The sequence below is a fragment of the Haloarchaeobius iranensis genome (assembly GCF_900103505.1).
Classification (GTDB): Archaea; Halobacteriota; Halobacteria; order Halobacteriales; family Natrialbaceae; genus Haloarchaeobius; species Haloarchaeobius iranensis.
The window spans coordinates 1-55213 of sequence record NZ_FNIA01000006.1 but is presented as its reverse complement, the minus strand read 5'-3'; the positions used below and the strand labels follow the sequence as shown (position 1 = coordinate 55213).

General features: G+C 66.9%; 55 protein-coding genes and 1 tRNA gene (1 of these 56 cut by a window edge). 28 read left to right on the top strand and 28 right to left on the bottom strand.

Annotated elements, in window-relative coordinates; genetic code table 11:
* Together BLT27_RS06635 and BLT27_RS06630 are read right to left on the bottom strand one after the other, a co-directional pair.
* Positions 1–1522: the 5' portion of an ABC transporter permease gene (locus tag BLT27_RS06635; protein WP_089732261.1), read on the bottom strand. The gene continues 365 nt to the left of window position 1, outside the view; 1522 of the gene's 1887 nt are visible here — the first part of the coding sequence; the start codon lies at positions 1520–1522; its stop codon lies off the left edge, out of view.
* Positions 1523–1547: 25 nt separating this feature from the next.
* Positions 1548–2630 (bottom strand): thiamine ABC transporter substrate-binding protein, encoded by a 1083-nt coding sequence (locus tag BLT27_RS06630; protein ID WP_089732260.1) that lies wholly within the window; start codon positions 2628–2630, stop codon positions 1548–1550.
* 139 nt (positions 2631–2769) lie between these two features.
* On the opposite strand from BLT27_RS06630, the gene BLT27_RS06625 reads away from it, so the two are divergent.
* Positions 2770–3918 carry an AI-2E family transporter gene (locus BLT27_RS06625; protein ID WP_089732259.1) on the top strand — a complete coding sequence of 383 codons (1149 nt, stop codon included), beginning with the start codon at positions 2770–2772 and terminating at the stop codon, positions 3916–3918.
* Here the strand turns inward: BLT27_RS06625 and BLT27_RS06620 are convergent.
* Positions 3915–4694 carry a sulfurtransferase gene (locus tag BLT27_RS06620; RefSeq protein ID WP_089732258.1) on the bottom strand — a complete coding sequence of 260 codons (780 nt, stop codon included), beginning with the start codon at positions 4692–4694 and terminating at the stop codon, positions 3915–3917. The two genes, BLT27_RS06625 and BLT27_RS06620, sit on opposite strands and share 4 nt — an antisense overlap.
* A 276-nt stretch (positions 4695–4970) precedes the next feature.
* Here BLT27_RS06620 and BLT27_RS06615 point away from each other — a divergent pair, with 276 nt between their 5' ends.
* From BLT27_RS06615 to BLT27_RS06605, 3 genes are all read left to right on the top strand, one after another.
* Positions 4971–5834, top strand: a complete 864-nt coding sequence (locus BLT27_RS06615) for a sulfurtransferase (RefSeq protein WP_089732257.1) — start codon at positions 4971–4973, stop codon at positions 5832–5834.
* Between the two features lie 238 nt (positions 5835–6072).
* The gene (locus tag BLT27_RS06610; protein WP_089732256.1) at positions 6073–7191 is read left to right on the top strand and encodes a hypothetical protein; all 1119 of its coding nucleotides are present in this window, start codon (positions 6073–6075) and stop codon (positions 7189–7191) included.
* A 25-nt stretch (positions 7192–7216) separates the two neighbouring features.
* Positions 7217–7945 carry an SOS response-associated peptidase gene (locus BLT27_RS06605; protein WP_089732255.1) on the top strand — a complete coding sequence of 243 codons (729 nt, stop codon included), beginning with the start codon at positions 7217–7219 and terminating at the stop codon, positions 7943–7945.
* Between the two features lie 203 nt (positions 7946–8148).
* On the opposite strand, the gene BLT27_RS06600 is transcribed toward BLT27_RS06605, so the two are convergent.
* Positions 8149–8757 (bottom strand): IS6 family transposase, encoded by a 609-nt coding sequence (locus BLT27_RS06600; protein WP_089732254.1) that lies wholly within the window; start codon positions 8755–8757, stop codon positions 8149–8151.
* A gap of 102 nt (positions 8758–8859) precedes the next feature.
* Between BLT27_RS06600 and BLT27_RS19055 the strand changes: the two genes are divergently transcribed.
* Positions 8860–9306, top strand: a complete 447-nt coding sequence (locus BLT27_RS19055) for a hypothetical protein (RefSeq protein ID WP_139172269.1) — start codon at positions 8860–8862, stop codon at positions 9304–9306.
* 35 nt (positions 9307–9341) lie between these two features.
* Here BLT27_RS19055 and BLT27_RS06595 read toward each other — a convergent pair whose 3' ends face one another.
* On the bottom strand, positions 9342–11081 hold the full coding sequence (locus BLT27_RS06595; protein ID WP_089732253.1) for an alkaline phosphatase D family protein: 1740 nt from the start codon (positions 11079–11081) through the stop codon (positions 9342–9344).
* 361 nt (positions 11082–11442) lie between these two features.
* Between BLT27_RS06595 and thsB the strand changes: the two genes are divergently transcribed.
* From thsB to BLT27_RS06580, 3 genes are all read left to right on the top strand, one after another.
* Complete coding sequence (gene thsB, locus BLT27_RS06590) at positions 11443–13095, top strand: thermosome subunit beta (protein ID WP_089732417.1); 1653 nt, start codon at positions 11443–11445, stop codon at positions 13093–13095.
* A gap of 125 nt (positions 13096–13220) precedes the next feature.
* Positions 13221–13667: a hypothetical protein gene (locus BLT27_RS06585; protein WP_089732252.1), complete on the top strand. Its 447-nt coding sequence runs from the start codon at positions 13221–13223 to the stop codon at positions 13665–13667.
* Positions 13664–14593 (top strand): hypothetical protein, encoded by a 930-nt coding sequence (locus BLT27_RS06580; RefSeq protein WP_089732251.1) that lies wholly within the window; start codon positions 13664–13666, stop codon positions 14591–14593. The genes BLT27_RS06585 and BLT27_RS06580 overlap by 4 nt, the downstream gene beginning before the upstream one ends.
* Before the next feature lie 5 nt (positions 14594–14598).
* On the opposite strand, the gene lrp is transcribed toward BLT27_RS06580, so the two are convergent.
* Positions 14599–15057, bottom strand: a complete 459-nt coding sequence (gene lrp, locus BLT27_RS06575) for an HTH-type transcriptional regulator Lrp (RefSeq protein ID WP_089732250.1) — start codon at positions 15055–15057, stop codon at positions 14599–14601.
* Positions 15058–15183: 126 nt separating this feature from the next.
* On the opposite strand from lrp, the gene glnA reads away from it, so the two are divergent.
* Positions 15184–16539, top strand: coding sequence for a type I glutamate--ammonia ligase (gene glnA, locus BLT27_RS06570; protein ID WP_089732249.1), 1356 nt, complete (start codon positions 15184–15186; stop codon positions 16537–16539).
* 51 nt (positions 16540–16590) lie between these two features.
* Here the strand turns inward: glnA and BLT27_RS20145 are convergent, their stop codons facing one another.
* From BLT27_RS20145 to BLT27_RS06555, 3 genes are all read right to left on the bottom strand, one after another.
* Complete coding sequence (locus BLT27_RS20145) at positions 16591–17259, bottom strand: hypothetical protein (protein ID WP_089732248.1); 669 nt, start codon at positions 17257–17259, stop codon at positions 16591–16593.
* Positions 17252–18136: a YihY/virulence factor BrkB family protein gene (locus tag BLT27_RS06560; protein ID WP_175526405.1), complete on the bottom strand. Its 885-nt coding sequence runs from the start codon at positions 18134–18136 to the stop codon at positions 17252–17254. The genes BLT27_RS20145 and BLT27_RS06560 overlap by 8 nt, the downstream gene beginning before the upstream one ends.
* Positions 18137–18248: 112 nt before the next feature.
* Positions 18249–19358 carry a tRNA (guanine(26)-N(2))-dimethyltransferase gene (locus BLT27_RS06555; RefSeq protein ID WP_089732246.1) on the bottom strand — a complete coding sequence of 370 codons (1110 nt, stop codon included), beginning with the start codon at positions 19356–19358 and terminating at the stop codon, positions 18249–18251.
* Positions 19359–19519: 161 nt separating this feature from the next.
* On the opposite strand from BLT27_RS06555, the gene BLT27_RS19050 reads away from it, so the two are divergent.
* Complete coding sequence (locus BLT27_RS19050; RefSeq protein ID WP_139172268.1) at positions 19520–20704, top strand: hypothetical protein; 1185 nt, start codon at positions 19520–19522, stop codon at positions 20702–20704.
* 23 nt (positions 20705–20727) lie between these two features.
* On the opposite strand, the gene BLT27_RS06550 is transcribed toward BLT27_RS19050, so the two are convergent.
* Positions 20728–21966: a twin-arginine translocation signal domain-containing protein gene (locus BLT27_RS06550; RefSeq protein WP_089732245.1), complete on the bottom strand. Its 1239-nt coding sequence runs from the start codon at positions 21964–21966 to the stop codon at positions 20728–20730.
* 116 nt (positions 21967–22082) lie between these two features.
* Here BLT27_RS06550 and BLT27_RS06545 point away from each other — a divergent pair, with 116 nt between their 5' ends.
* Complete coding sequence (locus tag BLT27_RS06545) at positions 22083–22448, top strand: hypothetical protein (RefSeq protein WP_089732244.1); 366 nt, start codon at positions 22083–22085, stop codon at positions 22446–22448.
* On the opposite strand, the gene BLT27_RS06540 is transcribed toward BLT27_RS06545, so the two are convergent.
* Positions 22445–23983: a PPC domain-containing protein gene (locus tag BLT27_RS06540; protein ID WP_089732243.1), complete on the bottom strand. Its 1539-nt coding sequence runs from the start codon at positions 23981–23983 to the stop codon at positions 22445–22447. The genes BLT27_RS06545 and BLT27_RS06540 overlap by 4 nt on opposite strands.
* Positions 23984–24289: 306 nt before the next feature.
* Positions 24290–24952 carry an imidazole glycerol phosphate synthase subunit HisH gene (hisH, locus tag BLT27_RS06535; protein ID WP_089732242.1) on the bottom strand — a complete coding sequence of 221 codons (663 nt, stop codon included), beginning with the start codon at positions 24950–24952 and terminating at the stop codon, positions 24290–24292.
* Positions 24953–25332: 380 nt separating this feature from the next.
* Here hisH and BLT27_RS06530 point away from each other — a divergent pair, with 380 nt between their 5' ends.
* Genes BLT27_RS06530 through BLT27_RS06520 form a run of 3 tightly spaced genes read left to right on the top strand, consistent with a single transcriptional unit; the run spans position 25333 to position 28106 of the window.
* Complete coding sequence (locus tag BLT27_RS06530) at positions 25333–26262, top strand: PhnD/SsuA/transferrin family substrate-binding protein (RefSeq protein WP_089732241.1); 930 nt, start codon at positions 25333–25335, stop codon at positions 26260–26262.
* A 37-nt stretch (positions 26263–26299) separates the two neighbouring features.
* Positions 26300–27055 (top strand): phosphonate ABC transporter ATP-binding protein, encoded by a 756-nt coding sequence (phnC, locus tag BLT27_RS06525; protein ID WP_089732240.1) that lies wholly within the window; start codon positions 26300–26302, stop codon positions 27053–27055.
* 1 nt (position 27056) lies between these two features.
* Positions 27057–28106 (top strand): PhnE/PtxC family ABC transporter permease, encoded by a 1050-nt coding sequence (locus BLT27_RS06520; protein ID WP_089732239.1) that lies wholly within the window; start codon positions 27057–27059, stop codon positions 28104–28106.
* Here the strand turns inward: BLT27_RS06520 and BLT27_RS06515 are convergent.
* The 3 genes from BLT27_RS06515 to BLT27_RS06505 are packed head-to-tail and all read right to left on the bottom strand — an operon-like array spanning position 28103 to position 29497.
* A complete protein-coding gene (locus tag BLT27_RS06515; RefSeq protein WP_089732238.1) occupies positions 28103–28702 on the bottom strand; it encodes a uracil-DNA glycosylase in 600 nt (199 codons plus the stop codon). The two genes, BLT27_RS06520 and BLT27_RS06515, sit on opposite strands and share 4 nt — an antisense overlap.
* 59 nt (positions 28703–28761) lie before the next feature.
* Positions 28762–29316 carry an endonuclease dU gene (locus tag BLT27_RS06510; RefSeq protein WP_089732237.1) on the bottom strand — a complete coding sequence of 185 codons (555 nt, stop codon included), beginning with the start codon at positions 29314–29316 and terminating at the stop codon, positions 28762–28764.
* Between the two features lie 4 nt (positions 29317–29320).
* The gene (locus BLT27_RS06505) at positions 29321–29497 is read right to left on the bottom strand and encodes a DUF5786 family protein (RefSeq protein WP_089732236.1); all 177 of its coding nucleotides are present in this window, start codon (positions 29495–29497) and stop codon (positions 29321–29323) included.
* A 143-nt stretch (positions 29498–29640) separates the two neighbouring features.
* On the opposite strand from BLT27_RS06505, the gene BLT27_RS06500 reads away from it, so the two are divergent.
* Positions 29641–30255, top strand: coding sequence for an MBL fold metallo-hydrolase (locus BLT27_RS06500; RefSeq protein WP_089732235.1), 615 nt, complete (start codon positions 29641–29643; stop codon positions 30253–30255).
* Positions 30256–30318: 63 nt separating this feature from the next.
* Here BLT27_RS06500 and BLT27_RS06495 read toward each other — a convergent pair whose 3' ends face one another.
* From BLT27_RS06495 to BLT27_RS06485, 3 genes are all read right to left on the bottom strand, one after another.
* Positions 30319–30468, bottom strand: a complete 150-nt coding sequence (locus BLT27_RS06495; protein ID WP_089732234.1) for a 50S ribosomal protein L40e — start codon at positions 30466–30468, stop codon at positions 30319–30321.
* A 487-nt stretch (positions 30469–30955) separates the two neighbouring features.
* Positions 30956–31453 (bottom strand): DUF367 family protein, encoded by a 498-nt coding sequence (locus tag BLT27_RS06490; RefSeq protein ID WP_089732233.1) that lies wholly within the window; start codon positions 31451–31453, stop codon positions 30956–30958.
* A 36-nt stretch (positions 31454–31489) separates the two neighbouring features.
* On the bottom strand, positions 31490–31906 hold the full coding sequence (locus BLT27_RS06485; RefSeq protein WP_089732232.1) for a hypothetical protein: 417 nt from the start codon (positions 31904–31906) through the stop codon (positions 31490–31492).
* Between the two features lie 218 nt (positions 31907–32124).
* Between BLT27_RS06485 and BLT27_RS06480 the strand changes: the two genes are divergently transcribed.
* A complete protein-coding gene (locus BLT27_RS06480; protein WP_175526404.1) occupies positions 32125–33003 on the top strand; it encodes a redoxin domain-containing protein in 879 nt (292 codons plus the stop codon).
* A 66-nt stretch (positions 33004–33069) separates the two neighbouring features.
* Positions 33070–33423 carry a nuclear transport factor 2 family protein gene (locus BLT27_RS06475; RefSeq protein WP_089732230.1) on the top strand — a complete coding sequence of 118 codons (354 nt, stop codon included), beginning with the start codon at positions 33070–33072 and terminating at the stop codon, positions 33421–33423.
* Between the two features lie 7 nt (positions 33424–33430).
* Here the strand turns inward: BLT27_RS06475 and BLT27_RS06470 are convergent, their stop codons facing one another.
* Both BLT27_RS06470 and serS read right to left on the bottom strand, forming a co-directional pair.
* Positions 33431–33670: an SHOCT domain-containing protein gene (locus BLT27_RS06470; protein ID WP_089732229.1), complete on the bottom strand. Its 240-nt coding sequence runs from the start codon at positions 33668–33670 to the stop codon at positions 33431–33433.
* Positions 33671–33722: 52 nt separating this feature from the next.
* Entirely contained in the window at positions 33723–35099 is a 1377-nt protein-coding gene (serS, locus tag BLT27_RS06465; RefSeq protein WP_089732228.1) for a serine--tRNA ligase, read from the bottom strand.
* A 167-nt stretch (positions 35100–35266) separates the two neighbouring features.
* On the opposite strand from serS, the gene uvrB reads away from it, so the two are divergent.
* The 5 genes from uvrB to BLT27_RS06440 all read left to right on the top strand — a co-directional run bounded on the left by uvrB (position 35267) and on the right by BLT27_RS06440 (position 41058).
* Positions 35267–37336: an excinuclease ABC subunit UvrB gene (gene uvrB / locus BLT27_RS06460; RefSeq protein ID WP_089732227.1), complete on the top strand. Its 2070-nt coding sequence runs from the start codon at positions 35267–35269 to the stop codon at positions 37334–37336.
* 59 nt (positions 37337–37395) lie between these two features.
* On the top strand, positions 37396–38373 hold the full coding sequence (locus BLT27_RS06455) for an alpha/beta hydrolase (protein ID WP_089732226.1): 978 nt from the start codon (positions 37396–37398) through the stop codon (positions 38371–38373).
* 73 nt (positions 38374–38446) lie between these two features.
* Positions 38447–39406, top strand: a complete 960-nt coding sequence (locus BLT27_RS06450; RefSeq protein ID WP_089732225.1) for an ABC transporter ATP-binding protein — start codon at positions 38447–38449, stop codon at positions 39404–39406.
* Complete coding sequence (locus BLT27_RS06445; RefSeq protein WP_089732224.1) at positions 39406–40254, top strand: ABC transporter permease; 849 nt, start codon at positions 39406–39408, stop codon at positions 40252–40254. The genes BLT27_RS06450 and BLT27_RS06445 overlap by 1 nt, the downstream gene beginning before the upstream one ends.
* A gap of 72 nt (positions 40255–40326) precedes the next feature.
* Entirely contained in the window at positions 40327–41058 is a 732-nt protein-coding gene (locus BLT27_RS06440; protein WP_089732223.1) for a DUF4013 domain-containing protein, read from the top strand.
* Here BLT27_RS06440 and BLT27_RS06435 read toward each other — a convergent pair.
* The 3 genes from BLT27_RS06435 to BLT27_RS06420 all read right to left on the bottom strand — a co-directional run bounded on the left by BLT27_RS06435 (position 41055) and on the right by BLT27_RS06420 (position 46022).
* Positions 41055–42806: an excinuclease ABC subunit C gene (locus BLT27_RS06435; RefSeq protein ID WP_089732222.1), complete on the bottom strand. Its 1752-nt coding sequence runs from the start codon at positions 42804–42806 to the stop codon at positions 41055–41057. The genes BLT27_RS06440 and BLT27_RS06435 overlap by 4 nt on opposite strands.
* Before the next feature lie 693 nt (positions 42807–43499).
* Positions 43500–45584, bottom strand: coding sequence for a DEAD/DEAH box helicase (locus BLT27_RS06425; protein ID WP_089732220.1), 2085 nt, complete (start codon positions 45582–45584; stop codon positions 43500–43502).
* A gap of 66 nt (positions 45585–45650) precedes the next feature.
* Positions 45651–46022, bottom strand: a complete 372-nt coding sequence (locus BLT27_RS06420; protein ID WP_089732219.1) for a cupin domain-containing protein — start codon at positions 46020–46022, stop codon at positions 45651–45653.
* A 97-nt stretch (positions 46023–46119) separates the two neighbouring features.
* On the opposite strand from BLT27_RS06420, the gene BLT27_RS06415 reads away from it, so the two are divergent.
* The gene (locus tag BLT27_RS06415) at positions 46120–47283 is read left to right on the top strand and encodes a CBS domain-containing protein (RefSeq protein ID WP_089732218.1); all 1164 of its coding nucleotides are present in this window, start codon (positions 46120–46122) and stop codon (positions 47281–47283) included.
* Between the two features lie 120 nt (positions 47284–47403).
* On the top strand, positions 47404–48720 hold the full coding sequence (locus tag BLT27_RS06410) for a DUF5305 family protein (RefSeq protein ID WP_139172267.1): 1317 nt from the start codon (positions 47404–47406) through the stop codon (positions 48718–48720).
* A gap of 334 nt (positions 48721–49054) precedes the next feature.
* Here BLT27_RS06410 and BLT27_RS06405 read toward each other — a convergent pair.
* A tRNA-His gene (locus BLT27_RS06405) sits at positions 49055–49127 on the bottom strand.
* A gap of 125 nt (positions 49128–49252) precedes the next feature.
* Between BLT27_RS06405 and BLT27_RS06400 the strand changes: the two genes are divergently transcribed.
* Positions 49253–49711 carry a DUF5814 domain-containing protein gene (locus BLT27_RS06400; RefSeq protein WP_089732216.1) on the top strand — a complete coding sequence of 153 codons (459 nt, stop codon included), beginning with the start codon at positions 49253–49255 and terminating at the stop codon, positions 49709–49711.
* On the opposite strand, the gene BLT27_RS06395 is transcribed toward BLT27_RS06400, so the two are convergent.
* On the bottom strand, positions 49708–50121 hold the full coding sequence (locus tag BLT27_RS06395) for a DUF8146 domain-containing protein (RefSeq protein ID WP_089732215.1): 414 nt from the start codon (positions 50119–50121) through the stop codon (positions 49708–49710). The two genes, BLT27_RS06400 and BLT27_RS06395, sit on opposite strands and share 4 nt — an antisense overlap.
* A gap of 113 nt (positions 50122–50234) precedes the next feature.
* On the opposite strand from BLT27_RS06395, the gene BLT27_RS06390 reads away from it, so the two are divergent.
* Entirely contained in the window at positions 50235–50873 is a 639-nt protein-coding gene (locus tag BLT27_RS06390; protein ID WP_089732214.1) for a histidine kinase N-terminal 7TM domain-containing protein, read from the top strand.
* Positions 50874–50887: 14 nt separating this feature from the next.
* Here BLT27_RS06390 and BLT27_RS06385 read toward each other — a convergent pair whose 3' ends face one another.
* Both BLT27_RS06385 and BLT27_RS06380 read right to left on the bottom strand, forming a co-directional pair.
* Positions 50888–51487: an RPA family protein gene (locus BLT27_RS06385; RefSeq protein WP_089732213.1), complete on the bottom strand. Its 600-nt coding sequence runs from the start codon at positions 51485–51487 to the stop codon at positions 50888–50890.
* 1 nt (position 51488) lies between these two features.
* Entirely contained in the window at positions 51489–52418 is a 930-nt protein-coding gene (locus BLT27_RS06380) for a replication factor A (protein ID WP_089732212.1), read from the bottom strand.
* A gap of 270 nt (positions 52419–52688) precedes the next feature.
* Between BLT27_RS06380 and BLT27_RS06375 the strand changes: the two genes are divergently transcribed.
* Both BLT27_RS06375 and BLT27_RS06370 read left to right on the top strand, forming a co-directional pair.
* On the top strand, positions 52689–52973 hold the full coding sequence (locus BLT27_RS06375; protein WP_245707647.1) for a DUF7091 family protein: 285 nt from the start codon (positions 52689–52691) through the stop codon (positions 52971–52973).
* Positions 52967–53995: a mannose-1-phosphate guanylyltransferase gene (locus BLT27_RS06370; RefSeq protein ID WP_089732211.1), complete on the top strand. Its 1029-nt coding sequence runs from the start codon at positions 52967–52969 to the stop codon at positions 53993–53995. The genes BLT27_RS06375 and BLT27_RS06370 overlap by 7 nt, the downstream gene beginning before the upstream one ends.
* A 1-nt stretch (position 53996) precedes the next feature.
* On the opposite strand, the gene BLT27_RS06365 is transcribed toward BLT27_RS06370, so the two are convergent.
* Entirely contained in the window at positions 53997–54779 is a 783-nt protein-coding gene (locus tag BLT27_RS06365; protein WP_089732210.1) for an SDR family oxidoreductase, read from the bottom strand.
* Positions 54780–55213: the final 434 nt, after the last annotated feature.

Sequence of the window (55213 nt, the reverse complement as noted above, 5' to 3'; positions counted from 1 at the left end):
ACGGGTAGGCGGCGACGGCGTGGGCGGCGACGATGGCGACCCCGCCCGTGATGACGAACCGCCAGCCGCCCGGGAGCGAGATGCCGAAGACGAGCCCGCGGAGCAGGCCGATGCCGAAGACGATGCCGGAGACGGCGAACGGGAGCATCGTCGCCGTCTCGAGCAGCGAGCGCCAGCGCCCCTCGCCGGTGCTGGCCACGGAGACGACGAGCCCCATCGGGAGGGCAACGGCGACCGTCGCGACGCCGAACACGAGCGAGTTCCGGATGGCCGGCAGGGGCTTGGTCTGGAAGCTCGCGCCCGACGCCTGCCGCTGCAGCAGGAACTCGTAGTGCCGGAGCGTGAGCCCGCTGCCGTCGGTGAGCCCTTCCAGCACCATCGCCCCGAGCGGGCCGACGAACAGGACGACCACGACGAGGGTGTAGCCCGCGATAGCGAGCCGGCGGGCGTCGAGCGCCCCGACGACACGGCTGCGTGCGAGCCAGGAGCCGGCGGCGTCGCTCGCACGGCCGAACAGCGGCTCGCGTGGCGGCCCCTCGCCGGGGTTCGCGGCGCGCTGGGCCGACTCGTAGCGCAGGTAGGCGTAGGTCACGCCGAGCGAGATGGCCGTCTCCAGCACGGCGAGCGTCGCGGCCTCCTCGAACGCGAGCACCTCCGTGAGCTGGTAGTACACCCAGACCTCGACCGTCGCCAGTTCGAGACCGCCGATGGCGAGGACGATGGGGAACGTGAGGAAGGTAAAGAGGAACGTCAGGAGCGCACCGGTCGCGATGGCCGGCGTCAGCTGCGGGAGCACCACGTCGCGGAACGCGCGGCGGCGGGTCGCGCCGAGGCTCCGGGCGGTCTCGACGGCCCGGTAGTCGACGGACTCCCAGGCCGCCGTCGCGACCCGGGCGACCAGCGGCGCGTTGTAGAACGCGTGGGCGAGAATCACGACGAACAGCGGGTTCGTCTCGATGAGTCGCTGTGGACCGACCCCCACGAGCGCGAGCACGTCGTTCAGCAGGCCGGCCTGCCCGAACGCCGCGTAGAAGCCGCTCGCGACCATGATGCCCGGAAGGACGAAGGGGACGATGGTCAGCGAGCGGAGGGTGCGTCGCCCCCGGAACTCGTAGTTCGCGAGGACGTACGCACCGGGTAGGCCGATGGCGACGCTGGCGAGCGTCGACAGCACGGCCTGGTAGGCGGTGAACCCGAAGAGCCCCTTGCTGAGCGGCGGGGTGTCCACGCCGCCTGGGCCGACCGAGACGCCGGCGAACCACGAGCCAACGTTGTCGAGGTGGACCCCGACGGCGAACGGCCGGGCGAACAGCTCCGCGAGGACGCCGGTGTAGAACGGGTCGGTGAGGGTGCTCGCGAAGGAGTCGAGCGGCCTGGAACCGCCGAACGCCTCGGCGAACACCAGCCCGACCGGGAAGTAGAGCACGAGCAGGAGGACGCCCGCGGTCACGACGGTGGCCGCGACGGCGAGGCTGCGGAGTGTGCGGTCCGCGGACAGTCCGGTCCACTCGCGCCGGCTCATGGCTCCCCGAACTCGCCCCCTCGAGTTAGTTGCTCGCGATGGTGCGTGCCCACTCGTCAACCCATCCCGAGAGGTTGCCCTCGAGCTCCTCGTAGCCGAAGGAGACGGCCTCGGGCGGGCGGTGGGCGTACTGGGCGAACGAGTCGTCGAGGTCGACCTGGTCGTCGGTCACGGCGGGGAACTGGACGTTCTGGACCGCGATTTCGGCCTGGGTCTCGCCGCGGAGCATGAAGTTCAAGAAGTCCGTGGCCAGGTCGACGTTCCCGGAGTCCTCGACGACGGCCATCCCCTCGGGGTTGGCGTAGCCCTGGTCCTCGAGGAAGCCGATCCGGTGCCGGCTCATCGGGAGGTCGTCCTCGTTGGCGAACACCTGGTCGGTGGAGTAGGAGACGACCATCGGGCGCTCGGACTCGAGGTAGGCGCTGTAGGCGTCCCACCAGCTCCCGAGGATACGCACGTCGTTCGCCTGGAGGTCGCGCCAGTAGTCGAGGTAGCCGTCCGCGCCGAACTCGTTGATGGTCCAGAGGAGGAAGGCCTGTCCCGAGTCCGCGCTCTGGGCGTTCTGTGCGAGGAGCGTCCCTTCGTACGCCGGGCTGGTCAGGTCGTCGAACGTCGCCGGCTCGTCGACCGCCTCCTCGTCGTAGACGAGGCTGATGTAGCCGGTGTCGTACGGGAGGACGCGGCTCTTGGGGTCGCCGAACTCCAGCTCGGGACGGAGGTGCTCGGCGTTCGAGACGAAGTCGCGGTCGAGCTCGCGGAACAGCCGCGTGTCGTCGCCGAGCGTGGCGTCGATGGTCACGAGGTCGTCCACGTTCAGCCCGACGTAGACGTCGGCCTCGACCGGCGCGCCCTGTTGCTTCCGCTGGACGTAGTTCGTGACGCCGTTCTCGGGCGTCACGTACTCGACGGTCACGTCGTCGTACTCGGCCTCGAAGTTCTGCTTTATCCACCCACCGGGGCTGGACGACGGCGAGTCGACGAACGACTCGTACGTCGCGACCGTCAGTGTGCCGCTCGGCTCCCCGCCACCACCGCCCTGGGTCAGACAGCCCGCGAGTGCGAGTGCCCCCGCCGACCCTGCACCACTCAGGAACGCTCTGCGTCTCATTAGTGGGTGATTGCACTCGGTGGTACAAAAGGGGCGTGATGTGGCGGAACGGGCGTTCGTGCGACGATTTCCGGAGGGCGGCATCGGGTCGCCGGGAGGACGGAGTATTTTTCTATCCCCGCGATGACGTAGTCAAGTGATGGAGTTGAACCGCCGACTCGGACTCGCACTGGTGGTGGTCGTCGTCGGCGCCCTCACCTGGAGTGTCATCTCGGCCGTGTTCGGAACGGTGTTCTTCGCGTTGACGGTCGCGAGCGTCGTGCTCCCGCTCCAGAAGCGACTCGAGGCCCGCGGCATCCCCGAGTACTGGGCGGCGGTCGTCACCACCGGCGCGACCTTCGTCGGTGGCGTCGTCGTGTTCTCGCCGCTGTTCGTGGTCGCGTACCTCCGCCGGGAGCAGATGTTCGGGCTCGTCCAGACGCTGCCGGAGACCTTCTCCGTGACCGCCCTTGGGACGACGTACGAGCTCTCGCTCGAGGAGGCCCAGTCGATGGCGCTGGACTTGATGACGGTGCTGCTGGAGGACGCGGCGCGGGCCGCACCGGACCTCAGCCTGAAGGTCCTCGTGTTCGTGATGGTGCTGTTCGGCTTCCTCATCGGACAGGACCACGCGTACCGGACCGTACTGGGGGTCGTCCCCGTCGAGTACCGTGACGCGATGCGAGCGCTCCACGAGCGGACGAAGGACACGCTACAGGCGATCTACCTGCTCCAGATCGCTACCGCGGTGGGGACGTTCGCGATGGCGCTTCCCACGTTCTGGCTGCTCGGCTACGACTTCCCCGTCACGATGGCGGTCATCGCGGGCGTCCTCCAGTTCCTGCCGGTCATCGGGCCGAGCCTGCTCATCGGCGCGGCCGCACTGTACCACATGAGCGTCGGGGACGTGAACGCAGCAATCCTGATCGTCGTCGTTGGTGGCGTCGTCATCGCCTACCTGCCGGACGCGCTCATCCGGCCGCGGCTGGCGGCGATGACCGCCGACATGCCGGGCAGTCTCTACTTCGTGGGATTCGTCGGTGGTCTGCTCACGGTCGGCCCGGTCGGGGTCATCATGGGGCCGCTGGCGGTCGCGCTGTTCACGGAGAGCGTGACGTTGCTCTCCGACGAGGTGCCGGAGGTTCCAGTCCCAGACGAGGGGGACGACGAGGTGCCGGACGACGGTGCCGAGGGCGGGCTGACGGACGCCGGGGGGCCGCCGCCGGACGCCGAGGGTACCGACACCGACGGCGGGACGGACGTGCCCGAGCCGGAAGTCGACGCTGACCCGGACGGCGACGACGGCTAGGCGGTCTCCAGCGGGCCGTCGATGGACTCCCACTCGGTGAGGCTCCCTTCGAAGAAGGAGACGTCCTCGTAGCCGAGGTGGTCGAGGACGACGTAGGTGTGGCTGATGCGCCGGGCGGTGTTGCAGTAGAGGACGACCCGACGGTCGGGCGTGATACCGCGTGTCTCGAGTAGCTCCCTGAGCTCGGCTTCTGGTTTCAGTCCGCGGCTCTCCTCGTCGACGAACTCGCGCCAGTCGAGCAGCTGTGCGCCGGGGATGTGGCCCTCCTCGTACTCCCAGTCCTCGCGGGTGTCGACGAGGACGGCGTCTGTGTCGAGCGCGGCGAGGACGTCCGCCGCGTCGACCAGCGGCCAGTCCTCGTCGAACCGGCCCACGTACTCGGTCGGCTCGACCTCGGGCGTGCCGCTCTCGGTCTCGTGGGCGAGCCGCCAGGCTGAGAAGTCGCCATCGAGGAGGTGGACGTCCGCGTGCCCGTACGCGAGCGCGGTGACGACGAACCGAGCGGCGAACACGCCGTGGGTGTCGTCGTAGGCGACGAGCGTGTCGTCGGTCGCGACGCCGGCGGCCGAGAGGAGGGCGTTCCAGTCGTCGGGGTCCGGCAGGGTGCCCGGTGCGTCGCTGGCCTCGTCACGGAACGAGTCGAACGGCACCGAGACCGCGCCGGGGATGTGGCCGATTCCCTCGTACTCCCAGGCGTCGCGCACGTCCACGACCCGTACCGAGTCCAGTTCGTCGGCGAGCCACTCCCGGGAGACTACCCGTGGCGCGTCTATCATGGACGACAGTACGTCTCGGGGCGGTTAAGCACCCACGATGCCGGCGGAACCCCCCGTCTCGTAGAGGTCGGCAACTGTTGCCGATTGTTGGCCTGCGAACAACTATCGGGCGACGGATAGTTCGGCCGGCGACCGCACCGTGGGGGTGTCCGTGTGCCACGGACTGGCGGCCGGGTCCGGCCCAACCACCGGCGATTCTCTCCGCTTCGGCCGATGACCGGCGGGCGATGCCGGTGTGGAACAGGAATATACCCCTGTAGCGATAACTACGGGTGTATGACTGACTACGCGAAAGACGTACTCGTCTCGGCCGACTGGGTCGAGGACAACCTCGAGGAGTTCCAGAGCGACGACCCCGCACACCGACTCGTGGAGGTCGACGTCGACACGGAAGCCTACGACGAGGGCCACGCGCCCGGCGCCATCGGCTTCAACTGGGAGACACAGCTCCAGGACCAGACCACCCGTGACATCCTCACGAAGGCGGACTTCGAGGAGCTGCTCGGGAGCCACGGCATCACCGAGGACTCGACCGTCGTCCTCTACGGCGACAACTCGAACTGGTTCGCGGCGTACACGTACTGGCAGTTCAAGTACTACGGCCACGACGACGTGAAGCTCATGGACGGTGGCCGCGACTACTGGCTCGAGCACGACTACCCGCTCACGGCGGACGTGCCCGAGTTCGACGCCGTCGACTACACCGCCAGCGGCCCGCGCGAGAGCATCCGCGCGTACCGCGAGGACGTCGAGAACGCCATCGAGCGCGGCGTCCCCCTCGTCGACGTGCGTTCGCCCGAGGAGTTCAAGGGCGAGATCCTCGCGCCCCCGGGACTGCAGGAGACCGCCCAGCGCGGCGGCCACATCCCCGGCGCCCAGAACATCTCCTGGGCGGCGGTGACGAACGACGACGGCACGTTCAAGACCGCCGACGAGATCCGCGAGCTGTACGCCGACAAGGGCATCGACGGCGACTCGACGACCGTCGCCTACTGCCGCATCGGCGAGCGCTCCTCGGTCGCCTGGTTCGCGCTCCACGAGCTGCTCGGCTACGAGGACGCTATCAACTACGACGGCTCCTGGACCGAGTGGGGCAACCTCGTCGGTGCCCCCATCGAGAAGGGCGAGGCGGACGACTGACGCGAGGTCGAGCGCAGCGAGACCTCGGTCTGGCGAGCGGGGAGGAACGACCCGCGAGCGTTAGCGAGGGAGTTCGCCTCGAGAAGTGAGGCGGGGAGTGGGGCGACCCGCCGAACAGGCCGAAGCCGACTGACCGCTCCCCGACTCCGCAGCGACCCCGACGGTTCCCACTTTTTCGACGGTCAGTTCCTGACAGCGGGCAGTAACTTTATCGCCCCCACGCGTCTTGGCGAGGGACATGAGGGAGGACCTCGATTTCCGACACGCGACGGCGCTGGGGGTCGTCGTGACGCTGCTGATGCTCGCGTTGCTACCGACAGCACCCGCCGTCCCGCTGCTGTTCGGGCTGACGGCCGTCGTCGTGCCGATGCTGCTCGCGACGGCCGAGCGGAAGCGATACGCGCTGGCGGGAACGGCGTACTGCCTGTCGCTGGGCCTCGTTCTGGCGGTGGTCGACGCCGTCCTCGGATTGGCCGAAGGCAACACGCTGGTCGCCGGACTGCTCGTCTTCGGCGTGGCGAGTCTGCTCGTCGTCACCGCGAAGACGGTCGGCCGGCGACTGGCCCGGCGGACCGTCGGGCTGCTCGTCGGCGAGGAGTACGCCGCCCGCGTGTTCGACGCGATGGCCTCCATCGCGGCGCTCGCGGGGCTGGTGTGGACGCTGCTGACCGCCGCGGAGAAGGTGAGCCGATACGCGGGCTTCGGCGTCGGCGGCGCGGCGACGCTCGCGCTGAGCCTCGTCGGCGTCGAGTACAACGTGACGGTGCCGATGCTCGGCGGGGAGGTCGACGCCGTGCTATTCCTGTTCGTCGGCTGCATCCTCGCGGGCTTCTACACGTTCGAGTCGCTGCACACGACCTGGCTCGCCGCGAAGGAGACGGCGAAGAAGGGCGCCGACGCCGGCGGGACGGTGAAGTCGAAGACGGCCTCGGCGGTGGCGGACCGGCGCGGCGGGGGCGGCTCCGCCGGCGGCCGAGACCACGAGGAGCGAATCGAACGGGACGTGGCCGAACACACCGAGGCACGGACGCGTCGGCGCGACCCGGACGAGCACCGTGCCGCCGGCGAGCGGCGGCGCGGGCGAGACCGCAGCGACAGCCGTGACCGTCGTGACAGCTGCGACCGGGGGGACCGGCGTGACAGGAGTGAGCAGGGCGGTCGGCGCACGGACCGCGACGCCCGCGGTGACAGGCACGACCGCGAGACCGGGACGAACGGGCGCCGGGCCGACGAACGACGCGACCGCCGTGATGCCGACGAGCGGGGTGACGGCAGCAGCCGACGCCGGAGCGGGAGCCGCCGCCGGCGCGACCGCCGGGACGAGGACGGGGACGACGACCGCGATGCACGGTCGTAAGTAGTCCCCGTGCGTACGTGCGGTCATGTGTGGACGGTACAGCCTGTTCGTCGACACCGACGAGCTGGCGTCGGCGTTCGGCGTCCGAGTGCCCGAGCGGTTCGAGCCGCGGTACAACGCCGCGCCGGGACAGGACCTGCCGGTGATTCGTAGCGACGGCGACGACGAGCTCTCGGACGCGAACTGGGGTCTGGTCCCGTCGTGGGCCGACGACCCGGCGGACGCGAGCAAGCCCATCAACGCGCGCTCCGAGACCGTGCGCGCGAAACCGACGTTCCGGGCGGCGTTCGAGGGTGATGGCGACGACGAGGCGGTGACGGCGGGCCGCTGTCTCGTCCCCGCCGACGGCTTCTACGAGTGGGTCGAGACCGGGAGCGGCAAGCAGCCCTACCGGGTGACGATGGAGGACGACGCCCCGTTCGCGATGGCCGGGCTGTTCGCCGTCTGGGAGGGCGTCGAGCGCCAGCCCGGCCTCGACGCGTTCGCTGGCGGGTCGGCAGAGCCGGAGACGAAACGGCACGTCTCGTTCACCGTGCTGACGACGGAGCCGAACGAACTCGTGGCGGACCTGCACCACCGGATGGCGGTGCTGCTCGCGCCTGAAGAGTACGAGACGTGGCTCCACGGGGACGCGGACGAGGCAGAGACGCTGCTCGACCCCTATCCCGCCGACGCGATGCGAGCGTACCCGGTATCGACGGCGGTGAACGACCCGTCGAACGACGGGCCGAGCATTATTGAAGAGAGTAACTAGGAAGAGAGGCGGTCCTTGCTAACGAACAATCCGCTGGTTCCATCGTCTTCGGTCGTTGTCGTCTCATGATCCACAGAACTGTTTGTAGTGTAGGTAATCCCAATCGAACACGGGAACGATGCAGTCAGTCCAAAGGAATTACACGGCCCATTCCACGTATGATCGTATAAAGCTAATATTTTTGTGTCTGTGTCGGGTCGCGTTCAGATTAGCTGATTCCATGCGAAGGCGAATGATTTGAGCCACTCGTCAGCAGTTTCAGCTTCGGCGTGGCTGAAACAGTTCGAGAAAGAGGTAGTTCTGCGTTTTGCCTCTCGAAAGACACGTTCGACACTGTTTCGATTTCCGTGTTTCTCGTAGCGGAAATCGAGCCCATGACGGGTGCAGGCGTCTTTCAGCGGTGTCGCGCCGTCGTGTTTCTCGCGCAGTTCCGTGAAGAACGCGTGAGCGAGCACGTTCGTTCTGGTTGGTTGGAGCTTCGTATGCAGCAATTCGTTGGTTTTGGGGTCGACGGCAGCGTACAGCCAGTACCGTTCGTTATCGAGTTGGATCACGGTCTCGTCAACGGCGACGTGATCCGGTGAGTGACCATCCTCGGGCAGTAGATCAGCCTTGTGCACCCAGTTGTGAACGGTCGATTTGACACGGTCAACACCGAACAGTTCGAGAATCGAAACAGTATCCGAAAGCGAGAGGCCAGCAAGATGTAGCTGAATACTGAGCTTCATCAACGGCTGCGATGTCGCTTCGCGCTCCACAAAACCTAACTCGATCTCGTCCATACCCCCGTTGACGACGGCGTTTTCGGGCATAGAACACTTCGAAAATGCCGTTCCTCACCTTTCAATGCTTATCTGAACACCGCCACTAGCAATCACCAAATGCATTTTGACCCTGGTGAGGAATAGAGGAACATGAAACGTAGAGCAGTTCTCGGTTCTCTCCTTGCATCGTTGTCCGGCTGTTCGTCACTTACAAATCAGCAGAGTGGCTCGAAGCAGAAAATAAATGTTGTCGTCCGGAATTACCACCCTGAGCCAGTAACTATGACTGTCTTTTTTACGGACGAACAGGGGGAGACGATGTTCTCCAGACGGTATCAACTTGGCGGTGGTGGCTATACAAACGAGGAACACGAGTTCCGGGGGCGACCTGAGAGAGTGTACGTTGTAACCACCGAATCAAAAGTGAATATCAAGAATATCGCGGTCTCTTGCCCCACATCGTCAGAAGTCAACTATGGGGTTGCACAATTAGAAAATGGGAATATTCAGTCGGGTTACACTTGCAGTGAGTACCGCAAATTTAGCGAAGTGGAAGGAGGGACACACGCTCCAGTAGGTTCCACTGAGGCTACCTGAAAAAACTGCGTCTTCGTGGTCCGAATCGCGCTACGCTACTCCTGGTACAACTCCTCGATCTCGATGTCGCCGTTCGGGGTGCGGTACTCGGCGAGCTTCTCCTTCGTCGCGTTCGCGGAGTTCTCCTCTTTGTCGACGCTGTAGACGGTGTACGTACAGTCCTCGGTCGTGAACTCGACGACGGCGTAGCCGTGGTGATGCCAGTCGACGTAGGAGAGATGTTCGTTCTCCTCTTTGGCGATGGCGGCGAGGGCGTCGCGGTCCCAGTCGTCGGGGAAGTCGACGACGTCGGCGGCGTTGACGCTGGTGACCGAGGGCGTCATGAGCTCGACGCCGACGCGGTCGTAGTCCCACTGCCAGTCGATCTCGCCGTAGCCCTCCATCATGTAGCCGGCCATCGCGCAGTGGAGGTCGCCGGTGAGCGTGACGAAGTTCTGCGGGTCGGTCTCCGCGACGTGCTGCATCAGCTCCCAGCGCTCGTACTGGAAGCCGTCCCAGGAGTCGTGGATGAACTCGATCTGGTCGAACCCGTCGCCCTTCGTCAGCGGCATGTTGAGCACCTCGTTCGCCCAGGTGGTCCAGGTGGCGTCGGAGCCGGCGACCCAGGACTCGAACCAGGCCTGCTGTTCGTCGCCGAGGACGGTCCGGTCTTCGGCCTCCTCGTCGGTGCAGGTGACGGTCGCGTCCTCGCACGGTGGGCCGTCGCGGTAGAGGCGCTCGTCGGTGAACGCGAGGTCGACGAGGTCGCCGAAGCGGAACTGCCGCCAGAGCTGGAACTGCTCGTGCAGCTGCTCGGCGGCGGGGTCGTACTCGACGCGCATCGGCATGTGCTCGACCCACGCCTGGATGCCGTTGGCCGTGACTTCGAGGGCGAACTCCGGGTCGTCGCCGCCTTCCTTGTCCGGGAGGACCGGGGAGCCGGTCGCGTAGTCCCAGTAGCGGTTGTTGCCGATCTCGTGGTCGTCCCAGCCCGCGATGAGGGTGTGCTGTTCGAGGCCCTCCTGGAGCAGCGGGTCGGCCTTGTACGTGTTGTAGAGGTGCCGGAAGTCGTCGAGGGACTCCGCGAGGGACGCGCCGCTCGGGAGCTCGAGGTCGCGTCCGGGTTTGATGCCCTCGGTCGGGGAGACGTACGCGCCGTCGGCCGACTCGTAGATGAAGTCGCCGAGGTGGACGAGGAAGTCGACGTCCTCGTTCGCGAGGTGGTGGTACGCGCCGTAGTAGCCGTTCTGGTAGTCCTGACAGGTGAGGACGGCGAACGACACGGAGTCGACGCTCTCGTCGGGGGCCGGCAGTGTCCGGAGCCGGCCGGCGCGGGTGGCGGTGTCGCCGTAGACGAACTGGTAGTGGTAGAACCGGTCGCTGTCGAGCTCGCCATCGAGGTCGACGGTGACGGTGTAGTCGTGTTTGGGGCCGATCTCGCTCGCCGGGACGCTCCCCTCGAACACGACGTCCTCGAAGCTCTCGTCGGTGGCGACCTGGACGCCGAGTGGCTGGTCGTCCTGGTACGCCGAGGGGGCGATTCGCGTCCAGACGAGCGCACCCGCAGCCGTGGGGCCGCCGCTCATCACGGACTGGGGGAACGTCTCGTCGGGGTCCGCTGCGGGGTCGACCGAGAACGGGGAGCCGGTGCCGTCGTCGTCGGGTGCGACCGGCTCGGCGATAGCCCGCTCGCCGAGCATGCTCGCGAGACCGCCAGCTACGGCGGTGGTGCCGACGCTCCGCAGGAAGCCACGTCGGTTGGTCTGTACGTGCCGGGGGGTGCCGTCGTCGGACATCGAGTAGAGGCTGTCCGGCACCGACCGTGAAACTGTCGGAAATAATATATTTATGGGTGCCGATGGCAATGTCGAATGGTGGATGTATATTTACCACACGATAGCCAGGAATTTACCGGCCGTGTAGTGACGACTATCGATACGAGCGCGGTCGGCAGCGACGGGCCGAGCAACGATATATAAATCCCGGGGATTGCGGTCTCCATCGCACGTCTGTGTCGTGTTACTGTTTGTCAATGTGGGCGGCAGAATGGGCTGCAGTACTGCGGTTCTGACGAGCCGTCCCGAACGGACTCCGTCCAACGGCGGGACACGGAACGCCAACTTTTATATAGAATCACATTCATAGATTCGAGTGACCATGAGCCAGCGAATGCAGCAGGGACAGCCGATGATCGTGATGTCCGAGGAATCCCAGCGCGTCAAGGACCGTGACGCGCAGGAGTACAACATCCAGGCCGCTCGCGCGGTCGCCGAGGCCGTACGCTCCACACTCGGCCCGAAAGGGATGGACAAGATGCTCGTCGACTCGATGGGCGACGTGACCATCACGAACGACGGCGTCACCATCCTGAAGGAGATGGACATCGACAACCCGACGGCCGAGATGATCATCGAGGTCGCCGAGACGCAGGAGGACGAGGCCGGCGACGGCACCACGACGGCCGTCGCGGTCGCGGGTGAGCTCCTGAAGAACGCCGAGGACCTCCTCGAGCAGGACATCCACCCGACCGCCATCATCAAGGGCTTCCACCTCGCGAGCCAGCAGGCCCGCGAGGAGATCGACGACATCTCCGAGGACGTCGACGCCGACGACGAGGACCTCCTCCGGAAGGTCGCCGAGACCTCGATGACCGGCAAGGGTGCCGAGCTCGACAAGGAGCACCTCGCCCAGATCATCGTCGAGGCAATCAGCTCGGTCACCGTCGAGGGGCAGGTCGACATGCAGTACCTCAACATCGAGACCCAGACGGGTCAGTCCGCCTCCAACTCCGAGCTCCTGAAGGGCGCGGTCATCGACAAGGACCCCGTCCACGACAACATGCCGAAGTCCGCCGAGGAGGCGAACATCCTCCTGCTCAACGAGGCCGTCGAGATCGAGGAGACCGACGTCGACACCGAGGTCAACGTCACGGACCCGAGCCAGCTCCAGCAGTTCCTCGACCAGGAGGAGAAGCAGCTCAAGCAGAAGGTCCAGCAGATCGTCGACTCCGGCGCCGACGTCGTCTTCTGCCAGAAGGGTATCGACGACCTCGCACAGCACTACCTCGCGAAGGAGGGCATCCTCGCCGTCCGTCGCGTGAAGAAGGCCGACGTGCGCTTCCTGCGCGAGATCCTCGGCGCGAACATCGTCTCCGACCTCGACGACTTCGGCCCCGAGGACCTCGGCTTCGGTAACGTCGAGCGCGACGACGAGGACGAGCTGTTCTACGTCAAGGGCGCGGAGAACGCCCACGGCGTGACTCTCCTCCTGCGCGGCTCCACCGACCACGTCGTCGACGAGCTGGAGCGCGGTGTCAGCGACGCGCTCGACGTCGTCGCACAGACCGTCTCCGACGGCCGCGTCGTCGCCGGCGGCGGTGCCATCGAGGTAGAGGTCGCGGACCGTCTCCGCAGCTTCGCCGACGGCGTCGAGGGCCGCGAGCAGCTGGCCGTCGAGGCCTTCGCGGACTCGCTGGAGCTCGTCCCGCGCGTCCTCGCCGAGAACGCCGGCCTGGACTCCATCGACACGCTCGTCGACCTGCGCGCCGCCCACGAGGGCGGCGACAAGCGGTCCGGGCTGAACGTCTTCAGCGGCGAGGTCGAGGACACCTTCGAGTCGGGCGTCGTCGAGCCCGCCCACTCCAAGGAGCAGGCCCTGTCCTCCGCCACCGAGGCCGCGAACCTCGTCCTCAAGATCGACGACATCATCTCCGCCGGTGACCTGAGCACCGACAAGGGTGACGACGAGGGCGGCGCACCCGGCGGCATGGGTGGCATGGGTGGCATGGGCGGCATGGGCGGTGCGATGTGAACGCCGGCTAGGTAACTCACACCCCCACCTGCCAGCCGTACAGCCGACGACCGAGCGCTTCTTTCGCGGGCGACTCGACGCCGAGCGAGTAGCTTTTTGTGTCATCGAGCTGGCGATAGAGACGTATGCCGACACGACGAGCCGTCCTGGCCGGACTGGCGACGACTACGCTCGGTGGCTGTGGGGCGTTCCCGCCGGACCGGTCGGCTCCGTCGACGAACGCCTTCACCGGGCCGCAGGTCGACGTCGACCTCTCCTGCGACGCGGCGGCCGGGGAACTGCGCTGTGTCGCCGACTCGGGGACGACGCTGACGGCCGAGAACACCGGGCGGGTCGTCGTCGCGCGGCCGGACCACGACGACGTGGTGTGGGTGTCCCGCGAGTCGGTGCCGCGTCTGCCCCCGGCCGAGTCGGTCCGCCAGGCGTTCCCGCTGGAGCCGGGCGACCAACTGTCGATAGCGACGCCGGAACCTGTCGGCGAAGTACATGTCTACCACTGGAGCCCGGACGCCCTGAGACAGACCACGTTCGCAGTCGACGAGTTCGGAACGATGTCGGGGCCCGACGGATGAACTGGCGCTGGCCGTTCGCGGCCGACGTTCGCTGGCGGCTGGTCGTCTCCGGGTTCCTCGCGTTCCTGCTCGTCACCGGCGGGCTCGTCGCCTACGTCCGTATCGCCGACGTGCACGGCCCAGGGCCGGCACACCGCATCTCCACGGAGTCGGAACCGGGCGAGATGATAGCGACCGCCAACGAGGCGTTCCAGCACGTCGATCACCGGACGGTCACGCGGGTCTACCTGCAGAACGGGAGCGAGCGCGAGCGGGCGTTCGCGTTCGAACACCTGTACGACTACTCCGACCGGCAGTACCTGGCACAGATGGTCAACGACAGGGCCGTCAGCAGCGGCGGTAGCGGCCGGCCGCAGTATACGCCGTACAGCCGCCTGTTCGTGACGCGACTGGAGACGGCCGGTGGCACCTGGTACCTCACCGACGGCCGGCTCGTGGTGGACGAAGACGCCCCACAGCAGGGCAGCATCGGGGAGTATCGGTTCCAGGAGCCCGATGCGGTCAGGGCGACGACGGACCGTCCGGCCTCGCTGTGGCACCTCCCGTTCGCCGGGAACGTCTTCCTGCAGGGGGCGTCCGCGGCCGACTGGTCGGTCGTCTCGGAGAACGAGTCCACGGTCGTGCTGGGCATCGAGGACCACGAGGAGTACTACGAGACCCGTCGGATGTACTGGGCGACGGATATCCACGAGGGCAGTTCCATCCGGGTGTACATCGACCGGGCGTCCGGGCGGGTGGACCGCATCGTCGAGCACCGGGTTGCGTCGTACCGGGTCGTGGGGCCGGACGGCGGGAGAGTCGAGGAACGGCGACACTACGTCGTCGTGACGGAGTTCAGCGAGTACGGCACGCTGGACGTGGAACGTCCGGGCGGCGTGGGGTCACCGACGCTCGCCGAGCTATGGTGGGACTTCCTGCACTACTGAGTCGTTCAGTCGTCCACTTCGAGCGAGAACTGCTCGTTCTCGCAGACGGAGTTCAGCACGACGCTGGTGTTCGACTCGTTGATCTCGGGGTCGGTGAGCAGGCGCTTGATCTGCTCGTTCATCCCATCCGTGTCGGTGAACTTCCCGATGGCGATGACGTCGTAGTCACCGGTGACCTCGTAGACGGAGACCATCTGCTTCTCCGTCCGGAGTCTGTCGGTGATGTCGGGAAGGGCACTCCCCTCGACTTTGAGCTGGAGGATGGCGGTCACGTCGTAGCCGAGCAGGTCGTAGTCCACCTTCGGCGTGTAGCCACGGATGACCCCCTCGTCCTCCAGTGCGGAGACGTGGTTCGAGACCGTCGTCACGGAGACGTCGAGCTGCTCGGCGAGGCTCCGCAGGCTCGCGTCGCCGTTGTCCAGAAGTGCATTCACCAACTTCGCGTCGAGATTTTCGTACGTCATTGTATCTACGATACGCCCCCAGACATTAGAAGTTTACGAACATCCAATTCCGCATGCTGCTCCCGAGATTTGCGTATAACAGCAGGGTTTTAGTACTGGCAATAGTTGGGTTAGCTGACCAGAAAGATGACAAGCGGAAACTTCAGTGCGGAGGAGGAAGCTGTGCTCGAACAGATCGAGGAAGAGAACGTGGACTTCCTGCGGCTCCAGTTCACGGACATCCTCGGGACCGTCAAGAACGTCTCCGTCCCGGCGAGCCAGGCCGAGAAGGCGTTCGAGGAGGGGATCTACTTCGACGGGTCGTCCATCGACGGCTTCGTTCGCATCCAGGAGTCGGACATGCGGCTCGACCCCGACCCGACGACGTTCGCGATCCTGCCGTGGCGGAACACTGACGAGAGCGCGGCGGCCCGGCTCATCTGTGACGTGATCAACACGTCCACCGACGAGCCGTTCTCCGGCGACCCGCGTGGCGTCCTCAAGCGTGCCATCGAGCGCGCCGAGGAGCTCGGGTACACCGTCAACGCCGCCCCCGAGCCGGAGTTCTTCCTGTTCGAGGAGGACGAGGACGGCTACGCCACCACGGAGACCAGTGACGCCGGTGGCTACTTCGACCTCGCCCCGAAGGACCTCGCGAGCGACGTCCGCAAGGACATCATCTTCGGGCTGGAGTCGATGGGCTTCGACATCGAGGCCTCCCACCACGAGGTCGCAGAGGGCCAGCACGAGATCAACTTCGAGTACGACGACGCCCTCTCGACCGCCGACAACGTCGCGACGTTCCGCTCCGTCGTCCGCGCCATCGCGGCCGAACACGGACAGCACGCGACGTTCATGCCCAAGCCCATCCCGCGCATCAACGGCTCCGGGATGCACACACACCTCTCGCTGTTCACCGAGGACGGCGAGAACGCGTTCCACGACGACGACGACGAGTTCAACCTGAGCGAGACCGCCAAGCAGTTCACCGCGGGCATCCTCGAGCACGCGCCGGCCATCACCGCCGTCACGAACCCGACGGTGAACTCCTACAAGCGCCTGGTGCCGGGCTACGAGGCACCGGTGTACGTCGCGTGGTCCGACCGGAACCGCTCCGCGCTCATCCGCAAGCCCGCCGCCCGCGTCCCGGCGGCGAGCCGCATCGAGGCGCGCTTCCCGGACCCATCGTGTAACCCGTACCTCGCGTTCGCGACGCTCATCCACGCCGGCCTCGAGGGCATCGAGCAGGACCTCGACTGCCCGGACCCCATCCGCGAGAACATCTACGAGTTCGACGAGGCAAAGCGCGAGGAGTACGGCATCGAGACGCTCCCGACCAACCTCGGGGAGGCCGTCGACGCACTCGAGGAGGACGAGGTCGTCGCCAGCGCACTCGGCGAGCACGTCTACGAGAAGTTCACCGAGGCAAAGCGCGCCGAGTTCAAGGACTACCTCGTCGACGTCTCCCAGTGGGAGATCGACCGGTACCTCGAGAAGTACTGAGTCCGCACGAATCCGTTTTTCCGCCGCGTCGCCGCACACTCCGAGCGCCGCCTAGCTCGACCGCCACTCCTGCACCCGGTCCCGGAGCCGTCCCGGGATGCCGAGCACGGAGAACGTCAGCCCGAAGAGGACGAACAGCACGTACAGCCCGAGCGTCGACAGCCAGATGATGATCATCGCGAGCACCACCCAGCCGTCGCCCTGCAGTCGTGGGGTGTACAGCAGCCCCAGCGTCATCACCGTGCCGTAGAGCAGCACGACGTACGGGCCCCAGCCGCGGGCGTGGCCGCGACGCAGCTTCCGTCGCACGTAGCGCTTGAGCTCGCTCCGCATCTCGTCGCGGTCGACCGTACGGGACTGGACGTCGTCCTCGAACTCGTCGAGCTCCTCGCGAAGGTCGGCGACGGAGTCCTTGCTCGCGCGGCTGCCCTCGACCTCGTCCTCGAGCTCGGCCAGCCGCTCGTACAGCCGGTCGATCTGGTCGGTCCGGTCGTCGTCGTCGCCGGAGCCACCGCTGCCGGTGCCGCCGTCGCCGTCTGGACCCCCATCGCCGGGCTCGTCGCCACCCACGCCGCCAGCGTCGTCGGAGGTGTCGGCGTCGTCTGCGCCGTCGCCCGCGGGCTGCTCCGTGCCCGCGCCCTCCTCGCTCGCTGGTGCGTCGTCGTCCTCGGTTGCGTCGGTGCCCTGCTCGGTGGGGTCGTCCGTCTCGTCCTCAGGCATCGTCGCTGTTCCTTGTCGCTTCGTCCTGTCGCAGGCCCGCGGTTTGAAGGTGCCGGTCGAGACTCGCGTCGAGGTCGTCCGTCGCGAGACTGCGGCCCGCGAGCACGGCGTTCAGCGACGCCCCGACGAGCAGGACGAGTGCTCCGAGGTAGAGCCACGTCACCAGCAGCAGGATGCCGCCGACGACGCCGTACACCGCGTAGGCCGTCGCGTACTCCGTCGTGTAGACCGAGAAGACCAAGCTCAGAACGGCCCAGCTGACCGCCGCGAACACCGACCCGGGGAGTGCCTCCTCGACGCTCACGTCGGCGTGCGGGAAGAGGTAGTACAGCGGGAAGAACACGAGCCCGAGCGTGACGACGGTGACGACCGCCCCGACCAGATTCCCGTACGGCAGGTCGACCAGGTTCACGGCCACCGTGACGCCCACCGCGACCGTGCCAGCGAGCGTGACCGCCGCGAGCCCGATAGCGGCCTCCACGAGCTGTTCGGCGAGCGGTTCCTCCAGCCCTTGCCCGTACACCGCGGAGAACGACCGGTCGATGGCGCGGAACACCTTCAGCGCGCTCCAGACCAGCACCACGAGCCCGACGATGGTCGCGCCACTGCGCCCATCGCTGCCGACGAGTGCGTCCCGCAGCACCTCCTGGCTCGCGGGCGTGAGCGTCTCGCTCGCCATCCCGACGACGTCCGTCGCCAGCGCCTCGCCGCCGAGTGCCGTCGCCACGGCGGCGACGAGGAGCGCGAGAGGGAACAGCGAGACGAACGCGTAGTAGGCGATGGCCGCCGCGAGGAACGTCAGCTGCTCGTCGCGAGCGATGGTGACGACGGCCGTGACGAGGAACCGGACGCGCTGGATAGCTGGCGGGAGTGACACGGGTACGGGTACGACGACTCCCACAAAAAGGCCGTCGCCACTGTGGCTCGGGTTCGCCCTGGAACCGCTCGGTTCGGCCAGCTGTCCGGCCGAGCAACGGACGCCCAGCCGGTCAGCGATCTTCGGTCGCCGCTTCCATCTCCGGAATCGACGCGTCGCTCTTGAACGTCGTGCCGCCGTAGTGCGCTCGCGACGCGGCGAACCCCGACTCCCGGAGCGCGTCGAGGAACTCGTCCATCCCGCTGGCACCGCGGCCCCAGAGCTTGCAGAGGCGGTGCTGGTCGTAGTGGCTCGGCTCGTCGAGCTCGGCTTCGAGGGTATCACAGAGGTCCTGCGCGCGGTCGGCGGTGCCCATGTCGTCGGTGACCCGGTCGCGCACGTCGGCGACGAACTCGGGGTCGCGGTAGGGGCCGAGCCAGACCGGCCCGGCGGTGAGCACCCGGTTGCCGTCGCAGCGGGGGCAGGTCTCGGGTGGGTGGGGTATCAGTCCCTGCTCGGGCTCGCGCCGGAGGCAGTCCTCGCAGTGGTGGAGGAAGCCCAGTTCGTCCACGCTCTCGTTGGCGTCGGTCGCCCGCCCCGAGAGGTCGAGGTAGGTGCGGACGTAGTGGTTCGTCGCGTGTGTCAGCAGCGGCGTGATGCCGGTGTCCCAGCGTGCGCCGGCCCGCGCCAGCGCGCCGAGCAGGATACGGACGCCCATCTCGGCGTGGTAGTCGGTGTTGCGCGGGACGGCGGCGTAGGAGCGCACGCCGGAGTCGAAGTGCGCGCCACAGAGCGGGGCGGTGTCCGTCGCGGTGACGCAGAGCAGGTCCCGGGTGTTGGCGAAGGCGGCGTCGGCGAAGGGCATCGGCGTGCCGAACGGGTCCAGGTCCACGACGTCGAAGTAGTCCTCGTGCATGAGCGCGTTGACGTTCCGGTGAACCACCTCGGCGTCGAGGTCGTTGCGTGCGAGGTTCTCCCGGGCGAGTTCCACGGCCTCCTCGTCCACGTCACAGCAGGTCACGTTCCAGCCCTCGGCGGCGGCCCGGGCCCCCCTGATTCCCGAGGCCGTCATCGCGTCGAGATAGGTGTCCGCGCGCTCCTCGTGCTCGCGGTACGCCCGGAGGACCGCGACGGTCAGATCGCGGTTGAACTCCTGGACCGGGTTGAAGAAGACCGACTCGTGGGTGCCCTCGCCGTCCTGTGCGGGCACCGAGACCGTGACGTTGCCCTCCGTGACGTCCATGCGGGTTCGTGCGCGGCGGTGGGCGAAAAGGGATGCGATGTGGTCGTTTTACCTCCGCTCTCCACGAACACAAGTTGTTTGTAGGCACTATTGGTACTGGCTATTAGAAATTCATGAAGTTGAGAGGTTCGAAACTTGAACGAATGGGGCGACGTCGATTTATGAAAGTAGCTTCAGCAATCGGAATCTCGACATCATGCCTCCGGTTTGGCACCCAAGAGGGACTGGTCTCTGCAATGGGGGATCCGTCTGAAGAAGTCTCATACGTAGAGCGCCTGAGAGTGGTAGAAGACGACGACGGGAATCCAATCAGGAGAGAACCAATATACAATTCTATTTCTCGCGACGAGTGGATACGAGTCGAAACCGCATCCGAAGCCCAGAGCAGAATTTATCGACTCCTAAGACAAGAATTTCCCCGGTCACCAGAACTCAACGCCCATAAGGTCGAATCAGACCAGAGTCCAATTGGGTACGAAATTGTCGTTCGGTATCCGGTAGCTTCTGATTCGGGTGGGTCGGAAGTGACTCCGCATGCATCGGCTCAATCTGTAGCGGAGGCCCTCCCAAATACGCTTGAAATAACCGTGGGTCGAGACGAATGGGCCGCTACCCGAAAAGGAATTCCTGTGAGGTTTAGTCGAACTCAGGTAGAGCGAGCAGCACAGACCGAATGTGGTGACAATGACGATACTCCCCCCTCGTACATCCACGACTGGTCCGATATTCCAGCAGGCTGCTGTGTGTGGGGATGGCCCGATGGAGATCCTGGAACTGCCAACGGCACCTTCTACCACCACAAATATGGTGAATACTGTTTGATCGCAGCAGGACATTGTGTCCAAGCACCCGAAGCCGGCGAGCCAAACCCCAGTTGGGGAAATCCAGATTTAGACTCGCCTGATGGCTATGTGCTCGATAAAATTGACACGACTGACCGTGACTACGCGCTACTAAGAACGTATAGCCAGAACACACAACGTAGAATCCGGCATCCATCGACCACGACGACAGATTACGATATCTATGGGTCGATAACAGATCAGGGCATCCAGAATACATACGAAGCAACCGGGGAGACAGTCTATGCACAGGGGAATGTCCTGGAGAGAGTGTCGTCTCAAATTACAGAATACGACGAAAATAATGGGGGTGGAACACAACAAATCAAGTTTACAGCGGATGTGGAATGCGGTGATTCTGGTGGACTGATATTTGCAGAATCCGAAGACGGTTACGGGGCGTATATACTCGGCATCATTAATCAATTTTATTACCAAAACGGAGTAGATATCGGGAATACTGCTGAAGCAGTTGAGAACACGTATAACGGATTCTACCACTAGCTCCCAAGTTTCAATTCTAGAATCTATTCATTGTCGTTTTGGCTATATCTTTTCACAAATACTCGGTGTTCGTTCGTCACCCCTCGTCCAGCAAACTGTACCGTTGCTGTAACCGTACGCGGAGTCTCACTCAGGAGACGGAAAAAGCCCACCTCAGGCTCGTGTACCGTCTCATCGGACTCCTCTTGCACGGTCACATGATGGACCACGACATCTTCCTGTTCGTTCGGCTCCTCTTCAGATGAAACATAAATGTACTCTCGGTCCGACAATGGCGGTCGAAATTGATTCACTACCGCGTCTCGTGCCAAGTGCCAGCTCTCATTGTGGGCCCACTCATCGAAGGAAATGAACCCGTACTCGACAATCGTTTCTCCGGACTTCTTCTCCGGATAGCGGACCGTGTCGTTCGACTCGATGTACTCCAGTTCGGGGTCCTCGATCTCCGTTTCGGTCGTCACTGGTTCACCTTCCGCTCTCACCCGGTGTCCGGGTTCGAACGTGGTTGGAGTCCCTCCGGAATCGAGTGTCGTGAGACACCCCGTCGTGAGGGTAACGACGGTGCCGACGCTGGCGAGAAACGTTCGTCGGGAGGGCATATTCTTACCAACGGTGATGTTCATTAAACATCTTCGGGAACAGTAAGCGGAGCTTTCGTCGGTTTCGATCCACGTCTCGTCGAGGACGGCCCGCCGAACGAACACCGGAAACGAGCGGCTCCCCGACCGCTCCGCGAACTCGACGTGCGCGTCGACCCTGTGCGGGGTCTCGACGACGAGAGCCCCGACGGGAACGTCCGGCTCCGCGACGACGGTGCCTGCGTCGTCTCGGTAGGTCTGGTGTTCAGCAAAGACGGAGAACTCCTCGGAACCCGGGTCGCGACCGAACCCCACCGAGACGTGCGCCGTGGATTCTAATCCACGGTCGAGTCGGTCGAACACCGCCTCGACCCTGGCTTCCGCGCACTGGACCCGTACCCACTCGTCGAACGGTTCGTACCCGTACTCGGGGTCGTCCCAGCCGCTGGTCGTCGCGGGATATCGGACGGTGTCGTTCGACTCGACGTACTCGTACCGGTCGGCGGTGACCGTCTTCTCGAACGTGAGGCGGTCGGCCTCACCTCGGGTCCGTTCGCCGGTGGCGAGTGCGGCCGTCGTGGTCGGTGTCCCGTCGGACTCCGAGTCGCCCGTATCGAAGCTGCCGAGACAGCCGGCCGTGGCGACGACGGCGGTCGCTCCGAGGAACTGCCGTCTGGAAGGCATACCCTGACCAACGGTGATTTCCGATAAGTGCCTTCGGGTGCCGGGACCGAACTGTTTTCACACCTCCGACCGAACGACGGGACAGTGATTGAGGGCATCGCCGCCGGGTGGCTCGCGTGACAGATGAGGACCGCGAGCGCGCCGTCGAGGAGTGGCAGGCGGCTCTCGAAGACGCCGGCGAGCTGACGCCCGACGCGGTCGAGGCCATCATGGATGTCCACGGCGACCGCGGGAAGCACGCCATCGAGGCCGTCTCCGAAGGCCGTGTGAAACGGTACCGCGACTTCACCGTCGTCGTCGGCTACGAGGACGAGTACATCGTCGAGGACGGCGGCTGCACGTGCAAGGACGCCGAGTACAACCTGGACCCGGACGACCCCACGGAGCTGTGCTGGCACGCCCTGGCGGTGCCCATCGCCGAGCGGGTCGGCGCGATGGACCACCACGACATGTGGTACTCGGAGGTCCGGGAGTTCCTCTAGGCCTGCCTGACCGAGAGCTCGTACTCGAAGGTGGCAGTGGACGAGAAGCTGGCGGCGATGATGGTGTACTCGCCGGAGGCGGCCAGCTCGTACTCGATGCGCGAGTTGAGGCCGTCGTAGTCGTCGTTCTCCGCGACGACCTGTCCGCTCGGGTCGAGGAGGTAGAGGTAGGTGTCGCCCGGCTCGGAAGTCATCTCGATGTCGACGTACTGGCCGGCCTCGCCCTCGAGCGTGACGGGTTCGTAGTAGCCGTTGAACCGGTCCTCGCGGGGGTCGCCCGTGTCGATACCACCGGTCCTGGTCTCGCCGACGGAGATAGACCGCAGATCCGGCAGCTCGCCGCTCTCCGTGACCGACAGCTCGTAGCCGAACGTCGCGCTCGGGTCGGCACTGGTGGCGATGATGGTGTACTCGCTGTTCGCGGGGACGGCGAGCCGCGGGATACCGGTGTTGGGGCCGTTGCTGGCCGTGACGACGTTGCCGTCCGCGTCGAGGACCGCGATGAGGGTGTCACCGGCGTCCGAGCTCATCTCGATGTCGACCGTGACGTCGCTGCCGACGTCGAGGTCGATGAAGTCGTGGTAGCCGTTGAGCGCCGGGAGCTGGCTGTCGTCGCTGCTGAGCTCGCCCTCGATGGTCTCGCCGACGGAGATGGACTGCGTCGCGGTCGCATCGGAGACGGAGAGCTCGTAGGTGAACGTCTCCTCCGGCTCGAAGCTCGCCGCGACGATGGTGTACTCCCCTGCCTCGGGGAGGGTGACGCCGAGGAGGAACGAGTTGAGACCGCTGAAGTCGTCGTTCTCCGCGATGACGTTGTCGTCGGGGTCGAGGAGGTAGAGGTGGGTGTCGCCGTTCGCCGAGCTCAGCGAGATGTTCATCGACGTCTCGCTCCCGACCTCGAGCGTGACGGGTTCGTAGTAGCCGTTGAACTGGCTGCTCTGCGGGTCGCTGGTGTCGATGGTCCCGGTCAGGGTCTCGCCGACGTCGATAGAGCGCAGGTCGGACGGCACGGTGGTGAGCGAGAGCTGGTACTCGAAGTCGAGGGTGTCGCTGAAGCTCCCGGCGAGGATGACGTAGCCACCGTCGTCCGGCAGCTCGACCCCGCTGATTGCCGAGTTGAGGCCTTCAGAGTCGTCGTTCTCCGCGAGCACGTTCCCCTCAGCGTCGAGCAGGAAGAGGTAGGGGTCGCCGCTCGGCGAGGTCATCGAAATCTGCACCACGTCGCCGGCCGACCCGACGAACGTGTAGGGCTGGTAGTGGCCCTCGAACTCGGAGTCGGAGGGTGCGCTCGCCGTGAGCTCGGCCGAGACGCTCGCACCGTATTCGATGCGCGTCGCATCGCCCTCGACGGGTAGCTCGACTGGCTCCTGGGTCGCCGTCGGGGCGGCCGTCGGCGTCGAGGTTGCGGTACCATTCTCCGTCCCCTCTTCGGGGTCGGACTCTTCGAGTAGTCCCGTACAGCCGGCGAGGCCACCGGTCAGGGCTGTCGCCCCGGTCAGCAGGAACGACCGGCGTCGGGTGTCTTCGGGAGACATTATTGGAGAATTGAACGTTTCCCAGTGATTATCCTTTTGGCAGGTCGCCCTGCGGAATCTTACAGCCGGGGTTCGAATCCATATCGATGGCAGGCCCTTACACGCGTACGGAGCCGGCGTGCCACGTGCTATCGCTGTGCTCCGGTGGCTCGCCCTGCTACGGCTGCTGGTCGGTCGATGTCCGCCGGGGACCAGTTCGATACGCGACCGGTCGAGTGCCGATACGACGCTACGCTCTGGCGACGGTCAGGTCGCAGACGAACGTCGCACCCACGGAGAAGCTGGCGGCGATGATGCTGTACTCGCCTACTCGGCGCAGAGCTCGACGAAGTTCCGCAGGATGGTGAGTCCGGTCTCGCCGGACTTCTCGGGGTGGAACTGCGTGCCGAAGACGGTGCCGTCGTCGTTCGCCACGATGGCCGGGAACGAACCGCCGTAGTCGGTCGTCGCGACGACAGCACCCTCGTCGTCCGGGACGGCGTAGTAGGAGTGGACGAAGTATGCGTAGCGGCCGTCGACGCCCTCGACGAGGGGGTGCTCGCGCTGGACCGAGAGGTCGTTCCAGCCCATGTGGGGGACCGTCTGGCCCGCCTCGAAGCGGACGTTCCGGCCCGGAACCAGGTCCAGTCCCTTCACGTCGCCCTGTCCCTCGCGTTCGGCCTCCTCGCTCTCGGTCAGCAGCATCTGCATCCCGAGACAGATGCCAAAGAGCGGCGTGTCGGACTCGGCGACCTCGACGAGGGCGTCCCGTACCGACTCGGCGTTCTCCATCCCCTCGCCGAACGCACCGACGCCCGGGAGGACGACGCCGTCAGCGTCGCCGAACGCCTCGGGGTCGCTCTCGATACTGACCGCGGCGCCGGCCCGTTCGAGACCACGGGAGACGCTCCGCAGGTTCCCCAGTCCGTAGTCCACCACGACGATGTCCGCGAGCGTCTCCTGCTCGCGCGGCCGCGACTGCGTGCTCATACGGAGTCGTTCACCATCGCGGCGCAAGTGCGTTTCCGTTCCGGTCACGTTCGCCCCGGCGCGATTCGCTTCAGCGACGTTCGGTCCAGGGCACCGCGTCGCTCATTTTGCTGCTCGACCCCCCGGGGGAGAACGCGGCTCCTTGTCTACATAGCACACGGACTATGGACCCCTGCTGGCTCCTCCTTCACTGACGCCCAGCGTCCGCTCCCGCGGCTGTGTTGCCAGATGAACATCGAAACCACCAGCGGCCGTGTCATCGGTGCGTAGAACTGCCGCGTCGAGGCGTCTCGACACGTCGAGACTGTGACCTACGTAGTTCTATGTAGATAGATTAGGAACTTTTAATAGCAACATCAAGAACTATGAATTGATTCGCTATGGAAAGTCGACGCAACTTCCTCAAGGCCGCCGGCGCAGCGACCACGGCTGGGATGGTGGGTACCGCTGGTTGTATCGGTTCGTTCGGGGGCGACCCGTACGTCGACGGGAGCCTGACGTTCCTGATGTCCCCGACCGAGCCACAGGACCAGATGACAGCACAGTACGAGCCGATCGGCGAGCACCTCGTCGACCAGCTTGACCCCATCGGTGAGGACGACATGGAGATGCGCTACTCCGAGAACTACGGCGCGACGCTCGAAGGCCTCAACAGCGGCAACGCCGACGTCGCCGAGACGGGGCCGTTCGCCGCCGCACTCGGCGTCAACTCTGGCAAGGTCGACATCATCCTCCAGCGCAAGGCGTTCGGCGGCTGGGAGTACTCCAGTTTCATCGTCGCCCCCAAGGGCTCGGACATCACTGAACCCGCGGACCTCGAGGGTGCCGACATCGCCTTCGCCGACGCACTGAGCGCGAGTGGGTCGCTCTACCCGCTTGCGATGATCAAGGAGGAGACGGACCTCTCGCTCCCCGAGGAGCCCGGTTCTGCGACCGGCGCGGACTTCAACCCGCAGTGGACGACCCACATCGAGGCGTCCAACGCGGCAGCCGACGAACAGGTCGACGCGGCCGGCGTCGGCGACTTCGCCTACTACGCGAACGAGGAAGACCTGCAGGTCGTCGCGGAGCGCAGCGGCATTCCCCGCGCGCCGATCGTCGTCTCGCCCGAACTCAGCGACGACGAGAAGGAGGCGATCATCACCGCGTTCACCGACGCACCGGACGAGATGTACTACGGTGCCGACGGCGAGGCTGACACCGACGACGACGTGTGGTTCGACGATGTCCGCGAGCGTGGCGTCGACACGTACCAGCCGGTCGTCGATACAGCCGAGAACCTCGGCTACGGCGAAGAGATCTTCGGGTAGAACCGGTCGAAATCCAATTTCGTTTTAGCACCGCACAATGGCAACGATTTCCGTCAACAACGTATCGAAAATCTACGGCGACACAGTCGCACTCGACGACGTCTCGTTCGAAATCTCTGACGGCGAGTTCGTCGTCCTGCTCGGCCCGTCCGGAGCCGGGAAGTCGACACTGCTTCGAATACTGAACGGCCTCACGACGCCCACGGAGGGGACGGTCGAGTTCAACGGCCAGCTCGTGGAGGCGATGCCCACGAGCGACGTCGGGATGGTGTTCCAGATGCACTACCTCGTCGAGGGGCTCAGCGCGTACAAGAACGCTCTCTCCGGTGCGCTCAGTCGCTCCTCAACGGTCGGAAGTCTCCTCAACCGCTTTCGCGAGGAGGACAAGCAGATGGCGCTCGAGTCGCTGGACACCGTCGGCCTCCTCGAGGAGGCCGACCAGCGTGCGAGCAGCATGAGCGGCGGGCAACAACAGCGCGTCGGCATCGCCCGTGCGCTCACCCAGAATCCGGAGCTCCTGCTCGCTGACGAACCGGTCGCCAGTCTCGACCCGAAGGCCGCCCAGGACGTCATGGAGTACATGCGTCGGGCGGCGATGGACCGTAACCTCACCTCCATCGTGAGCCTCCACCAGGTCAACATCGCCCGCGAGTTCGGGGACCGCTTCATCGGCCTGAACGAGGGCGAGCTCATCTTCGACGGGGACCGCGAGGAACTGACGATGGACGTCGTCGACCGTATCTACTACGGCGACGAGACGGTGCAGAGCGACGAAGGAATCCAGCACATCTAACATGGCGACAGAAGATTCACCACGAGACGACGGCCGGATTCGAGAGAAGCTCGCACAGCTGGACCGCGCCTCCCGGAACCGGCAGCTCCTCTATCTGGCCGGAATCCTCGTTCTGCTCGCGGTGACGGCAGCCGGGCTGTGGTTCGTCGAGCTCACCGTCGGGCTGCTCTACCGGAACCTGCCGGGGTGGACCGAGTTCCTCGGGGGCTTCTTCCCGCCGGACTTCGTCGACCTCACGTCGCAGACAAAAGAGCGTGGTATCGGCGGGCTCGACGCCATCGTCCAGACGATACTGCACCCGCAGTGGTTCGTCTCGTCGGTCCTCAACGCCGAACTGGGCGAGGCGAGTGTGCTCGTCAGCGCGGCCGTCCTGACCGTCATCATGGGGTTCCTGGGGACGGTTCTGGGTTTCCCCCTCGCGCTCCTCCTGGGTATCCTCGGGTCCGAACGGGTCGTGCCGTTCCCGTTCAACTTCGTGTTCCGGGGCATCATGAGCACCATCCGTGCGGTGCCAGCACTGATCTGGGCGCTCATCTTCGTCCCGCTGACCGGCTTCGGCCCGGTCACCGGGGTGCTCGCAATCGGGACCGACACGATCGGCAACCTCGGGCGGCTGCTGACGGACGAGCTCGAGGAGGTCGAGGACGGCCCGATTGAGGCCGTCGGGTCGACCGGCGCGTCCCGTCCGCAGACGATCATCTTCGGGATGCTGAGTCAGGTGTACAACGGCTACGTCGCCTGGACGCTGTACGTCCTCGAGATCAACACCCGCATCGCCATCGGCCTCGGGGTCGTCGGCGTCGGTGGCATCGGGCAGTACATCGACGCGAAGATCAGCCTCGGTGCGTTCGGGACGCCGAGCGCGTACCCGCAGGCGGCAGCCGGGATCATAGTCGTCATCGCCATCGTGCTCACCGTCGAGATGCTCTCGTCGCGCATCCGGTCGTACATGCGTCCCGGCGAGAACGAGGGGCGTGGGCTGCTGGACATCATCCGCGGTCTGGGTGACACCCAGAAGTGGCTGGGGACCGAGAACCCCAAGAAGGACTAGAACTCGCCGAGACGGGACTGCCCGTCGCTCCCTTCCTCGCGACCGCCGACCAGGTCGGCAGCAGTTTCGAGCGCCGAGACGAACGTCTCCTTCTGGCTCGGGTCGTACAGCGTCGCAGCGGGGTGGACACAGACCAGCACGCGCCGCGGCTCGCCCTCGATGCGGACGTCTGTCACCCCGCCGGCCTCGTTCGTCACCGCGACGGAACGCCCGAGCAGGTGTTCGGCGGGCACCTTCCCGAGGGTGACGAGCACCTCGGGGTCGACGAGGTCGATCTCGCGCTCGAGGTGCGGCCGGCAGTTCGCGAGCTCTGCCGTGTGTGGGTCGCGGTTCTCCGGCGGTCGGCAGCGCACGCAGTTGGTGATGCGGACGGTCTCCCGGTCGAGACCGACCTCGCGGAGCGCCTCGGTGAGCACGTCGCCGGAGCGGCCGACGAACGGCTCGCCCTGCTCGTCCTCGTTCGCGCCGGGAGCCTCGCCGACGAACAGCACGTCCGCGTCGGCGGGTCCGACGCCGTTGACGATCCGGCTGCGCGAGTCACAGAGCGCCGGACAGCGCTCGCAGTCGTGGACCTCAAGCCCGTCCATGGTCTCCATACGCCTTCACGTGTGGCGGGCCCACCTAACCGCTACGCTCTGGGGCCGACCGCCCCCGACTACTGCCGTCGGAGTGCGTCGCCGGCGCGAGCGGCGAACCGGGCGACACGGAGCGGTTCCGGCCGTCCCCCTTCGGGCGTGAACGCACGGACCACGTCACAGGCCTCGCCGTCGTCGACGCCGACGGCGCGGACGTACACCGTCTCGCCGTTGACCCCGACCGGCGTTCGCGACGGCTGGCGGCGGTACACCTCGAGGCGGTGGTCGCGTGCGGTGCCGTCGAAGGCATCCTCGATAGCGGATTCGAGGCCAGTACTCGCCTCGAACGTCACCGAGAGGACCGGCCGGTCGACCGCGTCGTGGACCGCGTGGAGGTCGACGACGTTGTACCACGCCAGCGCGATACCGGCGAGGACGACGTAGCGGACATCCTCGCGGCCGAGTCGTTCGACAGTCTCGACGACGGCGCCGGTCGCGTCGCTCCCGCCGACCGTGCACGTCCCAAAAGAGAGGCCATCGACGGTGCGGTCCGCTCTGACGACGACGCCGGCGAGCGTGCTCACGCCGCCTTGCGTGGACTCGGCGATGCCCACCGCCCGCACGCCGGCTTTCATCCCGTCAGCCGTCGTCTTTGATGTCTTTCAGTCGGTCGATGAGTTCGTCGTTGCTCGCCCCGTTCTCGAACTCGATTCGTCCCTTGTGGTCGCTCTCGCGCGAATCGACCGACTCTTCGTCGAGGTCTGTGTCTATGCTCTGGTTGTCCTGTTCCGATTCGTCGTAGCTCCCGAAACCCATACACTGTACAATAATCGTGCAGGACTCAAAAAAACCACGGCGGAAACCCCGTTCGAATCACGTTCGGGAATGTCTACTGGAAACTTCTCGTACCCGTTGCAGGCTCCAGTCAGCACTTAAGTGATGCTGTCGTACGGCGGGGTATGGAAGTCCACAACGTCACTGCCGGCGCGGCGACGTTCACCTGCAACGCGTACCTCGCCGTCGGCGACCGGACGGTACTCGTCGACGCGGGGGCGATGGACGACGTCGTCGAGGTCGTTCGCGAGCACACCGACCACCTCGACGCGGTCGTGCTCACCCACCAGCACGGCGACCACGTCGCCCAGCTCGACGCCGTCTGCGAGGCGTTCGACGACCCGGACTGTTACGCCTACGGCGACCATCCGCGACGCACCCACGCCATCACCGACGGCGACGATCTCGTCGTCGGCGACGAGCGCTTCGAGGTGGTCTACACGCCCGGCCACGCCGCGGACCACGTCTCCCTGGTCAGCGGCACCAGCCTGTTCAGCGGCGACGTCGTCGTCCACGACGACGGCGCGTTCGACTACGGCAGCTTCGGCCGGACCGACATGGCCGGCCAGTCTCGCGAACGGCTCATCGAGAGCATCCGTACCCTGCTCGAGCGGACCCCCGACACCGCCGAGCACATGTACGCCGGCCACGGCGAGACCTTCCACGGCGACGTGCACGACGTGATCGAGACGGCGCTCGCCCGCGCCGAGAAGCGCGAACCGAAGTACCCCGACGAGTAGCCGCCACCCAGCGCGCGAGCGTCGTCACTCCCGGCGCTGGTGAGACGAGAAAGACGACTGCGATTATGCGGCGCGCGCTTCCTTCGCCTTCGGTCGGAGCTTCTTGTAGCCGCACTTGCGGCACTTGTCCGCCCGCTTCGGGTTCCGCGCGTTGCAGCGCATGCAGATCATCTTCTCGAGCGACCGTTTCTCCGCAGCCTCGAATCGTGCCATACTCGTCCCTACACCGTGCTGCGCGTAAAAGCGTTTCCGAGTGCGTTCGCGACTTTTTTGAGCTGTGTGGTCGAACGGGATCGGCGTCACTGCTGACGCACCTCATGCCTCCCCAGCCGATTCGCTCGGTCGCAGCACTCCACGGCTTGCTTGCTCACGGGTCGCTTCGCTCCCCGTTCGCCTCGCGGTTCTCACTCGCTTCGCCCGTTTCGAACCGCGCATCGCTCGCCGCTCCGTCTGGAGACGCTCCCTGGCGGTCGCGTCTCCCTCGCTCATCCACTGCGAGAGTAAGCTCTCACTGACCATCGGAATCGCTCCGCGATTCCGAGACAGCCGCGCGCGGGTGGTGAAGACTCGGCAACCATCGCTGAGCAATCATTCAAATACGAAGCCGGAGCCAGACCTGCCGTGACCTGAGTCCGGTCGCGCGGGGGCCGAGGCGGGAGCACGGCACACCCCTGCGTACGGGAAGCGTGCCGTCTGTTCGCTACTCTGCTTCGTCGGCGAGGTAGTCGTCCTGGACCGCGACGACCTCGCTCGAGTCGGCGCAGGCCGCGTAGCGCCGCAGCGGTTCCTCGTTGAGTTCGAGGAAGGTCTCGCCCCAGGTGAACTTCGCCAGGAGGCGCTCGGCGTGGTCGCGGTCGCCGAGGATGCACAGCGCCGCGGCCAGCGCCTCGACGGTCGTCAGCGCGAACGGCTTCCCGAAGTTCACCGGGTTCGCGGCGACGAGGAACGGGAGCGCCCGGTGCTCGCCGCGGAGGTCGAACGCATCCACGTCCGCGCTCTCCCACGAGCAGTCGAGCGCGACGAGGGTGTCGGGGTCGTCAGCCGGCGAGAGCGCCTGCTCCGCGTGCGGGTCGAGGACCAGCCCGTACGGGGTCGCCCGGTTCGAGCGGTGCAACTCGGCGAGGTCGAACTTCGCGAGCTTCCGGGCCGTGCACTTGTCGGGGTCGTCGTCGCCCTCGTACCGGACGTGGAGCTTCACACCTCCCGTTGCCCGGCAGTGGGCAAAAGCGCCACGCTACACCAGTCGGTCGTACAGCGCGTCGACGTCGACCAGCGTCAGCTCGCGCTCCTGTATCGTCGCGATGTGGTCGGCACGCTCGCCGACGGTCTGGCCGTCCATCGTCTCGAACAGTTCGGCGAGGAACGGCTCCATGGCCGCCTGGAGCTCGTCGTAGGTCGTCTCGAGGTGTCCCATCTGGAGGTCGACGAGGACGGTCCCACCGCGCTCGGCCACGTCGTAGCCGAGGAACTGCGGGTGGACCGCTCGTTCGAGCCGGGCGAGGTCGTAGAGCCGTAGCAGGGAGTGGACGGAGCCGTAGCCCTGGTACACCGTGTCGTCGTCGGTCGCGACGGCAAACTCCACGTGGTCCGAGGGCCCGGTCACCGCTGCCTCCCAGCCACCGTAGACGCCGTCGAGTCGAAACCGTACCATACCCGGTTGACAGGGGCCGCGGGAGGTAAAAAGATTCGAGAGGCAGTGCGTGTGGGCGCGGTGCGTCACCGTTGTGTCCACGCGGCCGAACCCGTCGTCAGCGGTCGTCGTGAGCAACCATCGCGTGCACGTGTGAAAACCGTTGGCCGGCGGCGGTGTCGTGACGTGGTCGTCGACCGGCAACCATGGTTAAGTCGACGGGGACGATACACTGTTCCATGCTTTCCGTCGGCTCCGAAGCCCCGAACTTCTCACTTCCTGGCGTCGAGGGGGGCGATTTCGACGAGTACTCCCTCGTCGACGCACTCAGAGAGGACCTCGTCGTCATCGCCTTCTATCCGGCCGACTTCAGCCCGACGTGCACGAACGAGCTCTGCACGCTGCAGGATATGGACCTGCTGAACCTCGACGCGGACGTGACTCTCTTCGGCATCTCCGGAGACTCGGTGTACAGCCACCGTCGCTTCGCCGAGGAGTACGACATCACCTACCCGCTGCTGGCAGACAGCATGGGCGAGGTCGCCGCGGAGTACGGCGTCTGCATGGCTGACTGGCGCGGGCACCGCAACGTCCCGAAGCGCTCGGTGTTCGTCATCGACGAGCGCCAGCGGGTGCGCTACGCCTGGTCGACGGACGACCAGAGCGTGCTGCCGGACGTGGGAGAGGTCCGCGCGGCCATCGACGACGTGCGGGACGACCGGACTGCAGTCCAGCGGTACGCTCGGGGACACGAACACCTCGACACGGGGCGTGACCGGTTCGAGACCGCCTGGAGCGAGTACGAGGTGGCCGCGTGGCTCGGCGCGGTAGAGCACTTCGACGACGCGGTCGCGTACTTCGACGCGGCGGCCGAGAGCTTCCGCTCCGCCGAACGCTTCGCGGAGTCGGCACGCGTGGAACGGGCCTGCGAGGCGGCCGGCGACCGTGCCGACGACTACCGACAGGCTGCCCGGTGGTACGCTCGCTCGGCCGAGTACTACGCGGACGGGGAGGACGAGCTGGGCGACGAGTACCGGACGGACGCGGAGGAGCCACACGAGGCAGCGAGCACCGGCGACGAGCTGCCGGCACCGTCCTCGTTGTTCCCGGAGGAGTAGCCGCCGGCGGTCTCGTGCTCCGTCGCCGACCACGGGGTTTCTGTTGACGGCGACCGAAGCACGCCCATGGCTTCCGACGACCCGGTCGCGACGTACTACCGCGCGCTCGACGAGCACGACTACGAGACGCTCCGCTCGGTCCTCTCGCCGTCGTTCGTCCAGCACCGGCCGGACCGCTCGTTCGAGGGTCGCGAGCCGTTCGTCCGGTTCATGCGGGACGGCCGACCGTCACCGGAGACGAGCCACGAGCTACGGGGTCGGTTCCGGCCGGAAGCTGCTCCCGGTGAGAACGGTGACGCCGAGCGAACGGTGCTGGTGCGTGGTCGGGTGTGCGAGGACGGCGAGCCGCTGCTCCGGTTCGTCGACGTGTTCACGCTCTCGGCGGGTCGAATCGAGCGCGTCGAGACGTACACGCGGTGAGGCTGTCTCAGTCCCGCCCTTCGGTTTCGAGCGTTCGCTTCCGTCGCTCGAACTCGTCGTCGTCCACCTCGCCGCGGGCGTAGGCGATGCGGAGCTCCTCGAGCGCGCGGTCCGTGCTCGACTGCTGGGACTGCGCGGCGTGGATGACGCCGGCGAGGAGCACCAGCGCGACCGGGAGCGAGAAGACGAACAGGATGATGACGAGCTCGGGGGCACCGACGCCGCCGAAGAACGCGGGCGGGAACATACGATAGCCACGGCGGGACGTCGAAAAAGCGTTTCGCGGCGGGGGTCGGGCGTTACTCGTCGGTGCCGAGCGCGCTCTCGCCGACCTTCTCGTGGCCCTCGATGACCTCGGTGCCGCCCATGTACGGCTGGAGCGGCTCGGGGACGTCGACGGTGCCGTCCTCGTTCTGGTAGTACTCCAGGATGGCGACCATCACGCGGCCGACGGCGGTCCCCGAGGCGTTGAGCGTGTGCAGGTACTCGGCGCTCTCGTGGTGTTCGGGCCGGTAGCGGATGCCCGCCCGGCGCGCCTGGAAGTCCTCGAAGTTCGAGGCGCTGGAGACCTCCAGCCAGCGGCCGCCCAGCTCCTCGGGAGCGTCGTCGCTGTCCGTGCCCGGTGCCCAGACCTCGAGGTCGTACGTCTTCGCGGAGGCGAACGTGAGGTCGCCGGTGCAGAGGTCCAGCACGCGGTACGGGAGCCCGAGGCGTTCGAGCACCTCGGCGGCCTCCGCGACGAGCGCGTCGAGGCGGTCGTAGCTCTCCTCGGGCTCGACGAAGTTGACGAGCTCGACCTTGTTGAACTGGTGGACGCGGACGATGCCGCGCGTCTCGGTGCCGTGTTCGCCGGCCTCGCGTCGGAAGTTCGGCGTGTACGCCTGGTGCTTCAGCGGGAGGTCCTCCCGGAGGAGGATGTCGTCGCGGTACATGTTCGTGACCGGCACCTCCGCGGTGGGGCAGAGCCAGAGGTCGTCGTCGTCGTACTCGTCGAACTCGTCGCCGCCGATGCGGTAGGCGTCCTCGTTGAACTTCGGCAGCTGGCCAGTGCCGCGCATCGAGGTCGACTTCACCGGAACCGGGGGGAACACGTCGACGTACTCCTGCTCGCGGTGGACGTCCAGCATGAACTGGATGAGCGCGTGCTCGAGGCGCGCGCCGTCGCCCTTCAGGAAGTAGAAGCCGGCGCCGGTGGTCTTCGCGCCGCGGGCCTCGTCGATGATGTCGAGCTCCTCGCCGAGGTCGTAGTGCGGCGTGACCTCGTCGGGCAGGTCGCGCAGGTCGTCGAAGCCCCAGCGCTCGACCTCGACGTTGTCGGCCTCGTCGTCGCCGACGGGGACGCTCTCGTGGGGGACCTGCGGGAGTTCGAGCATGGCCTCGTCGAGTTCGTCCTCGAGTTCGTCGGTGCGCTTCTCGACCTGCTGGAGCTGCTCCTTGAGCTCGCTGGACCGCTCGATGGCCTCCTGGGCCGCCTCCTCCTTGCCCTCCTGTTTCAGCTGGCCGATCTTGCTGCTGACCTCGTTGCGCTCGTGGCGGAGGTCGTCGCCTTCGGCTTTCAGTTCGCGCCACGCTGCGTCCAGTTCCAGGATCTCGTCGAGGTCCACGTCGTAGCCCCGGTCGTCGAGACTCTCGCGGACGTCCTCGGGGTTCTCCCGGAGGTATCGGCGGTCGAGCATTTGCAAGGTGGTTGCTCTGGGGTCGGGAAAACCGTATCGGATGTGTGTTGTGGCGTGTCACTGCCTCTCGATGCTGGGGACTGGGCCGGGGGAGCCGGGTGGCGGGCACGACCACCGTCACTCGCGAGCGTACGACTCTTTGCCCTGGCTCGCTTACCACGGGCAAGATGAGCGACGCCAACTCCGGCCCCCTCTTACCCGACCGCCCGGACGCCCAGACGCCGTTCCGGGTGGACGCCCCGTTCGAGCCGGCGGGCGACCAGCCCGCGGCCATCGAGTCCCTGGTCGAGGGCTTCGAGTCGGGTGCGACCGAGCAGACCCTGCTCGGGGTGACGGGGTCGGGCAAGACCAACACGGTGTCCTGGACCGTCGAGGAGCTCCAGGAGCCGACGCTGGTCATCGCGCACAACAAGACGCTGGCGGCACAGCTCTACGAGGAGTTCCGCGAGCTGTTCCCGGACAACGCCGTCGAGTACTTCGTCAGCTACTACGACTACTACCAGCCGGAGGCGTACGTCGAGCAGACGGACACCTTCATCGACAAGGACGCCTCCATCAACGACGAGATAGACCGGCTCCGGCACTCGGCCACCCGCTCGCTGCTCACCCGGGACGACGTCATCGTGGTCGCCAGCGTCTCTGCCATCTACGGGCTCGGCGACCCGGCGAACTACGTCGACATGTCCATGCGGCTGGAGGTGGGCGAGCAGGTGGGTCGCGACGAGCTGCTCGCCCGGCTGGTCGACCTGAACTACGAGCGCAACGACGTGGACTTCACGCAGGGGACGTTCCGGGTGCGCGGCGACACCGTCGAGATATACCCGATGTACGGCCGCTACGCCGTCCGCGTCGAGCTCTGGGGCGACGAGATAGACCGCATGGTGAAGATGGATCCGATGCAGGGCGAGGTCGTCAGCGAGGAGCCGGCCGTGCTGGTCCACCCGGCGGAGCACTACTCCATCCCGGAGGAGCGCCTGGAGCGCGCGATGGAGCAGATCGAGTCCGACATGGCGGACCGGGTGCGCTACTTCGAGCGCACGGGCGACGCCGTCGCGGCCCAGCGCATCGAGGAGCGGACGACGTTCGACCTGGAGATGATGCAGGAGACGGGCTACTGCTCGGGTATCGAGAACTACTCGCTGTACCTGTCGGACCGCGAATCCGGCGAGGCGCCCTACACCCTCCTCGACTACTTCCCCGACGACTTCCTCTGTGTCATCGACGAGTCGCACCAGACGCTGCCCCAGATCAAGGGCCAGTTCGCCGGCGACAAGTCCCGGAAGGACTCCCTGGTCGAGAACGGGTTCCGGCTGCCGACGGCGTACGACAACCGCCCGCTGACCTACGAGGAGTTCTTCGAGAAGACCGACAAGCGGCTGTACGTCTCCGCGACCCCCGGCGACTACGAGCGCGAGCACAGCGACAACATCGCGGAACAGATCGTTCGCCCGACCCACCTCGTCGACCCGGCGGTCGAGGTCGCGCCCGCGACTGGTCAGGTCGACGACCTGATGGACCGCATCGACGAACGAGTCGAGCGCGACGAACGCACTCTCGTGACGACGCTCACCAAGCGGATGGCCGAGGACCTCACCGAGTTCCTGGAGGAGTCGGGCATCGACGTGGCGTACATGCACGACGAGACGGACACGCTGGAGCGCCACGAGCTGGTTCGGGCGCTGCGCCTGGGGGACATCGACGTGCTCGTCGGCATCAACCTGCTCCGCGAGGGGCTGGACATCCCCGAGGTGAGCCTCGTCGCCATCCTCGACGCCGACCAGGAGGGGTTCCTCCGCTCGGAGACGATGCTCGTCCAGACGATGGGGCGCGCCGCTCGCAACGTCAACGGCGAAGTCGTACTGTACGCCGACGACCACAGCGACGCGATGGACGCCGCCATCGAGGAGACCCAGCGCCGCCGGCGCATCCAGCAGCAGTACAACGAGGACCACGGCTTCACGCCGACGACCATCGAGAAGGAGGTCGGGGAGACGAACCTCCCCGGCGCGGCGACCGACACCGACGGGCTCGCCAGCGAGGACGGCCCAGCGGACGCGGAGGCCGCCGCCGCACGCATCCAGCGCCTCGAGGAGCGGATGCAGGAGGCCGCGAACAACCTCGAGTTCGAGCTCGCCGCCGACATCCGCGACCGCATCCGCGACCTCCGGACCGAGTTCGAGGCGCTTTCGGACCCGGAGGACGGCACCATCGAGCCAGAGGCGGACCCCGAGTTCTGACGCTTCTCGTCCGCCCGGTATCCGGAGAAATAAACCGCGGCGGCCCGTAGCGGTGGCCGATGACAGACGGGGACGGCGACTGGACACGACGCGGCATCCTCGCGACGGCCACGGCGGCGCTGCTCGCCGGCTGCCAGAGCGACGGCGGCGGGACGGAGATGTCGCCGTCGACAACGCGCGCCGGCACGACGGTCGCAACGACGGCGACGACGACAGAATCGACGGAGACGACGACGGGGACCGCGACGGAGCCCGCCTACCGGGTCGACCGGGACCTGTCGTTCGTCGAGACCGACGCGGGACCGCTCCGGCTGGACCTGTACCGCCCCCGGGACCGGACGGATGTCCCGTTCGTCGTGTTCGCCCACGGCGGCGGCTGGCTCCAGGGTGACAAGGGATTCAGGCCACTGTTCCCCATGCTCTGTGAGGCCGGTATCGCGGTCGCCGACGTCCAGTACCGGCTCGCACCGGGCGCACAGTTCCCCGTCCCCGTCCGTGACGTGGTCGCGGCGGTGACCTGGGTCCGTGCGAACGCCGCCGAGTACGGCATCGACCCTGTTCGTGGCGCGCTCGCGGGCTACTCCGCGGGCGCACACCTCGCCGCGCTCGTCGCCGTCGCACCTGACGTGCCGGCGTTCCGGCCCGACGTCAGGCCGGACCAGCCGGTCGCGGTCGACGCCCTCGTCGGGTTCAGCGGCATCTACGACCTCGCCGACTCCGAGTCGATGGAGAGCGCGCTCGTGCAGACGTTCGTCGGGTCCGAGGAGCCGGAGTCCACCTACGAGCGGGCCTCGCCCGTCTCTCACACCGACGCGGACGACCCACCAGCCCTGTTGCTCCACGGCACCGAGGACGGCGTGGTGCCGTACCGGTCCGCGACCCGGCTGCGCGACTCGCTGCGGGCCGCATCCGTCCCGGTCGAGCTGTTCACCGCCGAGGGGGCCGGCCACGGGCTCATCGACGCGCCGTCGTGGCAGTCGGAGTACGAACCGGCGCTCCGACGGTTCCTCCGGGACCGTCTCGCGGTCGCCGACTGACGGCGGCCACGCACTTCAGATTCTGAAACCGCGGCCCGAGATATTTCGGGATGGTGTGAGTACGTCGAACCACATGGCAGCGATACGAACCGACGACCTCACCAAGCGGTTCGGTGACGTCGTCGCCGTCGACGGCCTCGACCTGACCGTCGAGGAGGGGGAAGTGTTCGGCTTCCTCGGCCCGAACGGGGCCGGGAAGTCGACGACTATCAACGTGCTCCTCGGCTTCATCGAGCCCTCCAGTGGCGGTGCCGAGGTGCTCGGCGCGGACGTGACGACCCACTCCCGGGCCGTCCGCGAGCGCATCGGGCTGCTTCCCGAGGGGTACGGGCTGTACGAGAACTTGACCGGCCGGGAGCACCTCGTCTCCGCCATCGAGACGAAGGAGGCCGACGACGACCCGGACGAGCTGCTCGACCGGGTCGGCCTCGACCCCGAGGACGCCCGCCGGGCCGCCGGCGGGTACTCCAAGGGGATGCAACAGCGTCTCGGGCTCGCCATCGCGCTCGTCGGCGAGCCGGACCTGCTGGTGCTCGACGAGCCCTCCTCCGGGCTCGACCCGAAGGGTATCAAGCTCCTGCGGAACATCGTCCGCGAGGAGGCAGACCGCGGCGCGACGGTGTTCTTCTCCAGCCACATCCTCGACCAGGTGGAGAAGGTCTGCGACCGGGTCGGCATCATGGCCGAGGGCGAACTCGTCGCGCTGGACACGCTCGACGAGCTCCGCACCGAGATGGGGGTCGGTGGCGTCGTCGAGGCGACCGTGGACGCGGTCCCCGACCTGGAGCCGGTCCGTGCGGTCGACGGCGTGCGCGACGTGACCGCCACCGAGGACGTGGTCACGGTGACCTGTGGCGACCCCGCGGCGAAGATGCCGGCGCTCCGACGCATCGACGACGCCGCGACGGTCGAGGACATCGGCATCGAGACGACCTCGCTGGAGTCGCTGTTCGAGGAGTACACGAACGGCGAGCACGAGGCGGTCGCCGCACAGCCCGAGAAGGCGGCCCCGGTCACCGGAGGTGAGGACTGATGCGGCTGGCGACCATCGCCCGCGACGACTTCACGAACGCTCGCCGGTCGTCCATCGTGCTGGCCGTCATCGGCGTGTTCACCGTGCTCGTCGCGATGATATTCGCCTCGGAGTACGGCATCTACGACGAGCCCTACCGGACCCTGTTCGACGTGTCGGCGTTCGTCTCGTTCGTGTTCCCGCTGTTCCTCGCGCCGCTGGCCTACCTCTCCATCGCCGGCGACCGGATGGACGGCACCATCAAGTACGTCATGGGGCTGCCGAACAGCCGCGCGGAGTACTTCTTCGGGAAGTTCGTCTCGCGGCTGAGCGTCGCCACCGCCGCCGTCGTGCTGGGGATGTTCGTGTCGTTCGTCATCGCGTTCGCGACGTACGTCCAGGCCCCCAGCGTCGAGCGGTTCGCCGTCTTCACCGGCGTCACGCTCGCGTACACGGTGTCGTTCGTCAGCATCTTCGTCGCCATCTCCGCCGCCGCCTCCTCGCGGTCGCGGGCGATGTTCGGCGCGCTCGGCGCGTACTTCCTGTTCGTCGTGTTCTGGTTCGGGTTCTTCCCGGTCATCAACCTCGGGACCATCCTCGACACCGTCGAGAGCCTGCTGGGCGTGACCATCTCGGATAACACCCGGAGCTACGTGCAGCTCCTCTCGCCGGCGACGGCGTACCTCCAGTCGACTGAACCGGTGTACGCCGGCGTGTTCGACCAGTACCAGTCGTTCCAGATGAACTTCCAGCCGGGGAGCGACAAGCTGCACGACCAGACGTGGTTCGCCGTCCTCGTGATGCTGGCGTGGTCGGCCGTCTCGCTCGCCGTCGGCTACCTCTCGTTCCGTCGCTCCGAGCTGGGGTAGGCCGCCGCAGCCAGCTTCTCTTCGTCGTTTCGATGTCCGAACATTTTTCAGCTGCGCGCTGGATTTCGACCCATGGTAGTGGATTCACTGAAGTTCCCGACGAAGGGAGAGGACGGCCTGCTACGGGCTATCATCGGTGGTGGCCTGTTGCTCGCCTCGGGTATCATCCCGCTGCTCCCACAGCTCATCGTGAACGGGTACAGCCTCCAGTCGATGCGTGCCGGGGCCAGGAACAACCCGACGCCCCCCGAGTTCGAGGACTGGGAGGCCCTGCTGAAGGACGGAGCGATGATGTTCGGCGTCACCCTCGTCTACACACTGATACCGATGATGCTCCTGTTCGGGGTGTTCTTCGTCGGTATATTCGTGTTCTCCTTCGGCGCGGCAGCCGGGAGCGCGGCCGGTGAAGGCGGTGCCGCCGCCGGCGGCGGTATCGGTCTCATCGTCATGCTCGTCCTCGGCGGCATCGCGTTCCTCCTCCTCATGCTCGCGTACTACGTGATGCCTGCGGCGCTCGTCGGCGTCGCGACCGAGGAGGAGTTCATGGCGGCGTTCGACTTCGGCTCCGTCCGCGAGATCGCGTTCACCAGCGACTACTTCGTCGCGCTCGTCGTCGCGGCCATCGTGAACTTCCTCGCGCTCTTCGTCATCATCCCGCTGATGTTGCTGCTCGTGGGCTTCCCGCTCGCCTTCATCCTGCAGGCCGGTATCTTCCACTACCTCGGCACGGTCGCCCGCGACATCGCGACGACCGGGACCGGGCAGCCGAGAACCGACGACCCCCGCGCCGGCGACGCCTACTAGAGCCGCCGTCGCAGCTGTGCTGCGGTCTTCTCGCCGACGCCCTCGACCGCCAGTAGCTCGTCGACGCTCGCCTCGCGGACGTTCTCGACGCTGCCGAACCGCCCCAGCAGCCGCCGGCGCGTCTCGGGGCCGACCCCGGGCACGTCGTCCAACACCGTCGACACGTCGTCACGGACCGACTGGTGGTACTGCACCGCGAAGCGGTGGGCCTCGTCGCGCACCCGCTGGAGCAGGTGCAACTGCGGCGCGTCGCCGTCCCAGTCGTGGGTGCGGTCGGGGGTGACGACCAGCTCCTCTGCCTTCGCCAGCGCGATTGCGGGTACGTCCCAGTCCGCCGCTTCGAGCGCGTCCATGGCCGCGGAGAGCTGGCCCTCGCCGCCGTCGACGAGCAGGAGGTCGGGGTCGGGACGGTCGTCTCGGCCCGCGAGCGCGCGCTCGGCCCGCCAGCGCACGAGGGCGTGCATGTTCGCGTAGTCGTCGTTCGTCTCGTCGAGCTTCTTCCGCCGGTAGTCGGAGTTCTCCGCGCTCCCGTCGACGAAGCAGACGTTCGAGCCGACGACGGCTCTCCCCTGTGCGTGGCTCACGTCGAAGCCCTCGATGCGCGAGATGCGGCCGAGCCCGAGCTCGTCCGCGAGCGCGGCGGACTCGTCCCGGCGGCCGACGTTCCGGCGGGCGTTCTTCAGCGCCAGCTCGACCAGCTTCGCCTCACGCCCCGCGCCGGGCACTCGGATCGCAACGTCCGCGGCGTCCAGCCACGCCGCGACCTCCGCGTCGTCGTGGTGCTCGGGCAGCAGGATGGCGTCGGGCAGCGCCCGCTCCGCGTAGTACTGCACGAGGAACGCCGCGAGGACGGCCGGGACGGCGTCACCGGGCTCGTGGTTCGCGCCTTCTGGCGCGGCCATCGAGTGCCGGTCCCGCTCGACCAGCTGGCCGCCGTCGGCGTGGAGTCTCGCGACCGTCGCGTCGTCGCCCCGCAGCGCCACTCCGAGCACGTCGACCGAGCGCTCGTACTCGTCCCGGCCGCTGACGGCCTCCCCGCCGCTGCCGTGGAACGACTCGACGACTTCGAGCCGGTCCCGGAGGTTCGCCGCGCGCTCGAACGACTGGCTCTCGGCGGCCTGCTCCATCTCCCGGCGGAGCGGGTCGGCGAGGACGCCCGTCTCGCCGGCGAAGAACTGCTCGACCGACTCGACGTCGGCGACGTACTCCTCGGGGCCGATTTCACCCGTGCACGGCGCGGTACAGAGCTCCATCTCGTAGTCCAGACATGGCCGCTCGCGGCCAGCGAACTTGTGGTCCGAGCAGCCCCGGACGCCGAACGTCTCCCGGAGCGCCTTCACCACCGTCTCGACGGTGCCCATGCTCGTGTACGGGCCGAAGACGGTCGCACCCTCGTTCGGGTCCCGGGTCACCTCGATGCGGGGGAACTCGTGGTCGGTCAGCTGCACCAGCGGGTACGACTTGTCGTCCTTCAGCCGCACGTTGTACCGCGGCTGGTGACGCTTGATGAGGTTCGCCTCCAGCAGCAGCGCCTGCGTCTCGGTGTCGGTGACGGCCACGTCGAGGTCGTCCGCGCGCTCGACCATCCCCGCGATGCGCCCCGACCGCGGGTCCGCGTAGGAACGGACCCGAGATCGCAGGTCCACCGCCTTCCCGACGTACAGCACCGTGTCGCCCTCGAGGAACTGGTAGACCCCCGGCTCCGTCGGGAGGCCGCTCGCGTGGGACTGGAGCGTCTGCGCGTCCATCGGTTCTGTTCGGGCTAGGTGGCGGGGCGGCATGGGGGTTACGTCTGCAGGTGCGGGTTCGGCGTATCGACGCCGGGGTTTAGATATATTGTAACCTCCACGCCGGCATCGTCCAACCAGCCGGGTGGCGCGCGGCTGGGGAGCGTGCCGAGCGCAGCGAGGCCGCGAGCCATCCGCGCGAGGGACGAGGAGCGTGGTTCGAGAGAGCGAAGCTCTCTCGTCATTGCCGGACTACGTCCGGCAGGCAGCCAGAAATCCATGATTTCTGGCTACATCACGAAAATCTTCGATTTTCGAACGACAGCGCCAGCGAGCACCGGAGTCGGATGGGGAGGATTGAGGTGCGGTGCGGTCGCGGTCGGGTGTCCCCGTGAGCGAGCCTGCGAGCGAATGGGGGCTCGTCGGACCGAAGGTCCGACGGTGGGACTGAAAGGGGCGACGTGCTCGTCGAGCGAGACGAGGCAAGGACCGCAGCGGAGTGAGGACCGTGGTTCGAAAGACGCCTTCGGCGTCTTTCGTCATCACGAGAGAGCGAAGCTCTCTCGAACGACAGCGAGTCGCAGCCGACGAGCACGTCGGGGCTTTCTGGTTGTAGGAGCCGGTGTGCTATCCCCGGGCAAGCGGGGCTTTCTGGCTGTTCGAGTCACCAGCAACAGCACTCACGAGAACGTGTCGGTCAACAGAAACGCAACCTCACAGCTCCGTCTCACGCAGCTCCAGCTCGGCCACCACCTGATACGGGTGCTGCTCCTTCCGGATGCCGTCCAGAATCGCGAACGCGTCGCCCGGGGTGAGGAAGTGCTCGCACACCACCCGTCCGAGCGGCGTCGGCTCGAAGCCGTCGATGAAGCCGTACTCCAGCAGCTTGCCGACGGCGTGTTTCGTGGGGATGTCGCCGAGCATCCGGTCGTTGAGCGCCTTCGCGGACTTGCCGGCGACCGCGACGTTCGCCAGCGTCTCCTCGACGGCGGCGTCCTCGTCGTACCGGGTGATGACGGGCTCCATCTCGCCCTTGAGCAGCTTGAACGCGACCTCGTCCTCGGACATCTCCATGGAGTTGTGGTAGGTGCACTCGGGCTCGACGAGCATGTACACCTTCCCGCGGTCGTGGTAGTCCGGGCGGCCGGCGCGGCCGAGCATCTGGCTGAACTCCTGCACGGAGAGCCACTCGATGCCCATCGCGAGCGAGTCGAAGATGACCTGCGAGGCGGGGAAGTCGACACCCGCCGCCAGGGCCGCTGTCGTGACGACCGCCGAGATGTCCTGGTCGCCGAACATGCGCTCGACCTTCTTCCGGCGGCCGTAGTCCAGGCCGGCGTGGTAGGGAGCGGCGCTGTACTCGAGCTTGCGGGAGATCTCGTGACAGCGCCGGCGCGAGTTGGTGAAGATGATGGTCTGGCCACGATAGCCCTTCGAGGACTCGCGGTCGAACTCCCGTTTGACGAGGCGGTTGATGATGCGGGGCTTCTCGCGCCCGTCGGCGAAGGTGACGTGGCGCTCGATTGGCACCGGCCGTTCCTCGAACTCGATGAGCTTCGCGCGGAGTCCCGTCGCCAGTTCGGTGGGGTTGCCGACGGTCGCGGAGAGGTACACCCACTGCGCGCCGTCGTAGCTCGACCGCTGCTGCTGGCGCTGCTGGCTGTAGTGCTTCAGCCGGGAGATGAGTCCGTCGAGGCGGTGCCCCCGGCCCTCCTCCTTCAGCGTGTGGACCTCGTCGATGACGACGGTGCCGATGTCGCCGAGGTCCTTCCCGGTCCGCAGCGCGTGGTCGATGCCCTCGTACGTGCCGACGATGACGTCGGCCGAGGGGTCGAACCGGGAGCCGGAGTCGTTGACGCGGCTGGCCCCGACCCGGATGGTGACGTCGACGAGGTCGCCGTACTCGTCCGCGAAGTCCTCGTGCTTCTGGTTGGCGAGGGCGACGAGCGGGACGAGGAAGAGCATCTTCCCCTTCCCGTCGAGGACGTTCTGGAGCCCGGCGAGCTCGCCGATGAGCGTCTTTCCGGTCGCCGTCGCGCTGACGACCAGCTGGTCGTCGCCCATCCCGCGTGGGCCGTCGCCATCGTGCTCGCCGAACAGGCCGTTCTCGACGGCGAGGCTCTGGACGGGTAGCAGGGTGTCGAACCGCTGGTCGAGCAGGCCCTGCAGCTTCGGGTGCAGACCGAGGTCGTCGACCGGGACGAGGTCGATGTCCTCCGTCGTCGCCGATATCTCGTCGAACTTCGTCAGGTCCGGGTCGAGTTCGCCCTTGAGCAGGTTGCTGATGCGCTCTAAATCCTGTACCTCGATGAGGAGGTCCTCCAGTCGCTCCTTCGCGTCGCTGGTGAACTCGCCGTGGTAGGCCAGCTCCTTCTCCAGCTCGCGACGGGCGCAGTCGGTGCAGATCCAGTCCGTACCGTCCTTGACGGCCGTGTCCGTCGTGATGGGCGAGTACCGACCGGCGGAGGCGCAGTAGCGACAGGTCCGGACGACCTTCGCGTCGAGCTGGTAGCCGTCGAGCATCGCCTGGAGCTCCTCGCGGGCGCGGTCGGAGGTCTGCTCGGAGATACGGATTCGCTCGGCGCGACGTGCAATCTCGACGAACTCCTCGGGGCTGCGCGGCTCCTCGCTGGAGTCGCGGACGAGCCGGAACTTGCCCGGACGGGGACCCGCGTTCGTCTCCTTGAGTTCGAGCTTCGCACGGAAGACGCGCTCGCCGTCGCGCTCGACGACCGCGAGGTAGTTCCTGCCGGCCTCGTGGAGGAACAGAGTGTCGACGCGCTGGACCTGTCGTGACACGCGAATCGGTACGAGAGCCGGGTATTTCAGGGGTTCGGAACTTCGTCGGGCCCGCGGCGGAACCCGTTACTCCTGGAGCTGTATCTCGTCGTCGCCGTTGGGCACCGCACAGAGGAACGCACCCTGTTCGTCGCCCTCGTTGCGGTACCAGTGGACGGTCCCGGCCGGAATCAGCAGGGAGTCGCCGGCGGAGACGACGTGTTCCTCGCCGCCGATACCTACGACGTACTCACCCGCCAGCACGTACTGCTCGTGCTCGACCGCGTTCGTGTGCTTTGGCACCTCGGCATCGGGGTCGAGGGTGAACCGTCGGATGGCGAAGTTGGGTGCGCCGTCGTCGGCGTCGACGAGCACACCCTTCGAGAGACCGTCGGCGGCGTCGACTGGCTCGTACGATACGTCCTCGCTCCGGCGGACGACCGGTGTCTGCTCGGACATACGCGACGGTAGGACCGACTGGCACTTAACGGGTTCCGACCACCGACCGACGGCCGTCGTCACCCAATTTAAGAGTGGTCGGTGGCTACTCGATAGCATGCGAAGCTTCAGGATCGGGTCGGTGTTCGGCATCCCCATCAAGCTGGACCTGACGTTCCTGCTGGTGCTGCCGCTCTTTGCGTTCCTCATCCAGCAGCAGGTCGGCTCCGTGACGGACCTCCTCAACGAGACGATGGGGGCGAACCTGCCGGTCGACCCGCTGGTGGCGGGCTGGATGCCGTGGGTGCTCGGGTTCGCGGTCGCCATCGGCCTGTTCGTCGGTGTCGTGCTCCACGAGCTCGGGCACTCGGTCGTCGCGATGCGGTACGGCTTCCCCATCGACTCCATCACGCTCTGGATATTCGGCGGCATCGCCTCCCTCTCGGAGATGCCCGAGGACTGGAAGCAGGAGCTCCAGATCGCCATCGCCGGGCCGGTCGTCTCCATCGCCATCGGGGCGATCTCCTACGGCGCGTTCCTGGCCGTTCCCACGAGCCTGCCGTCGGCACGGTTCGTGCTCGGCTACCTCGCGCTGATGAACGTCGCGCTCGCGCTGTTCAACATGCTGCCCGGCTTCCCGATGGACGGCGGCCGAGTCCTCCGTGCGCTGCTCGCCCGCACCCGACCGTACGCGAAGGCCACGCAGATGGCCGCCGAGGTCGGGAAGGTGTTCGCGCTCCTGCTCGGACTGTTTGGGCTGCTCAACTTCGAGTGGCTGCTCATCGGTATCGCCTTCTTCATCTACATCGGTGCGTCCTCCGAGGCCCAGCAGGTCGTGATGAAGGCCGCCTTCGAGGGGGTGACCGTGCGGGACGTGATGACGCCCGGTCCCGACCTGCACACCGTCACGCCAGAGACCAGCGTCTCGGAGCTGATGTCGCGGATGTTCTCCGAGCGCCACACCGGCTATCCGGTCATGGACGACGGCGGCCTCGTCGGCCTCGTCACGCTGGAGGACGCCCGCGGCGTCAAGGCCGTCGAGCGCGACGCCTACACCGTCGAGGAGATAATGACACGGGAGCTCCACACCATCACCCCCGACGCCGACGCGATGGAGGCCCTCCAGACGATGCAGTCGAAGAGCGTCGGTCGGTTGCTCGTCGTCCGTGGTGACGACCTCGTCGGCCTCATCTCGCGCTCGGACCTGATGACGGCGTTCGACGTCGTCCAGGAGACCGGCTCGGTCGAACCGAGTCCACGGACGCCCGCCCGGGAGACGTAAGGCGGAGTGACTAGTCATCCTCGCGCTCGGTGATAGTTACTCGCCCCGGTGGATGCGTGATATACCAACGTGTACGCTTATTATTGGCAGAAAGACACCCATACTGGGGGGAAACACCGAGTGACACGAGGAGGGACACGTATCCGAGCGTTGGTCGCCGACAACTACCGGACACTGCTGGTCGTCTGTCTCGTCGCGAGCGCGGTCGCCGGTGTCGTCGCTGCCGATGCGGTACAGCCACAGTCGACGACGGTCACGGACGAGCGAACGCTGTACGAACCGAGTGCAGCCGTCAGCCACGGCGCGGACGTCGTCACGAAGACACCCGTCTACGACCGCGAGCGACTCGAGAACCGACCCGTGTACTTCGCGAACGTGTCGCCGGTCATCTCGGGCACCGTCACCGTCGGGCACCAGGGCGACGCGACGCTGAACACGACCGTCGAGACGGCGGTGGTCCTGCGCGCCGTCGGCGAGAGCGACGGGTCGGGCGCTGGCGACGGACAGCGCACCGAGACGACCGTCTACTGGGAGCGGACGGTCGCCCGGAACACCACCAGTGCGACGCTCGACGGCGGCGAACAGCTCCGGGTCCCGTACGCCGTCAACGCCACCGCGCTGTTCGACCGCGTCGACGCCATCCAGCGCGCGCTCGACAGCAGCGCCGGCGAGACGCAGGTGTTCCTCCTGGCGACGGTCCACCGGCGCGGGCAGGTCGCCGGACGGACGGTCGACCAGTCCGAGGAACTCCGCGTCCGGTTCACCGGTGACGGGACCGCCGTCCGCGTCGAGCCGACAGGTCTCGATGCGAGCCCGGTCACCGTCACCGAACGGCGGCGCGTCACCGAGCGGCCGGACGGCCCCGTCGTCGCTGCGTCGCTCGTCGGCACGGGCGCCGTCTGGCTACTCACGTTCGCTCTCGTGAGCGTGGGTGTCGCGGTTCGCTACCGTGACGTGCGCATCGAACCCACCGCTCCAGAGCGGGCCAGGGCGCAGTTCGAGAGCGAGCGCGAGGAGTTCTCGGAGTGGATCACCGTCGGCGCGGTCCCCGACGCGGTGCGGTCACGGACCGTCGTCGAGGTGGACTCGCTCACCGGGCTCGTGGACGTGGCCATCGACACGGACTCCCGGGTCATCGAGTCGGGCGACGACGGCCGGTTCTACGTCCCGGACGGCGAGCTCTGCTACGTGTACGACCCGCCGCCGGAGCCGACCGCCGGCGACGTGCTCGCCCCGGAGGACGTCGAGGCGCCCGACGAGACCGAACGCACCTTCGAGTTCCCCGACTCCGACTCCGACGGCTCGGTACTGCCCGCCGACGGAACCCGGAACGACGACTCCGACGACGACACCGGAGCCGGAACCGCGACGGCGGCCGCCGGTCCGGCGGGAGCCGGGGACGACGAACCCACCGTGGCTCCGGAGGAGGACGACTGAGGCTCTCTGCCGCCGGCGTTCCCGTCGTAACCGCCGCTGTCCGTCTTCGTCTCCTTCTGGCGCGGGTTCCGCGGTCGTCCTCCGGCCGGCCCCCGGCCGGTCGACGAGGACCCGGCCACGGCGACGGCGACGTAGCCGTGACTGCTGAGACGAGGCCGGGACTCAATGCGTCTTACTTCGAGGTTGGACGGTGCATGTCTGGTGTCGCTCACGAAGAGAACGGGCAAGACCGCGAGAATCGAACCTCACTCGCAGCCTCGCGGTGCTCGGCTGCTCCCTGGTTCGATTCTCTTCGACGGACGTTCGTCTGCTCACGTTCGTTCGCAGACAGAAAGTCCGGGTGCGAGAATCGAACCCGCGTCTCAGCCTCCACAAGGCTGAAGGATAGTCCACTACCCTAACCCGGACACTTGCACCAGAACGTACCCGGGTCGAACTCAAATACGTTACGACTCGATAGAGGCTCCGTCATGCGGTGTCACGGTCCGAACCGCGACGTTTTTGCCCGTCACGACCCTAACGTGGGCCAAGCGTGGCCATCACGGACAAGATCTACGTCAAGAACCACCGGCAGCTGAGCTCCCAGCTGGACACGAACATCCCCAAGGGCGTGTTCAAGGGGGCGACGCTGGACATGCTGTTCAACGGTGGTGAGGCGCTGGACAAGCTCGACGAGACGACCCGCGAGCGCGTCCTCGACTTCTCGAAGGACTTCATGGACTGTGGCTGTGACAACAGCCCGTACTGTGGCCACCCGGAGGAGAAGTTCGTCCGGTACCTGCTGGAACTCCGGGCGCAGGGCCTTCGCCCGTCGGCCATCGTCGACGTGATGGGTGACGACTACATGGTGTACGCCTACGAGGGTGACATCCTCTCGTTCCTCGACAACTCCGTCCGCACGCTGGAGGCGATGGAGGAGCTCGCCCGCGTCGATGGCAACGAGGAGGCCCGGAAGGCCGCGAAACGGGAGAAGGAGACGCTGTCGGGTTAGCCGAGCTGGTACGGTTCGTCGTCCTCGTCCTCGGCCCCGTCGAGGTCCTCGAGGTGGATGACCTCCTGGTCGTTCTCGTCGTCGACGCGCTCGCGGAGGTAGGTGACGTACTGCTTGTACTCGTCGAGCTGCTCGCGCAGGTGGTCGGCTTCGAGTTCGAGGCGCTCGTGCTCGCGGACGAAGCTCTTCGGCACCTCGACCTTCGGCGGCCACGCCTCGTCGACCGGTTCGTCGTCGGGGGCCTCGTGCTCGGGCACCACCGCGACCTGCCCGTCGTGGGCGACGAGCATGTCGACGTAGTCGCGGAACACCGCCGACAGCGAGAGGTCGCGCTCCTCGGCGATCTCCTGCAGCGTCTCGAACGCGTCCTCGTTGACGCGGAACGAGACCGTCTTGTTCTTGTTGCCCATGCTACCCGTAACTGTCACACAGGCACTTCAACGTTCGTCAGACGGTCCGTGGATGCCCGAACGGACCGACCGACTCCGAATCGGTTTTGTTCGTTCCCTTGAGACGTGAAGGCATGTTGCTGTCTCGAGGCGTCCCGGTCGCCGCCACGCTCGTCGGGTCTACCGCCCTCGCCGTCGCGCTCCACGGCCGACGGCGGGACCACCGGTCGTCCACCCCAGTCGCGCTGCTCGTCGCCGCGGTCCTCGGCCTCGCTGCGACGCAGACGCTGCAAGGGTACGTCGGCCAGGTCGGGACGGCGGTGGTACTGAGCAACGTCGGCGTGCTCTGCCTCCACGTCGCCGTCGTCGCCTGGTTCTGGGACGCCGTCGACCGCCGTGAGTCCATCCCGTCGTCGAGTGCCGCCGTGGTCGCCGTCCCGTTCGTCGTCGCCCAGGGCCTGGTCTGGACGACGTCGCTGTACTGGACGCAGTACGAACTCGTGAACTACGGGGGAATGACGGTTCTGGGTGGGGAGTCCGGTCCGGCGTACCTCCCGGTTGTGGCGCTCGTCTACCTGACGGTACTCGCCGGGGCGGCGGTCCACGCCTTCGGGCTCCTGAAACGGGACGTCGGAAGCGGGGTGGCGGCCGGCGGCACCGTGTTCATCCTCCTCGGAACCGTCGTCGGCCTCGTCGGCGGCGGTCCGTACGCATCGACCCTGGGGACGTCGTTCTGGGCGCTCGTGACTGCCGTCTCGCTCGAAGTCGACTGAGAGAGCCGCCGGTTTCAGGCCGTCGCTTCCGGCTCGTCCTCGGCGACGCCGTCGAGGCTCTCGAGTGCGGTCAGGACCTCCTCGCGGTAGCTGTCGAGCAGGCTCGCGTCGTAGCGCTCGGTCGCCATCGCGGCGTACTCGTTGGTCTCGTCGTCGTACGCCTCGACGCGGTCGAGCGTGCGCTCGGCCGTCTCGACGACCCAGCGGTCACGCGTCGCCTCGTCGACGGCGGTGATGGATTCGGGCCGCAACGAGACGTTGACGCTGCCGTCGTCGGTCTCGAACGTCCGGGGCTTGCCGACGACCGAGACGTACGCCGGCGGCTCCGTGTCCCGCAGGAACGCCGCCGCCTCGGGCTGGTACTGCCCGGCGTAGATGAAGAACGTGCCCGTGGGGTCGACCACGCGGCCGCGCCAGTACTCCGAGTCGTCGCCGATGTCCTCGGTCTCGGTGAGCGTCCCGACGACGAACACGCGGTTCGCACGGTCGCCCGTCGGCAGGAGCGCGAAGTTCGGGGCGCGCTCCTCGTCGGACTCCTTGAACGTGTACGTCGCGTCGTTGAACTCGCGTGCGAAGACGCGCTTGGCGACCTCGCGGGTGGGTGCCTGGCTCATGTCACATCGACCTCGCTCGGATGAGCGTCGACTCGGTGTCCGGACGCTCGGTCAGTTCCTCGACGTCGTCGGCCAGCACGTAGCGGCCGAACGTCGGGCCCGTCACGCGGTAGTACACTCCCATGACCTCGTCGCGGATCTCGTCGGCGACGACGGTCGTGTCGAGTGCGTCCATCGCCATGTCCTTGGCCTCCTCCAGCGAGATGTCCGCGACGTCCTCCGTCGCGGCCTCGTTGAAGATGACCTCGTGGGCGTCGACGCCGTCGTCGACGACCGCCTTGATGCGCAGGTCGAAGGTGCCCTCGACCTCGCCGTGTTCCGCACAGCGGCCGTTCTGGAGCACGCGCGTGCAGTCCTCCTCCGGACAGCGCTTGATGAGGCCCGAGCCGGACTGGATGTCGACGAGCGCGCCCTCGATGGTCACGTCGTCGTCGCCGACCTCGATCTCCTCGTCGAGCTCCTCGATGGTCGTGGTCCGGTTGAGCTTCACGGAGTACTGGCCCTCGTACTCGTCGGTGACGACGTTCGAGAGGCGGTACACCGCGCCCTCCTCGAGCTCGGGGAGCTCCGAGGTCTCGAAGGAGACGAACTTCTTGGTGCCGGACTCGTCGCCGACCAGCCCGACCTGGGCGATGGAGTCGGAGCGGGGCTCCCAGAGCTGGGTGACCTTCACTGTCAGGTCGACCCACTGCTCGTCCTGGTCGATGTCGCCCAGTTCGACCTCGTCGCTGGAGCCGCCCGCGAGCTCGTCGCGGTCGACGCCAGTCTCGTCGACGTAGTGGCTCCGGACGCTGCGCTTGGCCTCGTCCATCGGCACCTTGAACTCGTCGACCAGTCGTTCCAGTCGTTCCTCGATCTCGTCGACGGACACGTCGGCGTGTCCGGAGAACTGTTCGTGTAAGTCTTCGGCGTGCTGTCGCACATCGGTCATGGTTGGCTCTGTCTCCGCGTGTGTTCAGTGGGAGACGTATCGACGTTGGGGCGCGATGGTATTTAAACTGTGCCAAGCGCGGTGAAAGTGAAAGCGCCCTCCGAGGGTGAAACGACGGTCGCTGGCCGTGAAACCCCTGTATTCGTCGCTCAGGTCCAGGCGGAGGTGGACGACCGACGCGACTTTGTGGCCCGCCCCGCTACGCTCGGGCATGTCAACGGGTCCGTGCCGACCCCGCATCCGAACGCCCGCCATCGGGCGGTGGTCCCGGTGAGCGACGGCCCCGACTCCGGCATCGGCGGCTATCTCCGCCGGGCCATCCGCTCGGCCGGCCGGCAGTACGAGCAGTCCCGCGAGCAGTTCACCACGGGCCGGACGGTGACCCGGCTCCCGGCCGACGAGCACGGCCGCGCGAAGATCGTCTGCCGCCGCCACGCCGACAAGCGCGCCGTCATGCTCTCGGAGGACGGCGTCCCGCCGTGTTTCGACGCCGAGAACCGCGACTGCCAGGGCTGTCTGGAGGACATCCGTGAGGGAGTGATCGAGACGTGGTGACGACGGTCGCGCTGGTGCTCGCCGGCGGCACCGGCACCCGGCTCTACCCCGCCAGCAGGGCCGACCGGCCGAAGCAGTTCCTCGACTTCGGCGGCGACGGCTCGCTGCTCGCCAGCACGGTCGACCGCGTCGCCTTCGCCGACGAGACGTACGTCCTCACCGGCGAGCGCTACGCGGACGCGGTCCGGGAGCACGCCCCCCGCGCCGGCGTGCTGGTCGAACCCGCGGGGAAGGATACGGGACCGGCGCTCGCCTACGCCGCCCGCCGCATCCGCGAGCAGGTCGACGACGCCGTGCTCGTCTGCGTGCCCAGCGACCACCACGTCGACGGCGACTTCGCCAGCGTCGCCGCACACGCCTGCGACGTTGCGGTCGGGACGGATGGGCTGGTGACGATGGGCGTCGAACCGACCAGGCCGGCGACGGGCTACGGCTACATCGAACCCGAGGGACGCTTCGAGGACGGCGGCGACGCCGACACCGACGACGGCGTCGCACCCGTCGCCTCCTTCCGCGAGAAACCCGACGCCGAGACCGCCCGCGAACTCGTCGACGCGGGCTGTCTCTGGAACGCCGGCATCTTCGCGTGGACGCCCGACGCCTTCCTCCGGGAGTGTCGGAACACGCCGCTTACACCCATCGTGACGGCCGACGACCCGGCCGAGGGCTTCGCCCGCGCCGAGGCCGTCAGCGTGGACTACGCCGTGCTCGAACGCACCGACGACGCATACGTCGTCCCCGCGACGTTCGACTGGGACGACCTCGGGGCGTGGGACGCGCTGGAACGGCTCACTGACGCCGGCCTCGGTGTCGAGGAGCGGGACGGGAACGCGGTGCTCGGTGACGGACTCACAAGCGACGCGTCGGGCAACGTCGTCGCGGGCGACAAGCACGTCTCGCTCGTCGGCGTTGACGACCTGGTCGTCGCCGCGTTCGACGACCGGGTGTTGGTGGTGCCGAAGGACGAGGCCCAGCGAGTGCGGGAGGTCGTGAGCGAACTGCGCGAGGAGAACCTGTTCTGACTCAGCTCCGCAGCCGCCCCCCGTCCACCGGCACCGACGCCCCGTTCACGAAGCTCGCCCGGTCCGACGCCAGGAACGCGACCACGTCGCCGAGCTCGTCGGGGTCGCCGATACGGCCCATCGGGATGCCGTCGGCCCAGTCCACCAGCCCCGCCTCGTAGCTGCTGTACTCGCCGCGTTCGAGGCTCTGCTCGACCAGCTCCTCGATGCGACTCGTCTCGTGGGCCGCCGGCAGGACGACGTTCGCCCGTACGTCGGGTGCCCACTCCCGGGCGACGGTCTTGGCGACGCCGACGACCGCCCGGCGTACGCCGTTCGAGAGCACCAGCCCGTCGATTGCCTCCTGCACGCTGGTGGAGGTGATGGCGGTCCAGGTCCCGCCGTCGTCGGCCGCGAGGTGGGGGTGGGCCTCCTTGAGTGTCCAGACGGCGCTCATCACGAGCAGGTCGTACGCCTCGTAGAAGTCCTGGTCCGTCATGTCGAGGAACGGGCCCGAGCGCGGGCCGCCGGCGGAGGTGACGAGATGGTCCAGTCCGCCGAACTCCTCGACCGTCGCCTCCACGAGTGCGGCGATGTCCTTCGGGTCGGTGATGTCGGCCTCCAGCGCGAGCACGTCGCCCGCCAGTCCTTCGAACTCCGCCTCGGCGTCGGCCAGCCGGTCGGGGTCCCGGCCGCAGATGGTGACGTTCGCGCCCTCGCGGGCCAGTGCCGTCGCGCTCGCGTTGCCGAGGCCGGCCGAACTCGCCGTGACCAGTGCCGCGTCGCCGTCGAGATGCAGGTCCATGGACGGGGAGACGTGCGCCGCGGACTAAGCGTTGGGGACGGCGGAAAACCCGAGTTGTCTCTGCGTCTCGACTATCGACCAGCCGACTGGCGCGCGGCTGGCGAGACTGCGCGACTGCAGGGAGCGTGTCGAGCCATCCGCGCGAGCGAATCGGCTGGGGAGGCGTGAGGTGCGGTGCGGTCGCGGTTGGGTGTCCCCGTGAGCGAGCCTGCGAGCGAACGGGGGCTCGTCGGAGCTTGCTCCGACGGTGGGACTGAAAGGAGCGAGTGTCTCGACGACGGCGGACGACGCAAGCACCGCAGGAACGAGGAGCGCAGTGAGTCCACCGAGTCGAGACACTCGGGGCTTTCTGGCTGTTGGTGGTCCCAGAGTATCCCACGACTATCGGGGCTTTCTGGCTGTTGGTGGTCCCAGAGTATCCCACGACTATCGGG

Bases quoted from the DNA above. Each gene is read 5' to 3' on its own strand.
- BLT27_RS06630 (WP_089732260.1), bottom strand. From the start codon at position 2,630: ATGAGACGCAGAGCGTTCCTGAGTGGTGCAGGGTCGGCGGGGGCACTC.
- BLT27_RS06625 (WP_089732259.1), top strand. From the start codon at position 2,770: ATGGAGTTGAACCGCCGACTCGGACTCGCACTGGTGGTGGTCGTCGTC.
- BLT27_RS06620 (WP_089732258.1), bottom strand. From the start codon at position 4,694: ATGATAGACGCGCCACGGGTAGTCTCCCGGGAGTGGCTCGCCGACGAA.
- BLT27_RS06615 (WP_089732257.1), top strand. From the start codon at position 4,971: ATGACTGACTACGCGAAAGACGTACTCGTCTCGGCCGACTGGGTCGAG.
- BLT27_RS06610 (WP_089732256.1), top strand. From the start codon at position 6,073: ATGAGGGAGGACCTCGATTTCCGACACGCGACGGCGCTGGGGGTCGTC.
- BLT27_RS06605 (WP_089732255.1), top strand. From the start codon at position 7,217: ATGTGTGGACGGTACAGCCTGTTCGTCGACACCGACGAGCTGGCGTCG.
- BLT27_RS06600 (WP_089732254.1), bottom strand. From the start codon at position 8,757: ATGCCCGAAAACGCCGTCGTCAACGGGGGTATGGACGAGATCGAGTTA.
- BLT27_RS19055 (WP_139172269.1), top strand. From the start codon at position 8,860: ATGAAACGTAGAGCAGTTCTCGGTTCTCTCCTTGCATCGTTGTCCGGC.
- BLT27_RS06595 (WP_089732253.1), bottom strand. From the start codon at position 11,081: ATGTCCGACGACGGCACCCCCCGGCACGTACAGACCAACCGACGTGGC.
- thsB (WP_089732417.1), top strand. From the start codon at position 11,443: ATGAGCCAGCGAATGCAGCAGGGACAGCCGATGATCGTGATGTCCGAG.
- BLT27_RS06585 (WP_089732252.1), top strand. From the start codon at position 13,221: ATGCCGACACGACGAGCCGTCCTGGCCGGACTGGCGACGACTACGCTC.
- BLT27_RS06580 (WP_089732251.1), top strand. From the start codon at position 13,664: ATGAACTGGCGCTGGCCGTTCGCGGCCGACGTTCGCTGGCGGCTGGTC.
- lrp (WP_089732250.1), bottom strand. From the start codon at position 15,057: ATGACGTACGAAAATCTCGACGCGAAGTTGGTGAATGCACTTCTGGAC.
- glnA (WP_089732249.1), top strand. From the start codon at position 15,184: ATGACAAGCGGAAACTTCAGTGCGGAGGAGGAAGCTGTGCTCGAACAG.
- BLT27_RS20145 (WP_089732248.1), bottom strand. From the start codon at position 17,259: ATGCCTGAGGACGAGACGGACGACCCCACCGAGCAGGGCACCGACGCA.
- BLT27_RS06555 (WP_089732246.1), bottom strand. From the start codon at position 19,358: ATGGACGTCACGGAGGGCAACGTCACGGTCTCGGTGCCCGCACAGGAC.
- BLT27_RS19050 (WP_139172268.1), top strand. From the start codon at position 19,520: ATGAAAGTAGCTTCAGCAATCGGAATCTCGACATCATGCCTCCGGTTT.
- BLT27_RS06550 (WP_089732245.1), bottom strand. From the start codon at position 21,966: ATGCCTTCCAGACGGCAGTTCCTCGGAGCGACCGCCGTCGTCGCCACG.
- BLT27_RS06540 (WP_089732243.1), bottom strand. From the start codon at position 23,983: ATGTCTCCCGAAGACACCCGACGCCGGTCGTTCCTGCTGACCGGGGCG.
- hisH (WP_089732242.1), bottom strand. From the start codon at position 24,952: ATGAGCACGCAGTCGCGGCCGCGCGAGCAGGAGACGCTCGCGGACATC.
- BLT27_RS06530 (WP_089732241.1), top strand. From the start codon at position 25,333: ATGGAAAGTCGACGCAACTTCCTCAAGGCCGCCGGCGCAGCGACCACG.
- phnC (WP_089732240.1), top strand. From the start codon at position 26,300: ATGGCAACGATTTCCGTCAACAACGTATCGAAAATCTACGGCGACACA.
- BLT27_RS06520 (WP_089732239.1), top strand. From the start codon at position 27,057: ATGGCGACAGAAGATTCACCACGAGACGACGGCCGGATTCGAGAGAAG.
- BLT27_RS06515 (WP_089732238.1), bottom strand. From the start codon at position 28,702: ATGGAGACCATGGACGGGCTTGAGGTCCACGACTGCGAGCGCTGTCCG.
- BLT27_RS06510 (WP_089732237.1), bottom strand. From the start codon at position 29,316: ATGAAAGCCGGCGTGCGGGCGGTGGGCATCGCCGAGTCCACGCAAGGC.
- BLT27_RS06505 (WP_089732236.1), bottom strand. From the start codon at position 29,497: ATGGGTTTCGGGAGCTACGACGAATCGGAACAGGACAACCAGAGCATA.
- BLT27_RS06500 (WP_089732235.1), top strand. From the start codon at position 29,641: ATGGAAGTCCACAACGTCACTGCCGGCGCGGCGACGTTCACCTGCAAC.
- BLT27_RS06495 (WP_089732234.1), bottom strand. From the start codon at position 30,468: ATGGCACGATTCGAGGCTGCGGAGAAACGGTCGCTCGAGAAGATGATC.
- BLT27_RS06485 (WP_089732232.1), bottom strand. From the start codon at position 31,906: ATGGTACGGTTTCGACTCGACGGCGTCTACGGTGGCTGGGAGGCAGCG.
- BLT27_RS06480 (WP_175526404.1), top strand. From the start codon at position 32,125: ATGCTTTCCGTCGGCTCCGAAGCCCCGAACTTCTCACTTCCTGGCGTC.
- BLT27_RS06475 (WP_089732230.1), top strand. From the start codon at position 33,070: ATGGCTTCCGACGACCCGGTCGCGACGTACTACCGCGCGCTCGACGAG.
- BLT27_RS06470 (WP_089732229.1), bottom strand. From the start codon at position 33,670: ATGTTCCCGCCCGCGTTCTTCGGCGGCGTCGGTGCCCCCGAGCTCGTC.
- serS (WP_089732228.1), bottom strand. From the start codon at position 35,099: ATGCTCGACCGCCGATACCTCCGGGAGAACCCCGAGGACGTCCGCGAG.
- uvrB (WP_089732227.1), top strand. From the start codon at position 35,267: ATGAGCGACGCCAACTCCGGCCCCCTCTTACCCGACCGCCCGGACGCC.
- BLT27_RS06455 (WP_089732226.1), top strand. From the start codon at position 37,396: ATGACAGACGGGGACGGCGACTGGACACGACGCGGCATCCTCGCGACG.
- BLT27_RS06450 (WP_089732225.1), top strand. From the start codon at position 38,447: ATGGCAGCGATACGAACCGACGACCTCACCAAGCGGTTCGGTGACGTC.
- BLT27_RS06445 (WP_089732224.1), top strand. From the start codon at position 39,406: ATGCGGCTGGCGACCATCGCCCGCGACGACTTCACGAACGCTCGCCGG.
- BLT27_RS06440 (WP_089732223.1), top strand. From the start codon at position 40,327: ATGGTAGTGGATTCACTGAAGTTCCCGACGAAGGGAGAGGACGGCCTG.
- BLT27_RS06435 (WP_089732222.1), bottom strand. From the start codon at position 42,806: ATGGACGCGCAGACGCTCCAGTCCCACGCGAGCGGCCTCCCGACGGAG.
- BLT27_RS06420 (WP_089732219.1), bottom strand. From the start codon at position 46,022: ATGTCCGAGCAGACACCGGTCGTCCGCCGGAGCGAGGACGTATCGTAC.
- BLT27_RS06415 (WP_089732218.1), top strand. From the start codon at position 46,120: ATGCGAAGCTTCAGGATCGGGTCGGTGTTCGGCATCCCCATCAAGCTG.
- BLT27_RS06395 (WP_089732215.1), bottom strand. From the start codon at position 50,121: ATGGGCAACAAGAACAAGACGGTCTCGTTCCGCGTCAACGAGGACGCG.
- BLT27_RS06390 (WP_089732214.1), top strand. From the start codon at position 50,235: ATGTTGCTGTCTCGAGGCGTCCCGGTCGCCGCCACGCTCGTCGGGTCT.
- BLT27_RS06385 (WP_089732213.1), bottom strand. From the start codon at position 51,487: ATGAGCCAGGCACCCACCCGCGAGGTCGCCAAGCGCGTCTTCGCACGC.
- BLT27_RS06380 (WP_089732212.1), bottom strand. From the start codon at position 52,418: ATGACCGATGTGCGACAGCACGCCGAAGACTTACACGAACAGTTCTCC.
- BLT27_RS06365 (WP_089732210.1), bottom strand. From the start codon at position 54,779: ATGGACCTGCATCTCGACGGCGACGCGGCACTGGTCACGGCGAGTTCG.